Annotated in this window: 56 protein-coding genes (2 of these 56 running past the window's edge); 23 read left to right on the top strand and 33 right to left on the bottom strand. The window is 62.6% G+C overall.

Annotation, left to right across the window (positions count from 1 at the left end):
- Window positions 1-1,830: the 5' portion of an ABC transporter ATP-binding protein gene (locus AC5SSZ_RS03355; RefSeq protein WP_495436919.1), read on the bottom strand. It extends 27 nt beyond the left edge of the window; 1,830 of the gene's 1,857 nt are visible here — the first part of the coding sequence; the start codon lies at window positions 1,828-1,830; its stop codon lies beyond the left edge, outside the window.
- Window positions 1,831-2,076: 246 nt separating this feature from the next.
- Between AC5SSZ_RS03355 and AC5SSZ_RS03360 the strand changes: the two genes are divergently transcribed.
- On the top strand, window positions 2,077-3,300 hold the full coding sequence (locus AC5SSZ_RS03360) for a pyridoxal-phosphate-dependent aminotransferase family protein (protein WP_495436921.1): 1,224 nt from the start codon (window positions 2,077-2,079) through the stop codon (window positions 3,298-3,300).
- A 66-nt stretch (window positions 3,301-3,366) separates the two neighbouring features.
- Here the strand turns inward: AC5SSZ_RS03360 and AC5SSZ_RS03365 are convergent, their stop codons facing one another.
- Together AC5SSZ_RS03365 and AC5SSZ_RS03370 are read right to left on the bottom strand one after the other, a co-directional pair.
- The gene (locus AC5SSZ_RS03365; protein ID WP_495436923.1) at window positions 3,367-3,570 is read right to left on the bottom strand and encodes a histidinol phosphate aminotransferase; all 204 of its coding nucleotides are present in this window, start codon (window positions 3,568-3,570) and stop codon (window positions 3,367-3,369) included.
- A gap of 105 nt (window positions 3,571-3,675) precedes the next feature.
- Window positions 3,676-4,785, bottom strand: coding sequence for a pyridoxal phosphate-dependent aminotransferase (locus AC5SSZ_RS03370; protein WP_495436925.1), 1,110 nt, complete (start codon window positions 4,783-4,785; stop codon window positions 3,676-3,678).
- A 137-nt stretch (window positions 4,786-4,922) separates the two neighbouring features.
- On the opposite strand from AC5SSZ_RS03370, the gene AC5SSZ_RS03375 reads away from it, so the two are divergent.
- On the top strand, window positions 4,923-6,005 hold the full coding sequence (locus AC5SSZ_RS03375; protein ID WP_495436927.1) for an SMP-30/gluconolactonase/LRE family protein: 1,083 nt from the start codon (window positions 4,923-4,925) through the stop codon (window positions 6,003-6,005).
- A gap of 97 nt (window positions 6,006-6,102) precedes the next feature.
- Window positions 6,103-6,888, top strand: a complete 786-nt coding sequence (locus AC5SSZ_RS03380) for a crotonase/enoyl-CoA hydratase family protein (protein ID WP_495436929.1) — start codon at window positions 6,103-6,105, stop codon at window positions 6,886-6,888.
- Here AC5SSZ_RS03380 and AC5SSZ_RS03385 read toward each other — a convergent pair.
- Both AC5SSZ_RS03385 and AC5SSZ_RS03390 read right to left on the bottom strand, forming a co-directional pair.
- Window positions 6,878-7,858 carry an ornithine cyclodeaminase family protein gene (locus AC5SSZ_RS03385; RefSeq protein WP_495436931.1) on the bottom strand — a complete coding sequence of 327 codons (981 nt, stop codon included), beginning with the start codon at window positions 7,856-7,858 and terminating at the stop codon, window positions 6,878-6,880. The genes AC5SSZ_RS03380 and AC5SSZ_RS03385 overlap by 11 nt on opposite strands.
- Entirely contained in the window at window positions 7,855-8,730 is an 876-nt protein-coding gene (locus AC5SSZ_RS03390; RefSeq protein ID WP_495436933.1) for a PhzF family phenazine biosynthesis protein, read from the bottom strand. Before AC5SSZ_RS03390 ends, AC5SSZ_RS03385 begins: the two co-directional genes overlap by 4 nt.
- Window positions 8,731-8,761: 31 nt before the next feature.
- Between AC5SSZ_RS03390 and AC5SSZ_RS03395 the strand changes: the two genes are divergently transcribed.
- Together AC5SSZ_RS03395 and AC5SSZ_RS03400 are read left to right on the top strand one after the other, a co-directional pair.
- On the top strand, window positions 8,762-9,103 hold the full coding sequence (locus AC5SSZ_RS03395; RefSeq protein ID WP_368997658.1) for an ArsR/SmtB family transcription factor: 342 nt from the start codon (window positions 8,762-8,764) through the stop codon (window positions 9,101-9,103).
- Between the two features lie 86 nt (window positions 9,104-9,189).
- Window positions 9,190-10,488 carry a ferredoxin reductase family protein gene (locus AC5SSZ_RS03400; RefSeq protein WP_370570848.1) on the top strand — a complete coding sequence of 433 codons (1,299 nt, stop codon included), beginning with the start codon at window positions 9,190-9,192 and terminating at the stop codon, window positions 10,486-10,488.
- Between the two features lie 115 nt (window positions 10,489-10,603).
- Here the strand turns inward: AC5SSZ_RS03400 and AC5SSZ_RS03405 are convergent, their stop codons facing one another.
- The 5 genes from AC5SSZ_RS03405 to secG form a co-directional block, all read right to left on the bottom strand.
- Window positions 10,604-10,912: a DUF4389 domain-containing protein gene (locus AC5SSZ_RS03405; protein WP_495436937.1), complete on the bottom strand. Its 309-nt coding sequence runs from the start codon at window positions 10,910-10,912 to the stop codon at window positions 10,604-10,606.
- Window positions 10,913-11,067: 155 nt separating this feature from the next.
- Window positions 11,068-11,970 (bottom strand): fructose bisphosphate aldolase, encoded by a 903-nt coding sequence (locus tag AC5SSZ_RS03410; protein ID WP_274838306.1) that lies wholly within the window; start codon window positions 11,968-11,970, stop codon window positions 11,068-11,070.
- A 113-nt stretch (window positions 11,971-12,083) separates the two neighbouring features.
- Window positions 12,084-12,416, bottom strand: coding sequence for a DnaJ family domain-containing protein (locus tag AC5SSZ_RS03415; RefSeq protein WP_274828281.1), 333 nt, complete (start codon window positions 12,414-12,416; stop codon window positions 12,084-12,086).
- 131 nt (window positions 12,417-12,547) lie between these two features.
- On the bottom strand, window positions 12,548-14,191 hold the full coding sequence (gene pyrG, locus AC5SSZ_RS03420) for a CTP synthase (RefSeq protein WP_065270874.1): 1,644 nt from the start codon (window positions 14,189-14,191) through the stop codon (window positions 12,548-12,550).
- A gap of 161 nt (window positions 14,192-14,352) precedes the next feature.
- Window positions 14,353-14,721 carry a preprotein translocase subunit SecG gene (secG, locus tag AC5SSZ_RS03425; protein WP_065270873.1) on the bottom strand — a complete coding sequence of 123 codons (369 nt, stop codon included), beginning with the start codon at window positions 14,719-14,721 and terminating at the stop codon, window positions 14,353-14,355.
- A 215-nt stretch (window positions 14,722-14,936) separates the two neighbouring features.
- Between secG and nthA the strand changes: the two genes are divergently transcribed.
- The 5 genes from nthA to AC5SSZ_RS03450 all read left to right on the top strand — a co-directional run bounded on the left by nthA (window position 14,937) and on the right by AC5SSZ_RS03450 (window position 18,248).
- Entirely contained in the window at window positions 14,937-15,557 is a 621-nt protein-coding gene (gene nthA, locus AC5SSZ_RS03430) for a nitrile hydratase subunit alpha (protein ID WP_495436942.1), read from the top strand.
- On the top strand, window positions 15,557-16,234 hold the full coding sequence (gene nthB / locus AC5SSZ_RS03435; RefSeq protein ID WP_495436944.1) for a nitrile hydratase subunit beta: 678 nt from the start codon (window positions 15,557-15,559) through the stop codon (window positions 16,232-16,234). Before nthA ends, nthB begins: the two co-directional genes overlap by 1 nt.
- Before the next feature lie 2 nt (window positions 16,235-16,236).
- Window positions 16,237-16,572: a nitrile hydratase accessory protein gene (locus tag AC5SSZ_RS03440; protein WP_370570853.1), complete on the top strand. Its 336-nt coding sequence runs from the start codon at window positions 16,237-16,239 to the stop codon at window positions 16,570-16,572.
- A 123-nt stretch (window positions 16,573-16,695) separates the two neighbouring features.
- Window positions 16,696-18,009 (top strand): adenylosuccinate synthase, encoded by a 1,314-nt coding sequence (locus AC5SSZ_RS03445; protein WP_065270870.1) that lies wholly within the window; start codon window positions 16,696-16,698, stop codon window positions 18,007-18,009.
- Window positions 18,009-18,248: a DUF2842 domain-containing protein gene (locus AC5SSZ_RS03450; protein WP_065270869.1), complete on the top strand. Its 240-nt coding sequence runs from the start codon at window positions 18,009-18,011 to the stop codon at window positions 18,246-18,248. The genes AC5SSZ_RS03445 and AC5SSZ_RS03450 overlap by 1 nt, the downstream gene beginning before the upstream one ends.
- 99 nt (window positions 18,249-18,347) lie before the next feature.
- On the opposite strand, the gene AC5SSZ_RS03455 is transcribed toward AC5SSZ_RS03450, so the two are convergent.
- Window positions 18,348-20,525: a chemotaxis protein CheA gene (locus tag AC5SSZ_RS03455; RefSeq protein WP_495436948.1), complete on the bottom strand. Its 2,178-nt coding sequence runs from the start codon at window positions 20,523-20,525 to the stop codon at window positions 18,348-18,350.
- 139 nt (window positions 20,526-20,664) lie between these two features.
- On the opposite strand from AC5SSZ_RS03455, the gene AC5SSZ_RS03460 reads away from it, so the two are divergent.
- Window positions 20,665-21,336 carry a thiamine diphosphokinase gene (locus AC5SSZ_RS03460; RefSeq protein ID WP_495436950.1) on the top strand — a complete coding sequence of 224 codons (672 nt, stop codon included), beginning with the start codon at window positions 20,665-20,667 and terminating at the stop codon, window positions 21,334-21,336.
- Here the strand turns inward: AC5SSZ_RS03460 and AC5SSZ_RS03465 are convergent.
- Genes AC5SSZ_RS03465 through AC5SSZ_RS03475 form a run of 3 tightly spaced genes read right to left on the bottom strand, consistent with a single transcriptional unit; the run spans window position 21,302 to window position 24,374 of the window.
- Window positions 21,302-22,237, bottom strand: a complete 936-nt coding sequence (locus tag AC5SSZ_RS03465; protein WP_274832440.1) for a DMT family transporter — start codon at window positions 22,235-22,237, stop codon at window positions 21,302-21,304. The two genes, AC5SSZ_RS03460 and AC5SSZ_RS03465, sit on opposite strands and share 35 nt — an antisense overlap.
- Before the next feature lie 55 nt (window positions 22,238-22,292).
- Entirely contained in the window at window positions 22,293-23,666 is a 1,374-nt protein-coding gene (locus tag AC5SSZ_RS03470; protein ID WP_495436953.1) for an L-serine ammonia-lyase, read from the bottom strand.
- Window positions 23,667-24,374: a glutathione S-transferase family protein gene (locus AC5SSZ_RS03475; RefSeq protein ID WP_495436955.1), complete on the bottom strand. Its 708-nt coding sequence runs from the start codon at window positions 24,372-24,374 to the stop codon at window positions 23,667-23,669. It abuts the gene before it with no gap.
- Between the two features lie 180 nt (window positions 24,375-24,554).
- Here AC5SSZ_RS03475 and rpiA point away from each other — a divergent pair, with 180 nt between their 5' ends.
- The 5 genes from rpiA to AC5SSZ_RS03500 all read left to right on the top strand — a co-directional run bounded on the left by rpiA (window position 24,555) and on the right by AC5SSZ_RS03500 (window position 30,802).
- On the top strand, window positions 24,555-25,343 hold the full coding sequence (gene rpiA / locus AC5SSZ_RS03480) for a ribose-5-phosphate isomerase RpiA (protein ID WP_274828289.1): 789 nt from the start codon (window positions 24,555-24,557) through the stop codon (window positions 25,341-25,343).
- A 15-nt stretch (window positions 25,344-25,358) separates the two neighbouring features.
- The gene (gene gor, locus AC5SSZ_RS03485; protein WP_274828290.1) at window positions 25,359-26,714 is read left to right on the top strand and encodes a glutathione-disulfide reductase; all 1,356 of its coding nucleotides are present in this window, start codon (window positions 25,359-25,361) and stop codon (window positions 26,712-26,714) included.
- Between the two features lie 79 nt (window positions 26,715-26,793).
- Window positions 26,794-27,945, top strand: a complete 1,152-nt coding sequence (gene hflK, locus AC5SSZ_RS03490; protein ID WP_065270861.1) for an FtsH protease activity modulator HflK — start codon at window positions 26,794-26,796, stop codon at window positions 27,943-27,945.
- A complete protein-coding gene (gene hflC / locus AC5SSZ_RS03495; RefSeq protein ID WP_065270860.1) occupies window positions 27,945-28,826 on the top strand; it encodes a protease modulator HflC in 882 nt (293 codons plus the stop codon). The genes hflK and hflC overlap by 1 nt, the downstream gene beginning before the upstream one ends.
- 545 nt (window positions 28,827-29,371) lie before the next feature.
- Entirely contained in the window at window positions 29,372-30,802 is a 1,431-nt protein-coding gene (locus tag AC5SSZ_RS03500; protein ID WP_237028448.1) for a Do family serine endopeptidase, read from the top strand.
- A 298-nt stretch (window positions 30,803-31,100) separates the two neighbouring features.
- Here the strand turns inward: AC5SSZ_RS03500 and AC5SSZ_RS03505 are convergent, their stop codons facing one another.
- From AC5SSZ_RS03505 to AC5SSZ_RS03515, 3 genes are all read right to left on the bottom strand, one after another.
- Window positions 31,101-31,769, bottom strand: coding sequence for a Crp/Fnr family transcriptional regulator (locus AC5SSZ_RS03505; RefSeq protein WP_065270858.1), 669 nt, complete (start codon window positions 31,767-31,769; stop codon window positions 31,101-31,103).
- Window positions 31,770-31,877: 108 nt separating this feature from the next.
- The gene (locus AC5SSZ_RS03510) at window positions 31,878-32,402 is read right to left on the bottom strand and encodes a peptidoglycan-binding domain-containing protein (protein WP_495436960.1); all 525 of its coding nucleotides are present in this window, start codon (window positions 32,400-32,402) and stop codon (window positions 31,878-31,880) included.
- A gap of 135 nt (window positions 32,403-32,537) precedes the next feature.
- Window positions 32,538-32,951, bottom strand: coding sequence for an OB-fold nucleic acid binding domain-containing protein (locus tag AC5SSZ_RS03515; protein ID WP_495436962.1), 414 nt, complete (start codon window positions 32,949-32,951; stop codon window positions 32,538-32,540).
- Window positions 32,952-33,104: 153 nt separating this feature from the next.
- Between AC5SSZ_RS03515 and AC5SSZ_RS03520 the strand changes: the two genes are divergently transcribed.
- Window positions 33,105-33,428: a 2Fe-2S iron-sulfur cluster-binding protein gene (locus AC5SSZ_RS03520; protein ID WP_065270855.1), complete on the top strand. Its 324-nt coding sequence runs from the start codon at window positions 33,105-33,107 to the stop codon at window positions 33,426-33,428.
- 83 nt (window positions 33,429-33,511) lie between these two features.
- A complete protein-coding gene (locus tag AC5SSZ_RS03525) occupies window positions 33,512-34,261 on the top strand; it encodes a VCBS repeat-containing protein (RefSeq protein WP_495436965.1) in 750 nt (249 codons plus the stop codon).
- 105 nt (window positions 34,262-34,366) lie between these two features.
- Here AC5SSZ_RS03525 and AC5SSZ_RS03530 read toward each other — a convergent pair whose 3' ends face one another.
- The 4 genes from AC5SSZ_RS03530 to purD all read right to left on the bottom strand — a co-directional run bounded on the left by AC5SSZ_RS03530 (window position 34,367) and on the right by purD (window position 37,806).
- Window positions 34,367-34,849: a GNAT family N-acetyltransferase gene (locus tag AC5SSZ_RS03530; protein WP_495436967.1), complete on the bottom strand. Its 483-nt coding sequence runs from the start codon at window positions 34,847-34,849 to the stop codon at window positions 34,367-34,369.
- Window positions 34,846-35,463, bottom strand: a complete 618-nt coding sequence (locus tag AC5SSZ_RS03535) for a LuxR C-terminal-related transcriptional regulator (RefSeq protein WP_495436970.1) — start codon at window positions 35,461-35,463, stop codon at window positions 34,846-34,848. Before AC5SSZ_RS03535 ends, AC5SSZ_RS03530 begins: the two co-directional genes overlap by 4 nt.
- Before the next feature lie 112 nt (window positions 35,464-35,575).
- Window positions 35,576-36,457 carry a bestrophin family protein gene (locus tag AC5SSZ_RS03540; RefSeq protein ID WP_495436972.1) on the bottom strand — a complete coding sequence of 294 codons (882 nt, stop codon included), beginning with the start codon at window positions 36,455-36,457 and terminating at the stop codon, window positions 35,576-35,578.
- An 83-nt stretch (window positions 36,458-36,540) separates the two neighbouring features.
- Window positions 36,541-37,806, bottom strand: coding sequence for a phosphoribosylamine--glycine ligase (purD, locus tag AC5SSZ_RS03545; protein WP_065270852.1), 1,266 nt, complete (start codon window positions 37,804-37,806; stop codon window positions 36,541-36,543).
- 210 nt (window positions 37,807-38,016) lie between these two features.
- Between purD and xseA the strand changes: the two genes are divergently transcribed.
- Window positions 38,017-39,561 (top strand): exodeoxyribonuclease VII large subunit, encoded by a 1,545-nt coding sequence (gene xseA, locus AC5SSZ_RS03550; RefSeq protein ID WP_495436974.1) that lies wholly within the window; start codon window positions 38,017-38,019, stop codon window positions 39,559-39,561.
- Between the two features lie 56 nt (window positions 39,562-39,617).
- Here xseA and AC5SSZ_RS03555 read toward each other — a convergent pair whose 3' ends face one another.
- Together AC5SSZ_RS03555 and AC5SSZ_RS03560 are read right to left on the bottom strand one after the other, a co-directional pair.
- Entirely contained in the window at window positions 39,618-40,007 is a 390-nt protein-coding gene (locus AC5SSZ_RS03555; RefSeq protein ID WP_237028416.1) for a hypothetical protein, read from the bottom strand.
- Between the two features lie 43 nt (window positions 40,008-40,050).
- The gene (locus AC5SSZ_RS03560; RefSeq protein ID WP_495436976.1) at window positions 40,051-41,073 is read right to left on the bottom strand and encodes an alkane 1-monooxygenase; all 1,023 of its coding nucleotides are present in this window, start codon (window positions 41,071-41,073) and stop codon (window positions 40,051-40,053) included.
- 146 nt (window positions 41,074-41,219) lie between these two features.
- On the opposite strand from AC5SSZ_RS03560, the gene AC5SSZ_RS03565 reads away from it, so the two are divergent.
- The 4 genes from AC5SSZ_RS03565 (at window position 41,220) to AC5SSZ_RS03580 (ending at window position 44,743) form a co-directional block, all read left to right on the top strand.
- The gene (locus AC5SSZ_RS03565) at window positions 41,220-41,864 is read left to right on the top strand and encodes a lysoplasmalogenase (RefSeq protein ID WP_495436978.1); all 645 of its coding nucleotides are present in this window, start codon (window positions 41,220-41,222) and stop codon (window positions 41,862-41,864) included.
- 76 nt (window positions 41,865-41,940) lie between these two features.
- The gene (ftsY, locus tag AC5SSZ_RS03570; RefSeq protein WP_495436980.1) at window positions 41,941-43,116 is read left to right on the top strand and encodes a signal recognition particle-docking protein FtsY; all 1,176 of its coding nucleotides are present in this window, start codon (window positions 41,941-41,943) and stop codon (window positions 43,114-43,116) included.
- Between the two features lie 67 nt (window positions 43,117-43,183).
- Entirely contained in the window at window positions 43,184-44,086 is a 903-nt protein-coding gene (locus AC5SSZ_RS03575) for an EamA family transporter (RefSeq protein ID WP_274828302.1), read from the top strand.
- Between the two features lie 36 nt (window positions 44,087-44,122).
- A complete protein-coding gene (locus tag AC5SSZ_RS03580; RefSeq protein WP_495436983.1) occupies window positions 44,123-44,743 on the top strand; it encodes an inner membrane-spanning protein YciB in 621 nt (206 codons plus the stop codon).
- A 113-nt stretch (window positions 44,744-44,856) separates the two neighbouring features.
- Here the strand turns inward: AC5SSZ_RS03580 and AC5SSZ_RS03585 are convergent, their stop codons facing one another.
- The 10 genes from AC5SSZ_RS03585 to AC5SSZ_RS03630 form a co-directional block, all read right to left on the bottom strand.
- The gene (locus tag AC5SSZ_RS03585) at window positions 44,857-45,546 is read right to left on the bottom strand and encodes a glutathione S-transferase N-terminal domain-containing protein (protein WP_495436985.1); all 690 of its coding nucleotides are present in this window, start codon (window positions 45,544-45,546) and stop codon (window positions 44,857-44,859) included.
- A 231-nt stretch (window positions 45,547-45,777) separates the two neighbouring features.
- Window positions 45,778-46,617 (bottom strand): 3-oxoadipate:acetyl-CoA acetyltransferase, encoded by an 840-nt coding sequence (locus AC5SSZ_RS03590; RefSeq protein WP_495436987.1) that lies wholly within the window; start codon window positions 46,615-46,617, stop codon window positions 45,778-45,780.
- Window positions 46,614-47,495, bottom strand: a complete 882-nt coding sequence (locus AC5SSZ_RS03595; RefSeq protein WP_274828306.1) for an intradiol ring-cleavage dioxygenase — start codon at window positions 47,493-47,495, stop codon at window positions 46,614-46,616. The genes AC5SSZ_RS03590 and AC5SSZ_RS03595 overlap by 4 nt, the downstream gene beginning before the upstream one ends.
- A gap of 9 nt (window positions 47,496-47,504) precedes the next feature.
- Window positions 47,505-49,259 carry an FAD-dependent oxidoreductase gene (locus tag AC5SSZ_RS03600; protein WP_495436990.1) on the bottom strand — a complete coding sequence of 585 codons (1,755 nt, stop codon included), beginning with the start codon at window positions 49,257-49,259 and terminating at the stop codon, window positions 47,505-47,507.
- 2 nt (window positions 49,260-49,261) lie between these two features.
- Window positions 49,262-50,317 carry a branched-chain amino acid ABC transporter permease gene (locus AC5SSZ_RS03605; protein ID WP_065270841.1) on the bottom strand — a complete coding sequence of 352 codons (1,056 nt, stop codon included), beginning with the start codon at window positions 50,315-50,317 and terminating at the stop codon, window positions 49,262-49,264.
- An 11-nt stretch (window positions 50,318-50,328) separates the two neighbouring features.
- Entirely contained in the window at window positions 50,329-51,192 is an 864-nt protein-coding gene (locus tag AC5SSZ_RS03610) for a branched-chain amino acid ABC transporter permease (RefSeq protein ID WP_065270840.1), read from the bottom strand.
- Window positions 51,189-51,896: an ABC transporter ATP-binding protein gene (locus AC5SSZ_RS03615; RefSeq protein WP_274867273.1), complete on the bottom strand. Its 708-nt coding sequence runs from the start codon at window positions 51,894-51,896 to the stop codon at window positions 51,189-51,191. Before AC5SSZ_RS03615 ends, AC5SSZ_RS03610 begins: the two co-directional genes overlap by 4 nt.
- Entirely contained in the window at window positions 51,896-52,615 is a 720-nt protein-coding gene (locus tag AC5SSZ_RS03620; protein ID WP_495436993.1) for an ABC transporter ATP-binding protein, read from the bottom strand. The genes AC5SSZ_RS03615 and AC5SSZ_RS03620 overlap by 1 nt, the downstream gene beginning before the upstream one ends.
- Window positions 52,616-52,710: 95 nt before the next feature.
- The gene (locus AC5SSZ_RS03625) at window positions 52,711-53,985 is read right to left on the bottom strand and encodes an ABC transporter substrate-binding protein (RefSeq protein WP_495436995.1); all 1,275 of its coding nucleotides are present in this window, start codon (window positions 53,983-53,985) and stop codon (window positions 52,711-52,713) included.
- A 44-nt stretch (window positions 53,986-54,029) separates the two neighbouring features.
- Window positions 54,030-54,942: the 3' portion of a maleylacetate reductase gene (locus AC5SSZ_RS03630; protein ID WP_495436997.1), read on the bottom strand. Its footprint extends 152 nt past the window's final position; the window shows 913 of its 1,065 coding nt (coding positions 153-1,065); the start codon falls outside the window, past its right edge; its stop codon occupies window positions 54,030-54,032.

The raw sequence follows: 54,942 nt of genomic DNA on the forward strand, positions 1-54,942 counted from the left end.
CCGGAACAGACCGGATTGATCCGCAGACTGCTGCGCCGCCAGAGGCTGCGCCATATTGAGGTCTTCGCGTTCTACCAGCGTCTTGCCGTCCTGGAATTGCAGGCGATAGAGATCGGCGTAGATCCCACCGCGCTCCAGCAGCTCGGCATGGGTGCCCTGATCCATCACCTCGCCGCGCTCCATCACCACGATCTTGTCCGCGTTGCGGATGGTGGACAGGCGGTGGGCGATGACCAGCGTGGTGCGCCCGCCCGACAGCCGGTCCAGCGCCTGCTGCACGACCTTTTCCGATTGCGCGTCCAGCGCCGAGGTCGCCTCGTCCAGCAGCAGCACCGGTGTGTCGCGTAGCAGGGCGCGCGCGATCACCACCCTCTGCCGCTGCCCGCCCGACAAGGCAGAGCCGCGCGGCCCCACGAGGGTATCAAGACCATTGGCCAGCTTGGGCAGGAAGTCAGAGACATGGGCGGCGTCCAGAACCTCTTTCAGGCGCTCCTCGCTGACATCCGTGCGTCCCAGAAGGATGTTTTCCCGCAGGGTTTCATCAAACAGCAGCGCCTCTTGCGAGACCACCGAGAACAGGCCGCGCAGGTCCTCGAAGGCGAGATCGCCCACCGGGGTGCCGCCAACCGTGACCAGTCCGGATTGCGGATCGACCAGTCGTGTCAGCAGGTTGAAAATGGTGGATTTACCGGCGCCCGAGGCCCCGACAAGCGCCGTGGTCTTGCCCGGCTCGGCGATCAGCGACAGATCCTTCAGGATCGTGGTGTCACCATAGTTCAGCGTGACGTGATCCAGGCGCACCTCGGGCAGGCCCTTTGGCGCGGCCACGGGCTTCACCGGCGGCAGCAGCTTGATCGGCGCGTCCAGAAGTTCCTTGATACGCTCCATCGCGGCTGCGGCGCTTTGCCAGGTGCCGCTGATCGAGGCAAGGCGGCGCATCGGGTCAAAGGCAAGGCCGATGGCGGTGAAGAAGCTCATGAACTGGCCGACAGTCTTTTCGCCGGTGATGATTTCCTGGCCGCCATAAAGAACCACGCCCATGACACCGAGACCGGCCATGATATCGATCATGCCGGTGATCGAGGCAGTGCCGAAAGAGGCACGCACTTCGGAGCGCACGAACTGGTCCATATGGGTGCTGAACCGGCGCGCCTGATACTGTTCCAGGCTGTTCAGCTTGATCGGCACGATGCCGTGGAAAATCTCGTCCAGCCGCGTCGCCAGCGAGGCACCAAGATCGCGCGCGGTGGCGGCTTTCTTGCGGACATAGCGTTGCAGCGCCGAGATCGGCAGCAACAGCAGGGGCAGGCCGATCAGCATGATCGCCGTCCAGCGCCAGTCGACGCTGATGGCAACGCCAAGGACGGCCACCATCTGTGCCATGTCGCGCCCCGCACCGGTGATCAGCGCTTGCCAGACCTGATTGATCGCCATGACGTCGCTTTGAACGCGCTGGATCAGGAAGCCCGGCGGGTGCACCTGGTGAAAGGCTGGATCCTGACGGATCAGCCGGTCCAGCATGTCCTTGCGCATGTGCGCAGCCGAGGTCTGCGAGATCTTCGACAAAATGACCTTCTGGCAGACGCTGGCGACACCGCGCAGCGAGAAGATGATCAGAAAGGCCAGGCTGACCCAGAACAGGGCGTCGGAATTTCCGGCGACAAAGACCAGATCGAACATCGGCTGCATCATGTAGCTGAGCGCACCAACAGTGCCGCCTTCGATCAGCATAAAGACCACCGCAAGGCCCAGCAGGCCCATGTAATGGCGCAGATAACCGCGCCACAGCCAGATGATCAGCTCTTTCGAGGAGGTGTGTTTGCGGGTCATGCAGGACGGTTCCGGCTGGTGTATTTGCAGGATGTGCGGGTCATGCGGCGCTTTCTGTTTTTGACCCGGGCCATTTAAGCAGCTGAGGCTTTAGGCGCAAGCTTTGCGCCATGCCCGGTTGATGGGCAGTCCCGTTGCACTGCACCCATTGTGGAATTGACCTTCCTCTGCCGCATTGTACTGTACCGGAAACTTTGAGCGCGAACCGGCCCCAGGCCCAGGGTTCCATTGCAGGGAAGATCAAAGATGAGCGGGACTTTAAACCTATCGGCAGGGCGATCCTATCTGGCGATCCCGGGACCTTCGGTGATTCCGGATCAGGTGCTGCAGGCGATGCACCGTCCGTCACCCAATATCTACGCGGGTGAGCTGGTGGATATGACCGCGACACTGATCCCGGATCTACGCCGGGTGGCGCGCACGAAGCATCACGCGGCGATCTACATTTGCAACGGTCATGGCGCCTGGGAGGCTGCCCTTTCGAATGTGCTGCAGCCGGGGGACAAGGTGCTGGTCCCGTCCTCGGGGCGGTTTGCTATCGGTTGGTCGGAAATGGCTGAGGGGCTGGGCATTGACGTGGAGGTCATCGATTTCGGCAACCATGCGCCCTGGGATCTGGCCCGTGTGGCCGAGCGGCTGAAGGCGGATACCAGCCATCAGATCAAGGCGGTGCTGGGGGTGCATGTCGATACCTCCAGTTCGATCCGTAACGACGTACCCGGCCTGCGCGCGGTTCTGGATGCGGAGCAGCACCCGGCGCTGTTGATGGCCGATTGCATCGCCTCGCTGGGCTGTGACCGGTTCGAGATGGACGACTGGGGCGTCGATGTCATGGTCACCGGCAGCCAGAAGGGACTGATGGTCCCGGCGGGGCTGGCCTTCGTGTTCTTCAACGACAAGGCCGCCACGGTGCGCGCCGCGATGCCGCGGGTCAGCCGCTACTGGGACTGGACCCCGCGCGCCAACCCGGAAGAGTTCTACCAGTATTTTGGCGGTACCGCGCCAACCCATCATCTTTATGGGTTGCGGGCCTCGCTCGACATGATCCACGCCGAAGGGATCGAAAACGTCTGGGCACGGCATGCGCAGCTGGCCCGTGCGATCTGGGCGGCGTGTGAGGCCTGGGGGCAAGACGGACCCATGGCAATGAACGTGACCGATCCTGCGCTGCGTTCCCATGCGGTGACGGCACTGCGTCTGGGCGGATCGCGCGCGACGCAGCTGCGCGAGTGGCTGGAGCAGACCCTGGGGCTGACATTGGGGATCGGCCTTGGCATGGCGCCGCCGCGCAGCCCGGAATGGCACGGGTTCTTCCGGCTGGGCCATATGGGGCACCTGAACGGTCACATGGTCATGGGGCTTCTGGGCGGTATCGAGGCGGGCCTGCGCGCCCTTGATATTCCTCACGGCGCCGGGGCGCTGGATGCAGCCGCGGCGGTTCTGGCCGAAGCCGGGCAAAAGGCGTCCTAAGGAGGGCGTGAGCGAAAACGGATGATCAGGCAGGGCCTTGTTCCTGCCTGAGGTCAGGCTCGCGTTTCAGGTTCTCATCTCGAGGCGGGTGATCATGTGGTTGATCAGCGCGGCCAGCAGCAATACCGGCACCATGCCGTAGAGCAGCCACAGGGTGAAAAAGATCCACGGCATGTTGATGACGGCAAAACGCAGGGTGTTTTCCAGCAGATCCGGTGCCTGCGCTGCCGCCTGATGCGGGCGTTTCCGTGCGGTCTTGTCCTGTTGCATGGTGCAGCTCCTTAGGCGCGGTTCGGAGCGAAGACTGGCACAATTCAGTGAATGCGGGGTTAAGCGCCCTGCGGCCAGTCGGTCGCAGGGTTTGATCCCCGTCGATCAAGCCTGCCGTGCGCGCTCCAGCGCGATGGGCAGCGCCTTGGCAAAGGCATCCAGATCCTGGGGCCGACCACAGCTTACGCGGATGCAGCGGTTTTGCGGCGCGGCGAAGGGCATGCGCACGAAAACGCCCTGATCCACCAGCCCGTCCAGTACCGCCTTGGCAAAGGCTCCGTCCTGTCCGCAATCAATAGCAACGAAATTGGTGGCCGAGGGCAGGGCAGTCAGCCCGTTTGCACTGGCGATCTCTGCAATGCGTGTCCGGGCCACTGCGATCTCATTCGTCACATGCGCAAGCCAGTCCTGATCTAGCAGCGCCGCCAATGCGCCCGCCTGCGCCATGCGGTTCATGCCGAAATGGTTGCGCACCTTGTTGAAGGCCGAAATCAGATCCGCCTGCGCCATGGCATAGCCAACGCGGGCGCCCGCCATGCCATAGGCCTTGGAAAAGGTGCGCATGCGGATGACGCGGGTATCGTTGATGTCGATCGGCGCTGCGGTGCCTTCGGGCGCGCATTCCACATAGGCTTCGTCCAGCAACAGCAGGCAGCCATCGGGCAAGTGATCCAGTGCGGCAACGATATCGGCGCCGCTGTGCCAGCTGCCCATCGGGTTGTCGGGGTTGGCAAGGTAGACCAGCTTGGCATCGACCTCCGCCGCCTTGGCAAACAGGGCCTCGGGATCTTCGTGGTCGTCGCGATAGGGGACCGTGTGCAGTGTGCCGCCAAAGCCCGCGACGTGGTAATTAAATGTCGGATAGGCGCCCAGCGATGTCACCACGTGATCGCCGCTGGTCACCAGCATGCGTACCAGATAGCCAAGCAGCCCGTCGATGCCCTCGCCGACCAGAATATTCTCGGGTGCGACGCCGTGGAACCTCGCGAGTTCCATGCGCAGATCATAGCTTTGCGCGTCGCCGTATTTCCAAATCTCGCCCGCTTCGGCCTGCATTGCGGCAATCGCCTTGGGCGAGGGGCCAAAGATATTCTCATTGGCGCCAAGGCGGGCGGCAAAGGGCGCGCCGCGCTCACGCTCCTGCGTTTCGGGGCCAACAAAGGGCACGGTTGCAGGCAGGGACTGGGTAAGCGGGGTATAACGAGGTATGGTCATGCGGGCAGATAACGTGAACCGGCCCGCCGCATCAAGTGGGCATGGCGGCAGCGAATGTCGCAGGTTCTGCGGGTGGCAAGCCTTGCAGAGGGCGCCCGGGCAGCGCAGACTGGCGCCAGTTGTGGGAGAATTTAACGATGCGCATTTTTCTGGGCGTGCTGGCGCTGGGGCTGGCCTATCTTCTGTTCTGGCCGGTGCCGGTCGAACCTGTGTCCTATGATCCGCCCAAGGGGCCGGGATTTACCGGAGAGTTTGAGGAAAACACCGCCCTTGAGGGCGCGCAAAAGGTGGTCCTGCCCAATGGCGCCATCGGTCCCGAAGATCTGGCGGTGATGCCGGATGGGACGGTCTACACAACCGATCTGGACGGGAACCTTTATCGCATTGATGGCGACCAACCCGAACTGGTGGAGGCGCTGGGCGGGCGGCCGCTGGGGCTGAAGGCCGGGCCGGATGGCGCGCTTTATATCGCCGACAGTTTCCGTGGCATCATGCGCTGGAGTGGCCCCGGCACGCTGGAAACCCTGGTGAGCGAGATTGACGGTGCCCCGGTGATCTATGCCAACCAGCTGGATGTGGCGCGCGATGGCACGATCTATTTCTCCAATTCCTCGGACCGGTTTGACCCGGAGACCATGGGCGGCACCAAACCCACCTCCGTGCTGACCGTCTGGGAACAGTCCGACACGGGCTACGTGGCCCGCCGCACCCCCGATGGAACGGTTGAGAAGATCGCCACCGGGTTTGTCTATACCAACGGTGTTGCCCTGTCGCCGGATGAGGATTTCCTGCTGATCAACGAAACGGGCCGCGCCCGGGTGCATCGGTTGTGGTTGACCGGTCCCAACGCCGGGCAGCAGGAACTGTTTCTCGGCAACTTGCCGGGCTATCCGGATAACCTTGAGGCGCAGGGTGATGGCACCTTCTGGCTGGCCTTTGCAAGCCCGCGCGTGCCGTCCGAAGTGCTGATGCCCTATCCCTTCCTGCGCAAGGTGCTGTGGCGGCTGGGACCGAAGGTGCGCCCAGCGCCGATCCATCGCGGCATGATCATGCAGTTCGATGCGGATGGTAACATTCTACGCACCCTGCAGGATCCTGCGGGCGGGCTGGGGATCACCACTGGCGGGCGCATTGTCGGCGACCAGCTTTACGTGATGACGCTGGACAGTGACAGCTTCGCGCGGCTGCCGGTGGCGGATCTGCCGCCGATCCAGCGCTAGGCCGGTTCGTCCCGATCCAATCTGCCCCGGCGTTAGTCTGGATCGCGGCGGCGTTGCGGTGCAGTCTGGCGCAAACCGAAAGCAGGAGGAGCCGCAGATGGCACGGGTATCCGTCGAGTACAAAGACCACATCGCCCATGTGACGCTGACGCGCGGGGACAAGATGAACGCGCTGGACGACGAGATGATCAAGGGGATCATCGCCGCCGGGCATGAGGTCGCCGCCTCCAAGGCGCGTGCCGTGGTGCTGGCGGGGGAGGGTAAGGCGTTTTGCGCCGGGCTTGACCTGATGAGCTTTGCCAAGATGGGGCAGATGGATCCCGAAGAATGGCTGATGGCCCGCAGCTTTGACGATGCAAACGAGGTGCAGGAGGTCGCGATGGCCTGGCGCCGGGTACCGGTGCCGGTGATCGCGGCCGTACAGGGCGTCTGCTTTGGCGGCGGTTTGCAACTGGCGCTCGGCGCGGATATCCGCATTGCTGCGTCGGATGCGCGGTTTTCGGTGATGGAGATGAAATGGGGCATCGTCCCCGACATGGGCGGCATGGCGCTGTTGCCCCGGCTGCTGCGCTCGGACGTGCTGCGACGCCTGACCTATACCGCCGAAGTGTTCGAGGCCCCGCAGGCGCTGGACTGGGGGCTGGTGACCGAAGTGTCCGACGATCCCCTTGCCTCTGCGCAGGCGCTGGCGGCCGAGATCGCGGGTAAGAACCCCGAAGGCATCCGCGCCGCCAAGCGGCTGATCGGTGTGGCCGAAACCGCTGATCAGGCCACGGTGCTGATGGAGGAAAGCCGCGAGCAGGTGGCTCTCATCGGCAAGCCCAACCAGATGGAAGCCATTGCGGCGCAGATGCAGAAACGCCCGCCGCAGTTCAAGGACTGATGGCGGCGCCCTGAGGCGGCAGCGGCGCCTTGTGCAACAGCTTGGGCCAGATGGCATTGACCGCGGTGAGATCCTGAACCCCAAGCCCGGACAGGCAGGCGATGCTTGTCCGCTCAGGGTTTTCGGAGATGCCCGCCTCCAGCGCCGCGCCGACCTCGGTCAGATCCGTCGCGGCCATCAGTCCGGATCGGATCGCGCGGTGCGGCGCGCCAAAAGCCAGACCTGACGCGTGCGCATCGACAAAGACCTGCGCCTGCGACAGGGCCACGGGATCAATTTCGCATTTGGTTTCATCGTCTGATCCGACCGACGTGATATGTTGGCCGGGTCTGAGCCAATCGGCATGGATCAGCGGCTGTTTTGCTCCGGTGGCGGTCAGGATCACATCGGAGGACCGGACGGCTTGTTCCAGGTCATCGGTGATCTCAAATCGCATCCCGGCAAATTGGGTCTGTAAATCACCCACCAGCGCCTGCGCCCTTGCCCGGTCCCGCCCCCAGACCTGAACCGAGGTTATGGGGCGGACCAAAAGCAGCGCCTCAACCTGCAGCCGCGCCTGCGTGCCGGTGCCGATGACGACGGCGTGTTGCGCCCGGTCGGCGACCAGAAGATCGGCCACGACCGCGCCAGCGGCGGCGGTCCGGCAATCCGAGATCAGATGATCATCTTGCAGGATAGCAACTGGCCTGCAGGTCTGGCTGTCGAACACCGCGATCATTCCGCTCGACGGCGGTGCACCGATGTTAGCGAGATCCTGCGACCATCCCGCCATTTTCACCGTGAAAATGGGGCAGCCTGCAAGCGTCGCGGATTTCACATGAATGTCTGAGCCCGGTGATGGGTAGAGCACCTGCACAGGCGCTGTTGCCGTCCCGTCGGACAGCGCGCGAAAGGCCTGTTTCGCGGAGGGGATCAGATCCGCGACAGACATATGGGGATGAATATCCTCTGCGGTGTAGATCGGGATCATGGCGCGCTGATCTCTCCGGTTCCGACAAAGGCAACCTCGCCCGCAACGGTGACATGGCTGATGGCATCAGGGGTGCCATAGGGGGTCACGAGCAGGGCGCTGGGCCGTCCGATGTAGTGGCCCTGCGTCAGGGTAAAGGTGTGGTCCGCCTGCGCCAGTCCGTGTTTCAATGCATAGGCGCCGATGACACCAGCGGCACTGCCGGTGGCGACGTCCTCAAGCAGACCGTCGTTGTTCCAGTGGCGGCCTTCGAAGGTTTCCGTGTTGAAAAGGTAAGCGAATTCGGCGCCAACGGTCCGCAGCCTGTCCTCAAGATCAGGAGCCATGATCCGGGCCTCACGTAGTCCGCCGGTCACGGGGACCACCAGGTACTTCAACCCGGTCGATATGATTTCAAGCGGCAGGGGCGACAGGTCACCGGTGGACAGGTTGAAGGCTTCGGCGAAGGCGGTGCGGCTGTCGTCCGGCGCGGTGCCCAGGAAGTCGGGCTGTCCCTGATTCAGCGTTCCGAAATAGCGTCCGGCGCGGGCCATGGTGGTCACGCGCACTGTTCGGCCGCCCTGCAGGGTGAAGGTCCAGGATTTTTGCCCGGGCGCCCCGCATTGCATATGAAGGCTACAGGCCGCTCCGATGATCGGATGGCCAGCAAAAGGCAGTTCCTCGCTCAGGTCAAAGACCCGCGCTTCGATCTGGCCTTCGGTTTCCGTCAGGAAGATGGATTCGAAATGACGAAGCTCCTGCGTCATGGTCAGCATCTGCGCGGCGCTGAGGCCCGCGCTATCGGGAAAAACCGCAAGACTGTTGCCGGAGTAGGGGCGGGATGCGAAGACATCACAATGGACAAAGTTGTAAGAGCGGTTGCGCTGTGACATGACTGACCTGCATAGCGGAGAATCTATATAGATGATTGACTATACTTATGCCGATTTGCTGTCAACGGCCACCGCATTGAAGGCGCTGGCCAATGAGAACCGGCTGCAAATTCTGCACTGGCTCAGCGATCCGGAGCGGCATTTTCCGCCACAGGAGGATGGTGATCTGGTCAGGGACGGGGTCTGTGTAGGGTTCATCACCGAGAAGATCGGGCTGCGACAGCCGACGGTGACGAACCATATGCGCGTCCTGCAAGAGACCGGGCTGGTGACCAGCAAGAAAATCAAGAACTGGGTGTTTTACAAACTGGTCCGCAGCCGGGCCGATGCCATCTTGGCCGACGCCGCCCACCTGTGGGAAGAACCGGAATAGGCCACAAGCCACAAGGGCAGTGATCGCACTGCGGGATATTGAGACGGATCAAGGACGCCGACAGGGAAACCGATCAGACAAGGCCTATGAAATCGCTATTTCTCATACTGCTTTACGTTGCTGTGGTCATATCGCCGCTTGTGGTCTCTGCGATCTTCGGGGGACCGCCGCGCTCTTTCGGGGCTGAACTGGGCACCGGGCTGGGGATGCTCGCCTATGCCATGATCCTGGCCGAATTCGTCTTGTCTGGCCGGTTCAGGCGGGTGTCGTCCGAGATCGGTATGGATGTGACCATGCGGTTTCATCAGGTCATGGCGCGGGTGGCGCTGGTGCTTGCGCTGCTGCACCCTTTTTTCTACGGCGGCAGCCTTGTCGGCGGGCAACGGCCCTGGGATCAGACGCGGGTTTTGACCGTGACGACCGATTTTTCCGCCCTGTCGACCGGGATTGTCGCCTTCCTGCTGCTGCCCGCACTGGTGGCGTTGGCTGCCTTTCGCACGCAGCTGGATTACAAGTACGAGACCTGGCGCCTGATGCACGGGGTTGGCGCGGTGCTGATCGCCGGTGCCTTGCTGCACCATGCTCTGGCAGCGGGGCGTTACAGTGCTGACCCTGCCATGGTCTGGCTCTGGGGTGGGATGACCGCCGTGGCGGTGGGATCGCTGGTCTGGGTCTATGTGGTTGAGCCGCTGCGGGCGCGGCCCTGGCGGGTGGCCAAGATCAAACGCCTGACGCCCCGGCAATGGGGCCTGACCCTGAGGCCGGAAGGGCACGATGGGCTGCGCTACAAGGCCGGGCAGTTTGCCTGGCTGAACATTGGTCACTCGGCCTTCTCGCTTGATGAAAACCCGTTCTCGATCAGCTCCGCCCCGGCTGCGGGGGCAGAGGTCTCTTTCGTGATCAAGGAACTTGGCGATTTCACCGGTTCTCTGGACCAGGTGAAGCCGGGTATGCGCGCCTATCTGGATGGTCCCTATGGCAGCATGTCGGTTGAGGGGCGGTCAGAGCCGGGGATTGCATTGATCGCGGGCGGCGTTGGTATCGCACCGATGCTGAGCATTCTGAACCAGATGCGCCTGACCGGGGATTCGCGCCGGGTCCGATTGATCTACGGCAACCGCCTTGAAGAGCAGATCGTGTTCAGGGAGGACCTGCCGCGCGAGGATACGATTCTGGTACTGTCAGAGCCACCTGTGGGCTGGCAGGGGGAGACCGGGATGATCGGCCCAAACCTGTTGGATGGGAGTTTCACGGATGATGAGTTTGCAGAGTGGCTGTTCGTTCTCTGCGGGCCGCCGATCATGATGGATACGGTCGAGGATCACCTGATCGCACGTGGCGTCTCATCCGGCCGAATCCTGTCAGAAAGGTTCGACTATGGCTGAGTTCCTGCGAAACCGACCAATGCGGCGCCGGGTGGCTCTGGCGATCCGGGCGGTGGTCATTGTGGTCCTGTTGGCGCTGCTGGTCTTTGTCCTGCGATAGGGTGGAGCGCCCTTGTCAGTCCAGATCCGTCCAGGGCCAGGGTTTGACCTTGCTGGCGGCGGTCTGATAGCGCGCCGCCTTTGCTACCCAGATGCCAAGGTCCGTGCCGAACTCTGCCAGCCGTTCGTTTGGCTGCTTGTTGTTGAGCAACATCACCACGAACTGAATGACAGTCACCACGCCCAGCACCGTCTGCGCCAGTGAGATCAGGACGGCGATGATCAGCATGTAGATCAGCCGTGTCAGCAGGCTATCCTCGCCCTCGGGCTCAAATTGTTCGCCGTGCAGACGGCCGTCAATCTTGTCGTCGTCACTCTGTGCCATCGTAAATCCCGCTGGGTGGTTCCTGCTGCAAATCATCATGCCCGTGGCTGTTGCCCGGAGCTGCAATACTAGAAACAGGATTTCACATCCGGGACAAAAGGAAAAGGCCGCGCCTGATATCAGACGCGGCCCGGATCTTTTGCCGTTAGCGCGCCTTACAGCGACGCGTCATAGATCTTGGAGATATTCGCGCCAAGGGCGGCATTATACTCCGCATCGCTCATCGACACGTTCAAACCTTCGGTCAGCGCGCGGCTGAAGGAGGCGATCATCTTGGGGTTCTGGGACAGTTTCGCGCAGGCATCGTCGGTGCTGTAGCCGCCGGACAGGGCAACAACGCGCACCACCTCGGGGTGGTCGGCCAGATCATCATAAAGACCGGCTTCATTCGGGATGGTCAGCTTCAGCGCAACCTTGGTGCCGCTCGGAAGGGCGTCGAGCGCGGCTTTCAGCTCGGTCTTCAGGATGGCTTCGGCTTCGGCTTTGGTCGCGGAGTGGATATCGACCTCGGGCTCGATGATCGGAACCAGTCCGGCGGCGGCGATCTGCTTGCCCACTTCGAACTGTTGGGCGACCACATTCTTGATTCCGGTTTCGTTGGCTTCCTTGATGACCGAGCGCATCTTGGTGCCGAAGATCCCCGCTGCCACGGCCCGCGCCAGAAGCGCATCCAGATCCGGCATCGGTTTCATCATCTGGGCGCCGTCCTGTTCGTCGGCCAGCCCCTTGTCCACCTTCAGAAAGGGCACCACGCCGCATTTTTCCCACAGGTAGGTGGGGACCTGAATGCCATCAATTGCATTGTCCATCGTCTTTTCGAACAGGATCGCGCCAAGGATCTTGTCGCTGTTGAAATCCGGTGCGGTAATGATCCGGGCACGCATTTTCTGGATCTCGCCAAACATCTCATCATCGTTCGAATAGGCGTCTTCCATCACACCATAAAGCGCCAGCGCCTTGGGGGTGGAGCCGCCCGACTGATCCAATGCGGCGATGAAGCCCTTGCCCTTTGCAATACGGTCAAACTGTTCCTGCTTGGTGGACGTCTCTTGCGCCATGGGTCGGGATCTCCGCGAATATCTGTTGGACTATTTCCAACCGTCTATACCGTGCCCGTGAACAGAAACAACTGGCCTGTCATACGGTTGCGCTAACAGTGTGAGCGATTGCGCTAACGGAAGAAGGATTTACGCGCATCCCGCGCCATGCCCCAGCGCAGTTCCAGATCCGCGATACGGGCCATGGCTGCGCGGCGCTCCTCTGCATCGGTCAGTGTGGCGTATTCCGCCCGGGCTGCGTCGAGTTCTTTCTTGAGCGTGAATTCTTCGGGAACCGCGCCTGCCTCGGCCATCACCCGCAATCCCGCCGCTAAACCGGGATCAACCAGCTCCTGTCCGGTGCGGTCGGGTAGGGGTTTGCCTTCGCCCTCAAGCCCAGAGAGCTGCCCCCGGGCATTGGCCGAGCGGATCTGATCTTCGATGAGTTTGCGAAAGGCCCGTATCATGAGTGGCAGAACGGGGTGGGCCGCAGCCAGTTGCAAGAACGGTATAGTGTCGCGGCGACAGTGCAGGGTGAAATGCAAAACGGCAGACGTTTAGGTCTGCCGTTTGCTGAATTTGGTTTGTCACTCTGGTTTTAAACCAGACGCGAGGTTTCCTTGGCCGCGCGCACGAAGTCCTTGAACAGGGGGTGCGGCGCAAAGGGTTTGGATTTCAGTTCCGGGTGGAACTGCACGCCGATGAACCAGGGATGGTCGGACCATTCCACGATTTCCGGCAGGCGGCCATCCGGCGACATGCCGGAGAATTTCAGCCCGCAGGCTTCCAGCTGGTCCTTGTATTTGATGTCCACCTCATAGCGGTGGCGATGACGTTCCTCGATGTGGGTGCTGCCATAGACTTCGGCCACTTTGGAGCCTTCGGCCAGCGTGGCATCATAGGCGCCCAGACGCATGGTGCCACCCTTGTCGTCATCGGCCTTGCGGCTGACCTTGTGGTTGCCCTGTACCCATTCCTTGAGGTGGTAGACGACGGGTTCAAACCGTTTCTTGCCTGCCTCGTGGTCGAATTCCTCAGAACCGGCCTCGGTTATCCCGGCCACATTGCGGGCGGCTTCGATTACCGCCATCTGCATGCCGAGGCAGATCCCCAGATAGGGAACATTATGCTCGCGTGCATATTGGGCCGCCTTGATCTTGCCTTCGGTGCCGCGTTCGCCAAATCCGCCGGGTACCAGAATCGCGTGGAACCCCTGCAGATGCGGCGTGGCGTCCTCACGGTCGAACAGTTCGGCGTCGACCCATTCGATCTTGACCTTGACGCGGTTGGCCATGCCGCCGTGGGTCAGGGCCTCGGCGATGGACTTATAAGCGTCTTCCAGCTGGGTGTATTTGCCCACGATGGCGACCTTCACTTCGCCTTCGGGGTTGTAGATGCGGTCGGCCACATCGTCCCAGCGCATCAGATTGGGTTTTGGAGCCGGGGCAATGCCGAAGGCATCCAGAACAGCCTGATCCATGCCCTCGCGGTGGTAGGCCAGCGGTGCCTCGTAGATGGATTTCAGATCCTGCGCGGCGATGACGCTGTCGGGGCGCACGTTGCAGAACAAGGCCAGCTTCTCGCGCTCTTTCTTCGGAATTGGGCCTTCGGAGCGGCAGACCAGAATGTCAGGCGCCAGACCGATGGAGCGCAGTTCCTTCACCGAGTGCTGGGTCGGTTTGGTTTTCAGCTCGCCCGATGCCTTGATATAGGGCAGCAGGGTCAGATGCATGAAGATACACTGACCGCGCGGTTTGTCCTGGCTGAACTGACGGATTGCTTCGAAGAAGGGCAGGCCTTCGATGTCACCCACGGTGCCGCCGATCTCACAAAGCATGAAATCGACCTCGTCCTCGCCGATCGAGATGAAGTCCTTGATCTCGTTGGTGACGTGCGGGATCACCTGAATAGTCTTGCCGAGGTAGTCGCCGCGGCGCTCCTTCTCCAGCACGTTGGTGTAGATGCGGCCCGATGAAATCGAGTCGGTCTTGCGCGCCGGTACGCCAGTGAACCGCTCGTAGTGACCAAGGTCGAGGTCGGTTTCTGCGCCATCGTCGGTGACGAAGACCTCGCCATGTTCAAAGGGGCTCATCGTGCCGGGATCGACGTTCAGATACGGATCCAGCTTGCGCAGGCGAACGGAGTAGCCGCGTGCCTGCAACAATGCGCCAAGGGCTGCAGATGCCAGCCCTTTGCCAAGCGATGAAACAACGCCACCAGTGATAAAGATAAATCGCGCCATGAGTGTTCGGCTGCCCCCGTGAGAAGTCAGATTTCAGCTGCCCGGCGGCCTGTAAAAACCGCAGCATCACGGGACTTTACGTATAAAGGATTCGCGCAATAAGCGCAAGGGAACCGCAAGATGCTGTTACGGTCCCCATTTTATTTTCTAGCTGTAGTAGGTTAGTCGGCGCTGGGTACCAGCGGTGCGTTGTCGCCTTCTGCCGGCGGCAGCAGGTCGCTGCCAAGGGGCGCCGCCGGTGCCGTCTCTGCGCCGTCATCGCCAGCGGGTGCAACGATGCGGTCAGCAACCGAAGAACCTGCGGATTTCTGGGCCGCCAGAACGGTCAGTGTGATCGAGGTAACGATAAAGGCCGCTGCGAGGATCCAGGTCACTTTGCTCAACGCCGTCGCTGCAGCGCGGCCGGTCATTGCGCCGCCACCGCCACCGCCGCCCATGCCAAGGCCGCCGCCTTCGGACCGTTGCAGCAGAACGACAGCAATCAGGCCCAGAGCCAGAAGAAGATGGATGATCAGTACAACGTTTTCCATGGGTCCCTGCGGCGGTTGGCTCAGTATCGGGCGGTAAATAGGGAAGAATGCAGACAGGGGCAAGGGCCGAGTTGGCCGGGCCGCATTCTGTCGCGCCCGAATGTGTCAAATGAAACAGAACCGGACGCGGGAAGCGCCCTGTTTTCGCGCCCTTCTGCGGAATTTCCGGTATTTGTGACTGGACAGAATTGGCGCCCGGGGGGCACTGTTTGACCATGCCACATGATCATTCTGACCACCCACATGCTTTGCTGCCGCCCGATCCCGCCCTGCGGGTCAAGGCGCTTGAAACGATTCTGACCCGCAAGGGGCTTATTGACCCGGCGGCACTCGATGAGATCATCGATACCTATCAGACCAAGGTGGGCCCGCAGAATGGCGCCCGCGTGGTCGCCCGCGCCTGGAGTGATCCCGCCTTCAAGGCAGCGCTTCTGGCGGATGCGGACCCGGTGTTGTCCGAACTCGGCTATTATGGCCGTCAGGGAGAACACATGGTGGTGGTCGAAAACACACCCGAGCAACATAATATGGTCGTCTGCACCCTGTGCAGTTGCTATCCGTGGCCGCTTTTGGGAATCCCGCCGGGCTGGTACAAATCGGATGCCTACCGCGCCCGCGCCGTGCGTGCGCCGCGTGCGGTGCTCTCTGAATTTGGCGTGACTCTGCCTGAAGGCACCCGGGTGCGGGTCTGGGATTCCACCGCCGAGGTCCGTTATCTGGTCCTTCCAATGCGTCCCGAGGGCAGTGAAGGACTGGACGAAGATGCGCTTGCTGCGCTTGTGACCCGCGACAGCATGGTGGGCACCGGCCTGCCGAAAACGCCTGGGGCACCCTGATGACCCGACTGCATGATATGGGCGGACGCTTTGGTGACGGGCCGGTACGGCCGGATGGGCCGAATGCGCCGGTATTTGCGGCAGAATGGCATGCCCGCGCGCTGGCGGTGACGCTGGCCTGTGGCGCCCTTGGGCAGTGGAACATCGATACCTCCCGCCATGCCCGCGAAAAACTGGCGCCGCTCGATTACACCCGGTTTTCCTACTATGAAATCTGGCTTGCCGCGCTCGCGGATCTTCTGGTCCAGAAGGGGGTCCTTAGCGAGGATGATCTGGCCGGGCAGGGAGGGGATGGCCCACACCCGCTGGCCGATCGGAAACTCTCTGCCGACGCCGTGGCCGCGATGCTGGCCAAGGGCGGTCCGGCTACCCGCACCGGCGGGCCGGAGCCGGTTTTCAGCGAAGGCCAGAGCGTGCGCACGCGCCATCCCGGTGGCAGCAGGTTGGTCGATGGCGGCCACACACGGCTGCCTGCCTATGCCACCGGCGCGACGGGCCGCATTCTACGCCTGCAAGGAACCCACGTGCTGCCTGACAGCGCTGCGCACGGTCTGGGTGAGGCGCCGGAGCCACTTTATGCGGTCGTTTTCCCGGCGGGGGAATTGTGGAGCCATCCGGAAGATCCGGCGGATGAGGTGGTTCTGGACCTGTGGCAAAGCTATCTGGAGGCGGTTTGAACATGAACACATGTCGTCCTGGCGATGTCCCCGAACCGGCCTTTGAACAGCCCTGGCACGCGCAGGCCTTTGCGCTGACAGTGCATCTCAATGAAAACGGCCGCTTTACCTGGCCCGAATGGGTTTCGCGCTTCTCGGCGACACTGGCCCGGCACGGGGTGTCGCGCGACCTTAATGGCGGCGATGATTACTTCGCAGCTTGGCTGGAAACCCTCGAGGCGATTCTGGCCGAGGACGGGGCAGCCCCGGCAAGCGAGGTGGAAAGCACCCGCGAAGGCTGGGAAAAGGCCTATCTGGAAACCCCGCATGGGCATCCGGTGGTCCTGCGCGACGCCTGAGCCGGTCTAACCGGCAAGAAACACGCTGCAGGGGGGCGCCTGCGGCGAATTTGCGGTTTTACTGGGCCTGCGGCACCGCTATACCGGCCCGGGTTTGAACCAGACAGCTATAAAGGACCGGATATGGCCAATGTCGTCGTAGTCGGCGCCCAGTGGGGCGACGAGGGAAAAGGCAAGATCGTGGACTGGCTGAGCGAGCGCGCCGATGTGATCGCGCGCTTTCAGGGCGGCCATAACGCCGGCCATACGCTGGTTATCGACAGCAAGGTCTATAAGCTGCACGCGCTGCCCTCTGGCGTTGTGCGCGGTGGCAAGCTGTCGGTGATTGGTAATGGCGTGGTTCTTGATCCCTGGCATTTGATCAAGGAGATCGAAACCGTACGGGAACAGGGCGTCGATATCACGCCCGAGACGCTGATGATCGCCGAAAACACGCCGCTGATCCTGCCGCTGCATGGTGAGTTGGATCGCGCCCGCGAAGAAGCCGCCAGCAAGGGCACCAAGATCGGTACCACCGGTCGTGGCATTGGCCCGGCATACGAAGACAAGGTTGGCCGCCGTGCCATCCGCGTTGCCGACCTGGCAGACGAAGCCACGCTGGAGGCCCGTGTGGACCGCGCGCTGCAGCATCACGATCCGCTGCGTAAGGGGCTTGGCGTCGACCCGATCGACCGCGATGCGTTGATCGCGCAGCTGAAAGAGATCGCTCCCAAGATCCTGCCCTATGCGGCGCCGGTCTGGAAGGTTCTCAACGAAAAGCGCAAGGCCGGAAAGCGGATCCTCTTTGAGGGAGCCCAAGGCGCGCTGCTGGATATCGATTTCGGCACTTATCCCTTTGTGACCTCCTCCAATGTGATTGCAGGTCAGGCGGCCACGGGTGTCGGAATCGGGCCTGGGTCCATCGACTATGTTCTGGGCATCGTCAAAGCCTATACCACCCGCGTGGGGGAAGGCCCGTTCCCGACCGAACTGCTGGGCGCCGATGGCAAACCCGATGCGGATGGTGAACGCCTTGGCACCCGCGGGCATGAATTCGGCACCACTACCGGCCGTCAACGCCGCTGTGGCTGGTTCGATGCCTGTCTGGTGCGCCAGACCTGTGCCACCTCTGGCATCAACGGTATTTCGCTGACCAAGCTGGACGTTCTGGATGGGTTCGAGACGCTGAAGATCTGCACCGGCTACGATCTGGACGGAGAACGTCTGGATTACCTGCCGACCGCGGCAGACCAGCAGGCTCGCTGCACGCCGATCTACGAGGAAATGCCCGGCTGGTCCGAATCCACCGAAGGCGCGCGCAGCTGGAACGACCTGCCCGCCAATGCCATCAAGTACGTGAAACGCGTAGAGGAGCTGATCGAATGCCCGGTTGCGCTTCTCTCCACCAGCCCGGAGCGGGACGACACCATTCTGGTGACGGACCCGTTTGCTGACTGATGGCGGATAAACCCCGCCTCAGCTACAAGGCCCGTCGTCGCTGGGCGCTGGTGCTCCTGCTGATTGGCATGCCGCTTTATATCGTCATCGCGGTGACCATCCTCAATCTGCTGAACCGACCGCCGGTGGTGGTTGAACTGCTGGTCTACGCGGTGCTGGGCATCGCCTGGGCGCTGCCGTTCAAGTTCGTGTTCCGGGGTATCGGCCAGGCCGACCCGGATCAGCCACCGGAAGAATAGACCCGGTCCGGTAAGAGCATATCCAAATGCAAAAAAGGCGGGCTGTTCGGCCCGCCTTTTCGTTTGGATGGTTTGGGTGCAAACCCCTACCGCGTCGGGTTAGCCAACGGCCCGTTTGGCCGGGCGGAAGCCGGTTTCCTCGGTTGCGGCAAAGCGGCCGTTTTCGGAGCGCTCGATCTTGCCTTCCCGCAGCAACTGCCCAAAGGAGCGCAGCCCGTCTTCGCGATTGAATTCGGCAGCGCCTGCATCGCGCACCTTGTTCATCAACTGCGGGCGGGAGAAGTGATCGCGGCCTTCGACAAAGCTCATATAAGCGGCTGCTGCCTCCAGCAAATCCTGCAGCTCGACCGCGCCGCGCTCCGCCGCATAGGCCGCGAAATCTGCGGCAGTGGCATCCGAGGCAGAGCCTTCATCCTTCAGCACCGAAATCCGACGCGGGCGCACGGGGCGCGTGGCTTGCGGCGTGCCGCTGGCGCTGTCCTCGGCTGCGGGGGAGGGATCGATACGCTGCTCCGCAACCAGTTTCAATGGTGCGGGACGGGACGCATTGCTCCGTTCGCGCGCGCTGCGGCCACCGGTCGGCACCGGCCGACGCGGTTTAACCACGCTGGCCAGATCCTGACGGTAGGCGTCTTCACTGTTTTCGCTACCTGCGCTGCCACCGGCAGAGCGATCTGCCTCGGCTGCTGCCACTGCGGCGCGCAGATGGCCGTAGGTTTCGCGCGAAGAGGCGGTTTCCGGCGCGTCGAGTTTGGCATCTGCCGCATCCATCAGCCGCGATACATCGCTGTCGGGGAAATCTGCGGAAGGGGCTGCCGGGCGTTTCTTGGCGGCATCCTCGGCGGCAGCTGGCGCTTCGGCCTCTTCGGTGCTTTCTTCTGCCGTCTCGGTTTCCGCTTTCTGCTCTTCCTGCAGGTCTTCTTCGGTCTCTTGCGAGGCGGCGAGGAGTTCGGCCTCGACTTCTGCCAGCTCCCGCATCAAATCGGCTTCATCCTCGTCCGACAGGCTGCTGTCGACGCCAGGGGTTGCGGAGGCAGTGGCGGGCTCGTCCTCGGCGCTGTCGGAAAGGTTTGTCAGGGCCCCTGTGGCGACAACCTGTTCAAGATCGGCCCGTTTGACTTTGATAACACGGGCGCGCATCGGACGGCGCGGCTCCTCAGCCGTTTCCGGCTCGGCCTGTTCGGGTTCGGTGGCTGGTTCAGCCTGTTCCGGTTCAGCCTGTGCCTCTGGCTGCGCGGGTTCCTGTTCCGGGGCTGTCTCGGGCGCAGGTTCCGGTTCAGCTTCAACCGCTGCCTCTACAACGGGCTGATCCGCTACGCTGTCCTCGGCTTCGGCGTTGTCTTTGCCCAGTTGGGCCAGAACACGGGAGATCTCGTCATCATTCGAAGCGTCTTCGTCGGCTTTGGCTTCCTCTGCGGCCGCGTCCTCGGCGAGGGCTTCGGAGATGTCGCTGGCGGCCTCTGACAGGATGCTTTCGGCGTGTTCATCTTCGGAGAAATCCTCTTGTGGGGTCTGGGACACCACGGCACGGATCCGGCGCAGTTTGGCGGCGATGCTTTCGGCGGCGGCGGCGTCACGCTTCGGCGCTTTCGGCTCTGCGATTTCCGCTTCGGCGCTTTCGTCTTCAGCTGCTTTCGCGGGTTTCGAATCTTCGTCTTCTGCAGCCTCGGCTTCACTGTCATGGGCTGCGGCAGCGGCCGAGATGGCGGCGATCTTATCCGCGTCAGGAGCTGGGGGCTGTGCCTGCCCTTCCTCGGTTAGGGGGGCGGCATCGCCGTCCGCCTCATCTGTATCCGTTGCGTCCGCGGGTTCTTCTGCGGCCTCACCGACGGAGGCTTCGGGCGCCGGGGGTTCTTCGATGCTCGGCTCGGCTGCGCTGCGTTCTGTCGGCTCTGACTGTTCGCTGGTCGGAGCGACAGTGTCTTCAACATCTGTTTTCTGTGTATCTCTAACCTGCGCTTCTTCAGTCGGTGCGTCTGAAACCGTAGCCTCTGCAGCGGGCGCGGGCGCGGGCTGTGGCGCTGTGGCGGCGCGCAGATGGATGCCTTCGGTGCTGGTGCGGGCCTCGACCTGACGTGCGATCTCCCGCTGCGCAATACGGGCGAGCATGTCTGCGTCGGGCTGTGGCGGTTCGGCACCGAAATATCGGTCGTCAGAAGCCAGGTCACGAAAATACTCTGCAATCGCCTTCATGGTTCCAAAGGAGTCCTCGAACCCTTCCAGCGTGCAGGAGAATGTCCCGTAAGAAACGGTCAAAACTTTGTTATTTTGTACCATAGGGCTGCGCGTCCTCACCAAAGTCGTTGACGTTTACAGTATGGATCAGGTCGTCAAATTCTGCGCGAATCCGTGCAATTGATCGTATCATTTTGTGTTTAGATTGTGGCCTGTTTCCAGATCTGCGAGAAATCCCGGCATGAATAAGCTGATTGTTGATGAGATGAAGCCAGTAACCCTGGTTGGTGGCGGTCATCTGGGTCTGGATGACCTGAATGAGGCGTTGCGCCATGCGCCGGTGCTCGTGGCTGCGGACGGCGGTGCGGGGGCTGCGCTGGAGCAGGGACACGTACCTGAGGCGGTTATCGGGGACTTTGATTCGCTGCCGGAGACGGTTCAAAACCGGCTGCCTGCGGAAAACCTGTTCCATCTTCCTGAGCAGGACACCACGGATTTTGACAAGGCGCTGCGGTCGATCCGGGCGCCGGTGGTGCTGGGGGCGGGGTTCCTTGGCGCGCGCGTCGATCACCAGTTGGCGGCCTTTCACACGCTGATCCAGCCCGGGCGCAGCCCCTGCATTCTGATCGGTGCGACTGAACTGGTATTTCACGTCACCCAGCGTATTGCCCTGCCGATGGCGGCGGGCGATGTGGTGTCGCTGTTCCCGATGCAGCCGGTAACCGGACGCTCCGGCGGGCTGGTCTGGCCGATCGAGGGGCTTCAGATGTGCCCGACCAGCCGGATCGGAACATCCAACCGCGCCGTGGGGCCGGTCTGGATCGAAGCGGATGGGCCGGGGTTGCTGGGCATCGTGCCGCGCCGATACCTGGAGCCGCTTATGCGGGTGATTGCGTCACCGGGGCCTTGCTAGATTGCGCCGCTTGCCGTGCCACGGCCTGTTCGCGCAGGATGACGTAAAGACCCGCCGCAACGGTGATGGTGATCCCAAGGGCGGCCAGGCCATCCGGCAGTTCGATGAAGATCAGCCAGCCGAACAGGGTGGCCACCGGGATTTCCAGATATTGCATCGGCGCAAGGGTCGCGGCCGGGGCATAGCGCAGGCTCCAGGTCATCAGCAGATGCGCGCCGGTGCCCAGAACCCCGATGCCAAGCATCAGAAAGCTGGTCCACAGATCCGGAACCACGATCTGCAAACCCTCGATCCCCAGCGGATCGCCGATCAGCAGCAGCGGCGCCAGCATAACACAGGCCATCGTGCCGGATACGGCCTGTAGGCTGATCGGATCTGTCTCCTTGGCGATCTGCCGGGTGACCATCATGAACAGGGCAAAGATCACCGCCACCGCCAGCGGCCAGAGGGCGTGCAGGCCAACTTCGGCAAAGCTGGGCTGGATCACCAAGAGGGTGCCCGCAAAGCCGACAACGCAGGCCAGGATGCGGCGCAGGCCGACCTCTTCGAGCAGGATGAACTTGCCGATCAGCAACATGATAAAGGGCATGACAAAGGCAATCGCCACCGCATCCGCAAGCGGCAGGTATTTGAGGGCGGTAAACATCGCGCCGATCCCGCCGATATGCAGCAGGGTACGCAAAAAGGTCAGCCGTAGCACACGCCCGCGCATGCGCCACATGCGGGCGCCCCCCCAGACCAGCGGCACCAGCAGAATCACCTGCGCGGCAAAGCGGACAAAAATCAGCTCTCCCAGTGGGATATGCTGGCCAAGCAGTTTGGCTACCGCATCGCCGAGCGGCGCGAGGATGCAAAAGCCAAGCATCAGAAGGATGCCGAGAAGGGGACGATCTTGGGTCATGAAACGCACGCTAGGCGGGCGTCCCGGGAAGGGCAAGACAGGTAATCCCGCCTGATCAACAATTTGGCACGTTTACGGCCAGCCCCCCAAGCGATGTTTCCTTGTATTTTTCATTCATGTCGGCGCCGGTCTGCCGCATGGTTTCGATCACCGCATCAAGCGGCACAAAGTGATGCCCGTCGCCGCGCAGGGCCAGCGACGCGGCAGAAACCGCCTTGATCGCGCCCAAACCGTTGCGTTCGATACAAGGCACCTGCACCAGACCTTTGACCGGATCGCAGGTCATGCCCAGATGGTGTTCCAGGGCGATCTCGGCGGCGTTTTCCACCTGTTCGGGGTTGCCACCCATCACGGCGCAAAGACCGGCAGCCGCCATCGCGGCAGCGGAGCCCACTTCGGCTTGGCAGCCCGCTTCGGCGCCCGAGATGGAGGCGTTGAATTTCACCAGCCCGCCGATTGCGGCGGCGGTCAGCAGGAAATCCTCGATATTGCGCTCGGATGCGCCAGGGACGTGATCGAGGTAATAGCGCATGACGGCCGGCAGTACCCCGGCTGCGCCATTGGTGGGGGCGGTTACCACCTGTCCGCCGGCGGCGTTCTCTTCGTTGACGGCAATCGCGTAGACGCTGATCCAGTCGTTGATCGTATGCGGCGCAGTTAGGTTCATGCCGCGCTCTGCTATCAGCGCCTCGTGGATCCCCTTGGCGCGGCGGCGGATGCTGAGACCACCGGGCAGAATGCCGTCGCGCTCCAGTCCGCGGTTGATGCAGTCGTTCATCACCTGCCACAGCCGCGCGGTGCCCTCTTTCAGGCTGATTTCACTGCAGCGGGAGACCTCGTTTGCGCGTTTCATGGCGGCGATGCTTTTGCCGCTGCGCTTCGCCATTTCCAGCATCTCGGCGGCGGATTTGAACGGATAGGGCACTGGCGCGCCTTCGTCCGTCGCCTTGCCTGCCGCCAGTTCTTCCTCGGTCAGGACAAAGCCACCGCCGACAGAGTAGAACACCTGCTGCAGGATCACGTCGCCCTGCGCATCGGTGCCCATCAGGATCATTCCGTTGGCGTGGCCTTCAAGCGTGTGATCGTAGTCGAAGATCAGGTCGGTCTTCGGATCGTAGGCCAGCGTGCCCAGCCCTTCGGGGCTGACCTGACCGGTCTCGCGGATCTGGGCCAGCGCGGTTTCGGCCTTTTCGTCGTCGTAGGTGTCGGGGCGGAACCCGGCGAGGCCCAGGGTGGTGGCACGGTCACTGGCGTGGCCGACGCCGGTAAAAGCCAGCGATCCATGCAGCGAGGCGCGCAGCCCGTGAAAATCAAAGGGCGAGGCGCGCATCTGGTCAAGGAACCGCGCCGCTGCCACCATCGGGCCCATGGTGTGCGAGGACGAGGGGCCGATGCCCACTTTGAACATATCAAAAACGGAGAGGAACATTCAGGTAGCCGATCCTTCTGGGGGATTTGCGTAAACAGGGGCGGTGAAGGGCGCAGAACCCAGACCTTCGGCGGTCTGGGCGGCAGCCGTAGCGGGGCGCTGCTCAAGGCGGTGCAGCATGGCAGAGAGGCGCGGATAGTCGGCCAGATCGAACCAGCTGCGATCCCGGCTCATGGGGTACAGCGCCATCCAGCGCATCAGGCAGGCGAGATAGAGGTCCAGTATCGACGGATCCTCTGCCGCCAACCAGATGCCGCCGTCGCTTGCTGCGCGCTCCAGCGTGCTCAGATGCGTGGTGAGGCGGGCGGTCAGATGACGGTGCAACGTATCCTGCTGCGCCAGATCATCGCCGATGTATTTCTGCGGGTAGAATAACATGCGCAGGTCAGCATGCAGGGTGTTGGACAGAAAGAACAACCACTTCAGCGTCCATCCCCGGTCCGGACTATCCGCCATCGGCAGCAGCGCAGCATGGCGGTCGGCCAGCCACAAAAGGATCGCGCCGGTCTCAAATAGGGTGCCAGCAGGCGTTTCCAGCACCGGGATCAGGCCCTGCGGGTTGAGGTTGCGATAGGCCGGGCTGTCCAGTGCGCCGCCCCGGCGGTCGATCAAAACCGTCTCATAGGGTTGCTGCATCTCTTCCAGCGCCAGGCGGATCACCAGCGAGGCGTTGTCGGGGGCATAGTGAAGGCGGTAGCTGGGCGTCATGGGGCAACCTTAGAAATACTCGTCACAGGGGTAACGTCCGTTTCCGGCGTTTCCAATAGGAAACACGCCAAAGGCTCCGCAGCCGCCAAGGATACATGGCAAAAGCCGTGGAATTGTTTCTCGCCCTTCCGGGGGACATTCTTTATAAGGCCATCAAACCCTTATCACGGAGCCGTTACTATGGCCGGAGAACTGTCACCCATCGACAAGGCAAAATTCGTTGCCGCGAAACGGGCTGCCGATCTGGTCGAGGATGGCATGCGCGTGGGGCTGGGAACCGGATCCACCGCCGCCTGGCTAGTGCGCTGCCTTGGTGAGATGGTTCGCGAACAGGGGCTGAATTTCACGGCGGTGCCGACCTCGACCCGCACGGCAGAACTGGCACGTGAAATGGGCATCCGGGTGATTTCGCTGGATGAGGCCAAGTGGCTCGACTTGACCATCGACGGCGCTGATGAATTTGACGCCGACCTCAACCTGATCAAGGGCGGCGGCGGTGCGCTGTTGCAGGAGAAGATCGTCGCGACCGCATCCGATCAAATGGTTGTTATCGCCGATGCCGGAAAAGAGGTGGAAACACTGGGGGCTTTCCCGCTTCCGGCAGAGGTGATTCCCTTCGGTTGGCAGACCACTCAGGCGTTGATCGAGGAAACCCTTGTTTCTATGGATGTTCTGGGGCGTACAGCGACGCTGCGGATGAATGGTGATGCGCCGTTTGTGACGGATGAAGGCAACTATATTCTGGACCTGCATCTGAAGCGGATCGGCAATTGCCGACAGCTTGCCATGGTGCTGAACCAGATCCCTGGTGTGGTTGAAAACGGGCTCTTTATCGATATTTGTGACACCGTCATCATCGGCTATGGCGATGGTGAGGTTGAAACACGCGATATCAATGAAGGAACCGTGGAGAAGGACAGGCTCGACTTTGTCGAGACCGACAACCTGTTCACGGATCTGGCGGACTGAAAAGGCTGAAATTCCATGAGTTTTGATTATGATCTCTTTGTCATTGGCGGTGGCTCCGGCGGCGTACGCGCGGCGCGGGTGGCGGCTGGCGGTGGTGCCAAGGTCGCCCTGGCCGAGGAAGACCGCTATGGCGGGACCTGCGTGATCCGTGGCTGTGTGCCCAAGAAACTGATGGTTTTTGCCAGCGAATACTCTGGTATGGTTGAGGATGCACAGGCCTATGGCTGGGACATTCAGCCCGGCGCCTTCAACTGGGATGCCTTCAAGGGCAAGCTGGAAGCGGAGCTGGACCGGCTCGAAGGGATCTACCGCAATCTTCTGAAAAACAGCGGTGTCGAAAGCTTTGATGCGCGCGCAAAACTGGTCGACGCCCATACGGTGGAGCTGTCCGACGGGACCCGCAAAAGCGCCAAGCACATCCTGATCGCCACCGGTGGCCGCCCCATCGTGCCGGAATTCCCGGGCAGCGATCTGGCGATCACCTCAAATGATATTTTCCACCTTGATAAACTGCCTGAGAGCATCCTGATTGTCGGCGGCGGCTATATCGCCTGCGAATTTGCCGGCATCATGAACGGGCTGGGCGTGAAAACCACGCAATACTATCGCGGTGCGCAGATCCTGCGCGGCTTCGACGATGAGGCGCGCGGTCTGGTCTCCGACGAAATGTGCCAGGCTGGGATCAACCTGCATCTGGGCACCAATGTGATCGAGATGGCCCGCGAGGGCGACAAGATCCGCGTCAAGGCCACCAATGGCGATGAGGCGCTGTTCGATCAGGTGATGTATGCCACCGGTCGTGCGCCCAATGCCGATGATCTGGGGCTCGAAGGTCTTGGCATCGAACGCGGCCGCAAGGGCGAGATTCTGGTCGATGAATACAGCCAAACCGGGGTGCCGTCTGTCTATGCGATCGGCGATGTGACCGATCGGGTGAACCTGACGCCGGTGGCGATCCGCGAAGGCATGGCCTTTGTCGAAACCGTGTTCAATGGCAACCCGACCAGCCCGGATCATGAGCTGATCCCGACGGCGATCTTCACCCAGCCTGAAATGGGCACCGTGGGTCTGAGCGAGGAAGACGCAGCCAAGCAGGAGCCGATCGAGGTCTATGCGACATCGTTCAAGCCGATGCAGCAGGCCTTTGCCGGGCGCGCCCAGCGGGTGCTGATGAAACTGGTCGTCAGCCAGGCCACTCGCAAGGTGCTGGGATGCCATATCGTCGCACCCGGCGCAGGCGAGATGATCCAGCTGGCAGGCATTGCGGTCAAGATGGGCGCGACAAAAGAAGACTTTGACCGGACCGTGGCGGTACACCCGACCATGTCCGAAGAGCTTGTGACGATGAAGACTCCGGTCCGGACCGCTTGAATTATCGGTTTCGGACCACAGGTTAGGTCGCAGGAAAACATGTGCCGCAAGCATGCGGCAGCAAAGGGATAGGAGACACATGGCGGGAAATAGCGGTGGTCCCTGGGGGGGCGGAGGCTCTTCCGGTGGCGGTGGAGGCAACCGGGGCGATAACAACGGCGGTGGCGGCGGCGGTGGCCGTCGCCCCGAGGATCCTCAGATTCCCGAAATCGACGAGCTGCTCAAGAAGGGCCAGGAGCAATTCCGGGTCCTGATGGGCGGCCGGGGCGGTGATGGCTCCGGTGGTGGTGGTCGCGGTGGTTCCGGCGGCGGTGCGCCGCTGTTCACCAAAGGCACCGTAGCCATTGGCGCGATTGCCGCTGCGGTTCTGTGGGGCATGGCCAGCTTCTATTCGGTCAAGACCGAAGAACGCTCTGTCGAACTGTTCCTTGGTGAATACTGGGATACCGGCCAGCCCGGTCTGAACTTTGCCCCCTGGCCGCTGGTCACCTACGAGGTGATCCCGGTTCTGGTCGAGCAGACCGAGAACATCGGCGCAGGTTCGCGCGGGGTTGATGCCGGGCTGATGCTGACGGGCGATGAGAATATCATCGACGTCGATTTCCAGGTCGTCTGGAACATCAACGAGCCGGACAAGTACCTGTTCAACCTGCGCGATCCGCGGGCCACGATTCAGGCTGTCGCCGAATCCGCTATGCGGGAAATCATTGCCCAGTCCGAACTGGCACCGATCCTCAACCGGGACCGGGGTGTGATTACCTCGCGGCTTGAGGAGCTGATCCAGTCGACGCTGGACAGCTACGACAGTGGCGTGAACATCGTCAGGGTCAACTTTGATGGTGCCGATCCGCCAGAGCCTGTGAAGGATGCCTTCCGCGAAGTGCAGTCCGCCGGTCAGGAACGTGACCGTCTGGAAAAACAAGCGGATGCCTATGCCAACCGGAAACTGGCCTCCGCACGGGGTCAATCCGCACAGACGCTGGAAGAGGCCGAAGCCTATCGTGCTCAGGTGGTCAACCAGGCCAGCGGTGAAGCCAGCCGTTTCTCGGCGGTTCTTGCCGAATATGAAAAGGCGCCTGAGGTGACCCGCAAGCGTCTGTATCTGGAGACCATGGAAGAGGTGCTGGGCAACGTGGACAAGGTCATCATCGACTCGTCCGTCGGCGAAGGCGGCCAGGGCGTGGTGCCTTATCTGCCGCTTAACGAGTTGCGCCGGACGGAGGGCAAGTGATGAAAAAGACTACGTTTATCCTCCCCATTCTGGTGATCGCCGTTGTCGCGGCCCTGTCCGCTGTCTTCATCGTGGACGAACGCGAAAAGGCGCTGGTGCTGCGCTTTGGCCGTGTGGTCGCGGTACAGGAACAGCCCGGTCTGGCCTTCAAGGTGCCGCTGATCGACGAGGTTGTCACCTATGATGACCGGATCCTCAGCCTTGAGGTTGGCCCGCTGGAAGTCACACCCGAGGATGACCGCCGTCTGGTGGTCGATGCCTTTGCCCGCTACCGGATCACCGATCTGCGTCAATTCCGTGAAGCGGTGGGTGCCTCCGGCATTCCGGGCGCAGAAAACCGTCTGGACAAGATCATGCGCGCACAGACGCGTGAGGTACTGGGCTCCGTCAGCTCGAATGACATCCTGTCTTCGGACCGGGCTGCCCTGATGCTGCGCATCCGCAACGGTGCAATCAGCGAGGCCAGCGGTTTCGGGATCGAGGTGATCGACGTGCGTCTGAAGCGTACCGACCTGCCGCAGGCGAACCTCGATGCTACCTTTGCGCGGATGCGCGCCGAGCGTGAGCGAGAGGCCGCCGACGAGATCGCCCGCGGTGAGGAAGCCGCCCAGCGGGTGCGTGCGCAAGCGGACCGGACCGAGGTCGAATTGGTGTCCGAAGCTGAACGCGAAGCCGAAGTCATTCGCGGTGAAGCGGATGCGGAGCGCAACGCGATCTTCGCCGAAGCCTATGGCCGCGATCCGGAGTTCTTCGAGTTCTACCGTAGCCTCACCGCCTATGCGCGGTCGATGCAGGACGGCAATTCCTCGATGGTTCTGTCGCCGGACAGCGAGTTCTTCAACTACCTGAAATCCTCGACCGGTGGAGTTTCGACGCGATAACGCGCTGGTTTCACAGGGTTTCGAAGAGTTTCAAAAATAAAAGGGGGCCGACATTGCGTCGGCCCCCTTTTCATTTGCTCTGCGTGGCTTGCGTCGCGTTGGAGGGGCAGCCGGGCTGACGTCCGCTGCTGGTGTCTCCCCAGCCCTGGTCTGGCGGGAAAAGGCGGGAAAAGGCAGGGGCTGCAAGGAACACCCTGAGCTGCACCAAACCTGCAATTTTGTTCAAAACCTTGTGATGATCGCCGCGCCGGGCATCCTGGTGGATTCTTGGTGCCCTTTAAGTGACGGATTAAATGGGGGAAAATGGCGTGCTCCGGTTCTCTACCGCTTTCACTTTGCCTCGAAGACGTGCAACATTCATTGCAGCGAGGGAGAGAGTCCCTACATTAATCCCATCCTGTACTTCTGCCGATCACGCGTGGAACCGCAGGCAGAGGTCAGGAGGAAAAACCGGAATGGCGATGACAAGGAGTAGTGCCGTGCAAGCACAGGCAATTTCTTATTCGGTTGCGCAGGACAGGACAGGGGCGCCATGGCGGCTTCTGATGCTCGCCCTGATCAGCAGCATCATGGTACTGGCCCAGGTCCTGATGGCCCAGGCCCGCCCCGAAAGCCTGGCACCGCTGGCGGAAAAAGTCAGCCCTGCTGTAGTCAACATCACCACCACGACCGTGATCGAAGGCCGGTCTGGTCCACAGGGGATCGTCCCCGAAGGCTCTCCCTTCGAAGATTTCTTTCGCGAGTTCCAGGACCGCAATGGAAGCAATGGCGGCAATGACCGTCCGCGCCGCTCTTCGGCACTTGGCTCCGGCTTCGTGATCTCCGAAGACGGTTATATCGTCACCAACAACCACGTGATCGAATCCGCTGACGAGATCGAGATCGAATTCTTCCCCGGCGACGGCCAGCCTGCACAGCCGCTCCCGGCGAAGGTGGTGGGCACCGACCCCAATACCGATATCGCCCTGTTGAAAGTCGATGCGCCGATGCCGCTGAAATTCGTGACCTTTGGTGACAGTGACACCGCCCGTGTGGGTGACTGGGTGATTGCGATGGGTAACCCGCTGGGGCAGGGGTTCTCTCTGTCGGCGGGCATCGTCTCCGCCCGTAACCGGGAACTTTCGGGTTCCTATGACGACTACATTCAGACGGACGCAGCCATCAACCGGGGTAACTCGGGCGGGCCGCTGTTTAATATGGATGGCTCGGTTGTCGGCGTGAACACGGCGATCCTGTCGCCTAATGGCGGCTCCATCGGGATTGGCTTTTCGATGGCGTCGAACGTGGTCAGCAAGGTGGTTAAACAGCTGAAGGAATTCGGCGAAACCCGCCGTGGTTGGCTGGGTGTGCGGATCCAGGATGTGACCAGTGACGTGGCCGAGGCGATGGGCATGGACAAAGCCAAGGGCGCTCTGGTCACAGACGTTCCCGAAGGTCCGGCACAAGAGGCTGGCATGCTGGCGGGCGATGTGATCCTCAGCTTTGACGGCAACGATGTCGAAGACACCCGCAGCCTGGTGCGCACCGTGGGCAACACCGAGGTCGGCAAGACCGTGCGCGTGATCGTCTACCGTGAAGGCAAGACTGAGACGCTCAAGGTCACGCTGGGTCGTCGTGAAGATGCCGAGCGCAAGGCCGGTCCTGCCGGTGGGGACGATACCCCGCAGGAGCAGACCGAGAAGCAGCTTCTGGGTCTGTCGGTTGGCGTTCTGAACGACCAGCTACGTGGTGAGCTGAATGTCCCCGAAGGCACCAATGGTCTGGTGATCCTGTCGGTCGACGAAACCTCGGAAGCCTGGGAGAAGGGGCTGCGCGCAGGTGATGTGATCACCGAAGCCGGGCAGCAGAAACTCTCTGGCATCAGCGATCTGGAGGCCCGTATCGACGAGGCCAAGGAAGCAGGCCGCAAGTCGCTCCTGCTGCTGGTCCGCCGCAACGGTGAGCCGCGTTTCGTGGCGCTCAATCTGGCGGAATAATCCACGGACCTGCCGCCGGGCGCGGCGCAGGACTTCGTGCAAAAGGCCGGGCATTGTCCCGGCCTTTTCTATTTGGTGCCGGAGGCGGGTGGCGCCACGCTGGGCTCTGGGCTCTGGGCTCTGGGCGCGAATAGAAAAGAGCCATGTGCTGGCGGGCACATGGCTCTTGTAGGTACAGGCGGGCATTGGGATGGAACGGTAAATGCCTGCCCTTGAAATGACCTTCGCAGATCAGCGGTCCCGGCTCTGTGACCCAGTTCACACCAATGTCAGAAAATGTGTTTTTGGATTGTTTGGCTCAGATTAGTTCCGGTTCCGCAAGCAGGCCCAGGGCCGTGCGATCGAGGATCTGCAGGGCGCCGCGGTTGATTTCGATGATGCCGCTGCGTTTCCAGTTCGACAGTGTTTTCGACACCGCCTCGCGGGTGGCGCCGACGAATTCGGCAAGCTCACTTTGCGACAGTCCCAGTCGCCCGTCGCCGCTGTCCGGGGTAAGGTACAGCAATTTACGGGCCAGCCGGACCGGCATCGGCAGAAACACCTGTTCGTTCAGCTGTGCATTCATCCAGCGCATGCGCTGCCCCGCCAGTCGCAACAGGTCCCCGGCCAGTTCGGGATGTTGCTGGATCTGAGCCAGCACATCCCGGTTGCGCAGTCGCCGGATACGGCTGGGCTCGCTGGCGGTGACTGTCGCGGTGCGAGCGCCCGGATCAAACAGGGCAATCTCTCCAAACACCGCTCCGGGGCGCATCAGATCAAGCGTCAGCTTGCGCCCGGCGATGGACAGGATCGAGAACTCCAGGGCGCCTTCGATGATGGCATAAAGCGCATCGCCGGTATCGCCTTGTTCGAACAGAACTTCGCCTTGGGACAGCCGGATGTCACTGGCCTGGCTTTCCAGCATCTGCCGCAGCGGCGCCGAGGCCCCGGAAAGGAACCCTGTGTCCGGCAGGCGGTCATGTCGCATCGTGTCATCTCCGCAGAGGTTTGCCCGGGATGCCGTTGGTCGGCGCCGGTACGGTCTTTTGCGCCAGACACTATCAGAGGCGGGGCGGGCGGGGAACTGCTGTTGCGCTTACGATTTCGGGATCGCGATCAGGCCCAGACGGCGGGCGCTGTCCAGCGACAGAATGTGGCTCTCAAGGCCGTGTCGCTGCTGATAGCGCAGGATCGCCTGCCGCGTGGGCCGGTCCAGCTTGCCGGTAACGCTGCCCTTGTAGTGCCCCCGCACGGCCAAGGCGCGCTGTAGCGAGGCGATGAAGTCCGGCGTCATGTCGACGGGGCAGGTGATCTGCAGCCAGCTTTCGGTGCGCGGGCGCACGATGTCCTGCCGGGTTTCGGTGCGGAAGACAGCGGGCTGAACAATCCGGCCATCGGCGTCGCGCTGTTCCGGCTCGGCCAGAACCTGGACAGTTACCGTTTCGATGATGGCGGGGCTGACGTGGCGGTCCCAGCAACTGTCCGGCGCCGCGCCGGGCGGGGCAGCAGGTCGGGAGTGCGCATTAGCCCCGGTGCCGGGAGCACTGGCCGGTGTACAGGCGCTGAGCGCTGCGAATGTCAGAAGGATGACCGAGGACTGGAGCGGGGGCCGCCGCAGCAACACTGCCAGATGTCTTATCTGGGGCGGCATCGACGGGCGTTTCAGCTGTCGTATCTGGAGCCTCGGCAAGGGGGCGCTGATCATATGCTCGGACCTCTGAGGGTCTGCAGGCAGACCGGCGGGTTTTGCCGCAGGTTAGTCCATTTTCTGCACTGGCGCAAAGGCCGGATCCTCGCTGCGTCCCTGACGGCTCAGCAGGATGTCCAGCATGCCCGAGATATCCTCGATCCCTTCGGCAATCACATGGGTGACACCGTCGCCGCGTTGCAGGCGGCCGTTGATCCGCAGAAGCCGCCCGGAAATGACGGCGCGGCGGTAGGCCTCGTATACCTTGCGCCAGACGATGACATTCACCACCCCGGTTTCATCCTCCAGCGTGATGAAGATTACCCCTTTGGCGGTGCCGGGGCGCTGGCGCAGGATCACCAGCCCGGCCACCGTGACGCGGGCCTGTTGCGGTACCCGCGCCAACCGGTCGGCCTGCAGGCAGGCGGGCGGGCGAGGCCATCCGAGGGTGGTGCGGCTGTGTTGTGGTGGGGCGGGTGTCATCGTGACGCTTTGGTGGTTTGGAAATTTAGGAACAAAAATAGAACATGTATCGTCAAAGTCCACCCCTGGGCCGGGTCAGGGCAGATTGCACTGGTGCAGCGGCGGGGCCTTGGATAAACAGGCGGGAAGGACCGAGAAGGGGAAGAAACGACCATGGCAAAGATTACCTATGTCGAGCACAACGGCACCGAGCATGTTGTGGAAGTGGCCAACGGGTTGACCGTGATGGAAGGCGCGCGGGATAACAATATTCCGGGGATTGAAGCCGACTGCGGCGGCGCCTGTGCCTGCTCCACCTGCCACGTCTATGTCGATCCTGCCTGGGTCGAGAAGCTGCCCGCCAAGGACGACATGGAAGAGGACATGCTGGATTTCGCCTTTGAGCCCGATCCCGAGCGCTCCCGTCTGACCTGTCAGCTGAAGGTGACGGATGCTCTGGACGGTCTCGTTGTAAAGATGCCCGAAAAGCAGATCTGATGAAGTTGCCGGGGATGGGAGCGCGGCGTCTGCCGTTACGATCCTGGCCCTGGTCCATTCGCCGCGCCGGGCAGGTGTTATGCATGTGGCTCCTGTGGGGGACCTCCCTGTCGATCGGTTCTGCCTCTGCGCAAGTGGTCGGAGTTGATAACGGACAGGGCGCCCCGAACGGGACTGAAGAAATCCTGTCCGCCGAGTATACCGGCCCGACCACACGCTATGCCCATGGCGTTCTGGGGGACGCGGTGGAGTGGTTCGGCCTCTCCCTGACACTCGCAGGGCCGAATGGCACCGCTATGCGTGTCGAGATCGAATTACCCAAGGATCACGTGTTCGAGGATCTGAAACCGCGCCTCGTGGATCTGTCACTGGATGGCCGTGCCGATGCCGTCATGGTCGTGGAAACGGATATGGCGCAGGGGGCGGCGCTGGCGCTTTATGGCGCTGGTGGGAAGATCGCGGAGACGCCACACATCGGGCAAAGCAACCGCTGGCTGGCCCCTATCAGCGCTGCAGATCTGGATGACGATGGCCATGTGGAGCTTGCCTATATCGACCGACCGCATCTGGCCAAGACACTGCGCATCTGGCGCTATGACGGCAGGACGCTGACCGAGGTTGCAAGCCTGCCTGGGCTGACCAATCACCGGATCGGGCAGGATTTCATCACCTCCGGCATTCGCAACTGTGAAAACGGCCCCGAGATTGTGACCGCCAATGCCAGCTGGTCCCGCATCATGGCCTCCCGCCTGACCGTCGCGGGGATCAAGACCCGCGACATTGGCCCCTTTTCCGGGACGCAGTCGGTTGAGGATGCCCTGACCTGCGAATAAGGCAACATGCCTGCCGAGGTGCGGCGCCGACGCAAGGGCTGGAAGCATTCAGTGAATGCGCCTCAGCGGGCGGGAGGGCGACGATGCACCCTCGAAGCAGACCTCTCAGACAGGGCGACGAAAGGTCAGCGAGGTTGGCTGGTCATAGCCGGGATGCGCCGTGGCGCCGACCTGTACAAATCCCAGCCTTGAAAAGGCCTGGTGGTTTTCCACCAGCTCCACGCGGGTTTGTAGCTCCACGGCGGGCAGGCCCAGTTCCCTTGCCCGCTGGACGGCGTGATCCACCAGAATGCGCGCCAGTCCGGCGCCGCGGCTGCTTTCCTCCACCGCCAGTTTTCCAAGATACAGACAGTCCGGTTTCGGGGTCAGGAACACGCAGGCCAAGGGCGGCGTGCCCAGGATCCAGATCTCGCCGCGTCGGCATTGTTCCTGCAGCGCCTCTACCGTCAGACGCCGCATCGAGGAGGGCGGGTCAATGCGCCCCTCCATGAAGGCAAAGCTGCGCCGGATCAGGTCGAGAACCGCCGACAGACGTGGATCCGATGCGGCTAGGCGCTCCGGTGTCAGCCGTGAGGAAACGCCAGTCACGGGCTGTTGCCGCTCACCACGTGATCGCCGCCGATATCCCCGAGCGAGGAGAACAGGCTGGCGGTATTGTTGGCTCCAACCTTTTTCAGAAGCCGCGCCCGGTGCACCTCGACCGTGCGATAGCTGAGCGTCAGGATCCGGGCGATCTCCTTGCTGGTCTTGCCTTCACGCAGCAGGGAATAGACTTCGCGTTCGCGCCGGGTGAGGGGTTGATAGGGGCGCACGCCCGACAGGTCGGCAAAGCTCCAAACCGCGCGGCCCAGCGGCTCATCCGGGGTAAAGGTATGGCCCCGCACCCGCACCCAGAACAGATCCCCGGTCTTGCGTTTCATCACCCGCTCGTCCCAGTAGGGATTGCCCTGTCCAAGGCTCTTGTCACCGCGGTTGCGCAGGTTCTGGAACTCTTCGTCCGACGGATAGAGAAAGGAAAAAAGCTGGTCCAGCAGCTCTTCGCGGGCATAACCAAACATGTCGCAGAACCGTTGATTGCATTCCCGCAGCACGCGGTTTTCCGTCACCACGATGCCGACAGGGGAATATTCAAAGGCAAGTTGTGCCAGATCGCGGTCGGCATAGAGCCTGTCCAGCGTGGCGGGATCCGGGTGTTTGTCCATTGTGCATTGTGCCTCCCAGGCTTGACCCAAGTTAGTAACCTACCGCAAAGCCGCTGAAAACACTTATAGACAGCGCAAAAGCCGCAGGGCGGGCCGGGCAATGGGCGCGCTTTCAGGTCAGGATATAGTTCTGCGGTGTCATCGGCGCGGGTGGGGTTTGCTCCAGATGGTCGCAAAGAGAAATTTCGGCCGTCCGGCACACCGCATCCAGCGGCAGGCCGTTCACGGTTTCGCCGAACGGGTGCGACAATTCCTCGGTCACTTCGGCAAGGCCGAAGAACACATAGGCCACGATGGCGACAAAGACGGGGGTCATCCAGCCGGTGCTTTCCAGCAGCGCAAAGGGGATCAGCAGGCAGTAGAGATAGGTGGTCCGGAACACCAGCAGCGAGTAGACGTAAGGCAGAGGCGTCGCGGCGATCCGTTCGCATCCGGCCTGGGCCAGGGTGATCGAGGACAGGCGCTCTGACAGCGCCTTGCGGGCAAACCCGTCAGGCGCGGATTTTGCGGCCAATGTCGTCATCCGGTTCATCACGGCGCAGGGCGGATGCGGCGCTTGCGAGAAATCCTCACCGGCCCATGCGTTTGCCTGCGTGAAATCCGATGATTTGCGCAGGTTGATCCGGTGCAGGTGGATGAACCCCAGCGCCAGTCGCAACAGCTGCTGCCGATCTTCGCGCTGCGGCAGGAACAGCTCCGCATCGCGGCCAAGCGCCCGCAGATCGGCAAGCAGCTGCCCCCAGAGGCAGCGCCCCTCCCACCAGCGTTCATAGGCGGCGTTGTTGCGAAAACCGAGAAACAGCGACAGGGCCACGCCGAAGACCGCAAAGGGCGCGGCGTTGGTGTGGGGCAGCGCAAGAACATGCCCGTCCAGCCAGACCACCACAGCGGCCAGTGCGGAGACCGCAAGAATGCGCGGCAGTATGCGGGGCAGGACAGAGCCACGCACCGCAAACAGCAACGCCACAATGCCGGGCTTTTCGCGCAGGATCATCGGCAGGGTCCTTCAACAAAGGTGGGAGTGGTCAACTGAGGGCTGCCCCGGACCAGGTCGGCAGCCCCCGGAAACTGTACCTGCTACGACAGGGCGCGCCAGCCGATGTCACGGCGGAAGAACCCGTCTTTCCAGTCGATCTGGTCGACCATCGCATAGGCCCGGTCGCGGGCTTCAGCCAGGCTGTCGCCGCGGGCGGTGACGTTCAGCACCCGGCCGCCATTGGCCAGAACCTTGCCGCCGTCTGCCTTGGTGCCGGCATGGAAGACCATGTTGCTGCTGTCCTCGGGCAGGGCATCCAGACCGCCGATCTCGGTGCCTTTTTCGTAAGAGCCGGGATAGCCGTTTGCCGCCATGACAACGGTGATGGCGTGGTCATCGCCCCAGTTCACCTGCGCGTCACTCAGGCGGCCTTCGGCGGCGGCGTGCATCAGGTCCAGGGCCTGGGCGCCAAGACGCATCATCAGAACCTGACATTCCGGATCGCCAAAGCGGACGTTGTATTCCACCAGGCGGGGCTGACCGTCCTTGATCATCAGACCGGCATAAAGAACGCCCTGATAAGGCGCGCCGCGCCGGGCCATTTCGGCCATGGTGGGTTTGACGATCTCTTCCATGGCGCGGGCTTCGATCTCGGCCGACAGGACTGGCGCCGGGGAATAGGCGCCCATGCCGCCGGTGTTGAGACCGGTGTCGCCTTCGCCGACGCGTTTGTGATCCTGCGCGGTGCCGATGGACAGCACGTCCTCGCCATCCACCAGTACGAAAAGCGAGGCTTCCTCGCCCTCCATGAACTCCTCAATCACTACCTCGGCGCCGGCGCCGCCGAAGCTGCCACCGAACATGTCCTCGATGGCATCCAGCGCGGTCTGTTCATCCATCGCGACGATGACGCCCTTGCCAGCGGCCAGACCGTCGGCCTTGACCACGATGGGAGCGCCTTGTTGCTTCACATAGGCCTTGGCGGCCTCGGCATCGGTGAAATGGCCATAGGCTGCGGTCGGCGCCTTGGCCGCGTCGCAGATCTCCTTGGTAAAGCTTTTGGAGGCTTCCAGTTCCGCCGCTGCCTGCGAGGGGCCAAAGACCAGAATGCCCGCCTCACGCAGCCGGTCGGCAACGCCAGCGGCAAGCGGCGCCTCGGGGCCAACGATGACGAAATCGATGGCGTTTTCCTCGGCAAAGGTCACCACCGCGCCGCCTTGCTCGATATCAAGGCTGGCACAATCGGCGATCTGGGCAATGCCCGCATTGCCCGGCGCCACGATCAGCTTGTCGCATTTGGGGTTCTGCATCACCGCCCAGGCCAGAGCATGTTCGCGCCCGCCACTGCCAAGGATAAGGATATTCATCGCGTCTTCTCCGGTCTGTCCGCCCCGGAAACGGAGCGTATATCGCCATGCGGCAGCGGCCTGTCTGGAGCAGGAAATGACACCTGCGCCGGGGGCTTGCCATGCTTGTCGCGGGTTCTATGCTGCGCGGGCCTGTAAAACAAGAACTGCGTATGGTCGCAGGCCTGCCGCCACCTCAACTGCCCAGATAACAGTCCGAAAGATCCGCCGATGTCCGACCTGCTCGACGATCCCACCCCCGGTCAGAACGCGCCGGAATTCACCGTTTCCGAGATCTCGGGCGAGGTGAAACGCACCCTCGAAAGCACCTTTGGCCGGATCCGTGTACGCGGCGAGGTAGGGCGGGTGTTCAAGGCGCGTTCGGGGCATCTGTACTACGACATCAAGGACGACCGGAACGTGCTGGCCTGTACCACCTGGAAAGGTCAGGTCGCGGGTCTGTCGGTGGTGCCCGAAGAGGGGCTGGAGGTGATCGTCACCGGCCGCCTCACGGCCTTCGGGGCGCAGTCCAAGTACAACATGAACGTCGAAGAGGTCGCGGTCGCCGGGCAGGGCGCGCTGATGGCGCTGCTGGAAAAACGCAAGAAACAGCTGGAGGCCGAGGGTTTGTTCGCGCCTGAGCGCAAGAAACCACTGCCTTATCTGCCGGGAATCATCGGGGTCGTGACCTCGCCTTCGGGGGCGGTGATCCGCGATATCCTGCACCGGCTGCGAGACCGGTTCCCGCGCAAGGTTCTGGTCTGGCCAGTTGCCGTTCAGGGCAGCAATTGCGCCCCGGAGGTGACCCGCGCCATCGAAGGTTTCAACCGCATGACCCCGGGCGGCGCTCTGCCGCGCCCCGATCTGATCATCGTGGCGCGCGGTGGTGGCTCGATCGAGGATCTCTGGGGCTTCAACGAGGAAATCGTGGCCCGGGCAGCAGCGGCCTCGGATATTCCGCTGATCTCTGCCGTGGGGCACGAAACCGACACCACGCTGATTGATTTTGTATCGGACCGTAGGGCGCCGACGCCGACGGCGGCGGCCGAGCTGGCGGTGCCAGTACGGCTGGATCTTCTGGGCTGGAGCGAGAATCAGGGTGCCCGGCTGGCGCGTGCCGCGGGGCAGGCGGTGCAGCTGCGTCGCCAACGCCTGAATGACCTGTCGCGCGCCTTGCCCCGCCCGGAAACCTTGCTGGAAACGCCCCGGCAGCGGCTGGATCAGGCCAGCGATGGCTTGCCGCGTGCGCTGACCTCGGTGGTGCAGCGCCGCCGCGTACAGCTGAGCGAGGCGGCGGCAAGCCTGCGCCCCTCCACCCTGCGGCAGCTTGTGGCGGGGCGGACGGACCGTTTGCGCAACCTGTCATCGCGGCTGTCCTTGCGACCCATCCAGCAGGAAATCCAGCGGCGTCAGGATCGGATCACCCAGCTGGGCCAGCGGCTGGACACTGTGCAGCGGCAACGGCTTGACCGGCAGCGGCAACAGCTTTCGGCGGCGGGGCGGCAGCTTGAGATCCTCAGCTACAAGGCAACGCTGGAGCGTGGCTATGCTGTGGTGCGGTCCGGTCAGACCGTCATCACCACCCGCGCCGCGGCCGAAAAAGCGGGGCCATTGGAAATCGAGTTCAAAGACGGACGGCTTGATCTGGGCGGTGCACCTGCGCCAGCCACAAAGGCAGGCGGAGGGGGGGCGTCGGCAGCAAAGCCAAAGGCCAGCAAGCCCAAGGCCAAACCAAAGAGCTCCCCGGATGATGGGGAGCAGGGATCGCTGTTCTGATAGCAATTTGATCCTGCCGACCCGTACTTCACTATTCGGCGCGGAGTGAGCGCGCGTCAGACCCCGACGTCGGGGCCGAGGCAGATCATCTCTTCGCCGATATCCTCGGCCTCATAAAGCTCGGTGGCTTCGGGGTCATTCTGGAACCGCGCGCTGAGACCGTTGGGGGTAAGGGAGAACCGCCAGCACTGGGGATCATTGCGGTCCTCATAGAGGAAACAGATCTGATCGGCTTGCTGGTACCAGTGCCCTTCCTGACAGCGGCCATCGAGGAAGGACCAGATGACACGGCGGTTCGGCAGATAGCGTTCTACCCCGTAGGCGGTGCCATCAAAGCCATAGAACAGCGTCTTGCCCCGGGTGTAGCTGTCGAACTCCTCAGCGCCCATCGGCTCAGCGGCTTTGCCCATCCCGGGGACAGCCAGCAAAGCGCAGAGGGGAATCATCAACAAGGTCCGCATGGAGTGAAGTGTGCCAGACAGGTGGGGCTCAGTCCAAGCCTTCGGACCGCTTGCCGCTCAGTTTGGCCAGTTCCCGCCCCATCTTGCGCCGCCAGAGGGAGGGGATCAGCGCAATCGCGCCCATCACGGGCAGGGAATGCGGCAGTGTCGGCATATCGGGCGTCAACTGCAGTTCGGGGAACCGGCGGGCGGGCACGACGTGGTGGTCGGAATGGCGCGGCGCGTTCAGCATCATCGCCGAAGAATACCAATGCGGTGCGTTCCAGGAATGCTGCGGCCCGACGGGCACCGGGCGGCCCGAGTCACGGGTTTGGCGCAGCAGCCCGTAGTGCTGCACGTAATCGGCGAGAAAGATCTGCATCTGCGCATGGGCTGTGGCAAACAGGAAAAGAAAGAGGGCGATGACGCCGCCCGCCAGATAGGCGGCCGCGCAGCACAGCAAGGCGATAGCGATATAGGCCACATAAGGATGGCTGAGGGTCGAAGGGGGGACCTGCTTGCGCTGCCGCGCGGCGTTTTCAGCAGCCAGCCCTGTGCGAAAAGAGCCAATCCAGGCCCGCAGCAGGAACCGGTAAAAGCCTTCGCCGCGCCGGGCCGTATTGGGGTCCTGTGGGGTCGCTACATGCACATGATGCACTTTCAGATGCGCCGAGGCATGGTGCCCGATCAGCATGGTGGCATAGACCAGAACACCGAGGCGGCGCAAAGCCCGGGTTGGGCGGTGGATCAGCTCATGCGCGTTGGGATGTGAGGTCTGCCCCATGAACAACCCCTGCGCCAGAACTAGCGGTATCGCCCCGTTCCAGCCAATCCGGGGCAGGGCCGTGGCCACTGGCAGCAGCAAGGCAAAATGGGCAAGAGCCAACGCGACCTGAAGCGCCTCTGCGCCGCGCGCGCTGGTCTGGTTCTGCGCCCGTTGCCCGATCCGGTCCAGTAGCAGCACCAGTACGGACATGGATCCAAGGGCTGCCCAGCTCCAGACCCCGCCCCAGAGGCTGGCAAGCCCGATCAGAACGGGCGGCGTCAGGCTGGCAATGGAAAACCAGAACATGGGGCGGTCCTTGTGCAAGTGCAAAGGGATGAAGGCGTGCTTTTCCCTTGGTTACCTTTGACCGAAGCCATCGCCTCGGGCAAGCATGCGGGGCAATGACGCGCTGCATCCGCCGCAGCAAGATGAGGCAGGGGAGAGAGGCCAGAATGGAAACCGTATTGCTGAGTGCCGCGGCAGGCTGCGCGCTGGCCTATCTGTTTTTCACCGCGCGCCCCGCAGGCCTGTTGCGCAGTGTTCTGAAAACCGCCTCTGTCGCCTTGCTGGCTGTGCTGGCGCTGATTGCCGGGGCACCGGCGCTGCTGGCGCTGGGGCTGCTGCTCTGCGCGCTGGGCGACTATTGCCTGTCCCGCGATGGGGAGGGGGCCTTCATGGCCGGGGTCGGGGCCTTTGCCGCCGGGCATCTGGCATATGTTGTGCTGTTCCTCAGCACGCCTGGAAGCGATCCCGGGCGTCTCTTGCAGATGTCAGGCCTCCTCATCTTGACCGCGCTGGTCCTTCTGGGCGGCATCATGGTGCGGGTGCTGGCGCCGCGCGCAGGGGCGCTGAAGGGCGCGGTGCTGGCCTATATCCCGATCATCCTGTCGATGGGGGCGGCGGCCGCCACCCTACCCGGGCAGGGCGCGTTGGTCTGCGCGCTGCCTGCTGCCCTTGCCTTTGTCGCATCGGACGTGGTTCTGGCCTTTGAAACTTTCGTACTGCCCGAGGGGCACCGGTTTCGCCGGATTGCCCCCTATGCGGTCTGGCCGCTCTATTGGGGCGCCCAGCTTGGCTTTTGGTATGCATTTTCCTGACCTCAGGGCTGTCATCCGCTTTGCAACCGCGAGCAAACCGCATTAGGTGAGTTACAGACTTACTGCGGAGACTCCGATGGCGTTTTTCACAAAGCTCAAGGACCGGTTGTTCAAATCCTCTTCGAAACTGGAGGATGGGCTGGATGCAATTGTTGCGGAAGGGGCCGACGAGAAGGCCGAGGATAAGGCTCCCGTCGAAAACACCGCCGCACCTGAAACCGAGTCTGAGGCCGCACCGCAAGTTTCGGAGCCTGTTGCGGAGGAGGTGCCTACGCCGCAGCCTGTCGCGACTGAACCGAAGCCCGCCGCCCCCAAACCTGTTGCTGAACCAATCCCCGAACCAGAGCCTGAAAAGCCGCAGAAATCGCCGGGGCTGCTGGGGCGGCTCATGGGGCGCGCCGGGGGCACTGCGCCGCGCCGGGTGCTGGACGACGATATGCTGGAGCAGTTGGAAGAGCTGCTGATCGCTTCGGACATGGGGGTGGATACGGCCCTCCGGGTGACCGCGAATATGGCCGAAGGCCGGTTCGGAAAACGCCTGTCCACGCAGGAAATCAAGGAACTGCTCTCGGCCGAGATCGCCCGCGTGATGGAGCCGGTGGCCAAGCCGCTGCCGATCTACGCCAAGCGGCCGCAGGTGGTGCTGGTTGTCGGCGTCAACGGATCCGGCAAGACCACCACCATCGGTAAGCTGGCCAGCCAGTTCAAGGCAGCGGGTAAGAACGTGGTGATCGCGGCCGGCGATACCTTCCGCGCCGCGGCGGTGGAACAGCTGCAGGTCTGGGGCGACCGCGCCGGGGTGCCGGTGCTGACCGCGCCCGAAGGATCGGATCCGGCGAGCCTCGCCTTTGACGCTATGACCCGCGCCGAAGCGGACGGGGCGGATCTGTTGCTGATCGACACGGCAGGGCGGCTGCAGAACCGCGCCGATCTGATGGAGGAGCTGGCCAAGATCGTGCGGGTGATCCGCAAAAAGGACGAGACCGCGCCGCACAATACGCTTTTGGTGCTGGATGCGACCACTGGCCAGAACGCGCTGAACCAGGTCGACACCTTCCAGAAACTGGCCGATGTTTCGGGGCTGGTGATGACCAAGCTGGACGGCACCGCCAAGGGCGGCGTGCTGGTGGCGCTGGCGGACAAGTTCGGCCTGCCGATCCATGCCATCGGTGTGGGTGAGCAGATCGATGACCTTGCGCCCTTTGATCCGGAAGAATTTGCCGCGGCCCTGACCGGGCTGGACCGATCTTGAGCCGCCGGTTCGTCGGCCGGATGAGGTCCACTGTCCCGGCGCCGTCGCGCCCTGAGGGCCACCGCGGATGAGCGACTGGCTGATCTCGCTGGAGGGCACCGAGGCGGGCCACCAGGCTGCATTAATGCTGGCCTTGATGGCGGCTTTCCTGCACGCGGTCTTTGGTGCACTTCAAAAAGGGCGTCACGATCCCTGGCTGTCACGCGGGGCGATTGACGCCTCCTACGGGCTGATGGCAGCCCCGTTCGCGCTTTTCGTCGTGCCCTGGCCCGAGCCGCATATGTGGCCGATCTTTGCCGTGGTCTGGGTCATTCACGTCGCCTACAAGGTTCTGCAGGCGCTGGCCTATACCAAGGGCAGCTATACGGTGGTTTATCCGGTGGTCCGAGGCACTGGCCCGCTATTCACCGTCATCGGCGCCTATTACCTATTCTCCGAGACCTTCACGGTGATGCAATGGATGGGCGTTGCGGTGCTGCTCATGGGGATTTTTGGTTTGGCGGCCTATAACTACCGCTATCTGGAAACCAACCGCGACACGCTGATGGTGGCGCTGGGCCTTGCGGTTCTGACGGGGCTGTTTGTGGCACTTTACACCACCTACGACGCCTATGGCATCCGCGCCACCGCGAACCCGTTCACCTTTCTGGCCTGGTTCTTCATGATCGACGCAATAGCCATGCCTCCGGTCGCCTACCTGCGCTGGCGCAAGATGGCAGAGCGCCCGGATCCGGGGCCGCTTTTGGTCCGGGGCGTCTTTGGCGGGCTGGTGGCCTTTGCCTCCTTCGGGGCGGTGATGCTGGCGACCCGGCTCGACAAGGTGGGCGAAGCGGCGGTGCTGCGGGAGACCTCGACCGTCTTTGCCGCGCTGATCGGCTGGCTGGTGCTGAAAGAAACCGTGGGGCCGCGGCGTATTGCGCTGATGTCCCTGATCGCGCTGGGCGCGGTGATTGTGGAAGTGGGCGGCTGACGCGGGCCGCCGGAAGACAACCGAACAGGAGCGCCAATGGCTGGCAAGAAAATCAATCCGATCCTGAAGATGGTGCTGGAGTTCGGCCCCATTGTTCTGTTTTTCATCGGCTATCTGAAGCTGAAGGATGAGATCTTTCTGATCGGGGGCGAGGAATACAAGGGTTTCATCCTGGTGACGGCTGCCTTTGTGCCGCTGATGATGATGTCGACTGCTGCCCTGTGGAAACTGACCGGGCACCTGTCGAAGATGCAGCTGGCGACGCTGGTTCTGGTCGTACTGTTCGGCGGGCTGTCGGTTTGGTTCAACGACGAGCGGTTCTTCAAGATGAAGCCGACGATGATCTACCTGTTGTTCGGCGGGCTGCTAGCCGTCGGGCTGATGCGCGGCGAAAGCTGGCTGAAGGTGGTGATGGAAGAAGTCATGCCGATGGAAGAAGCGGGCTGGATGATCCTCACCCGGCGGATCTGCGGCTTTTTCCTGGGGCTGGCCGTGGCGAACGAGGTGATCTGGCGGTTCTTCACCACCGACACTTGGGTCTATTTCAAGACCTTCGGTCTGCCGGTGGCGATGTTCCTCTTCTTCATGACCCAGGGACCGCTGTTGCAGAAATACGGTCTTGAGGAAGAGGAAGAGGTCGAAGACCCCAAGGCGTGAATTTCCGGGGCGCAGGGCTCCCGCGCCTGTGTGGCGCATCAAGGATGCGCCACAAACAGCCTTGGGCCGGGCAGCGCGCAGGGCGCGCTGCGGTTGGCATCATGAAGGCGCTGTCAGCCCTTGCCGCCAAATAGGATTTCCTGCGCCTTGCTGTCCGAGCGGTCGGCGCGCAGATCGGCGTGGAGGGCACGCCCTGCTACCAGGCCGGGGCGTTGCCACAGAAGGTCCAGCCAGCGGGCCAGATGCGGTTTGTCCTCCAGCGTCTGTTCCTGCCCTTCCCAGAGCGACGCCCAGGGCCAGATCGCCATATCGGCGATGGTGAATTCATCCCCCGCCACATATTCGTTTTCGGCCAGTTGCCGGTCCAGCACGCCATAGAGCCGGGCGACCTCGGACCTGTAGCGGTCCTTGGCATAGGGCAGGTCCTCGGGCGCGTATTTCAGGAAGTGATGCGCCTGACCAGCCATCGGGCCAACCCCACCCATCTGCCACATCAGCCATTGATCCACCATTAGGCGCGCCCGTTCATCGCTGCCGTAGAAGCGCCCGGTCTTGCGGGCAAGATACTGCAGGATGGCGCCGCTTTCGAACAGGGAGAGGGGGGCATCGCCTGGGCCAGCGGGATCGACAATCGCGGGCATGCGGTTGTTGGGGGCGATCTTGAGGAACTCCGGCGCGAATTGATCGCCTTTGCCGATATTGATCAGATGCACCCGATAGGGGAGGTCCATTTCCTCAAGCGCGATAGAGACTTTCCAGCCGTTCGGCGTTGGCCAGTAGTAAAGATCGATCGGTTCCTGCAATGCCCTGTTCCCTTATCCGGTGTCGCCAGTGATTGGCTGCGCCATGTGATCATAGATCGCCCTGGGGCAGCAAGACGACCAGCGGCGCGCGCACAACTCTGTGATCGCAGGCGGCAGCTGTTGGGAGCAGAGGGAGGGGAGGAACGAAAGGCGCGGCACCTAAGAGGACGCCGCAATCAGGGCTTCCCCGGTCGGCTTGGGACGGCCGGGGAAGCTGCGCGCGATGCTGCGCTACTGCGCGCCTTGGCGCAGGCCTAGGATCCGGCGCGCGGTGGCGGCATCGGCAACGCTACGGCCATTCTGTTCACAGAGGGCCACCACCCGCTGCACCAGCGCCGCGTTCGAGGGCGCGAGGCGATCCTTGTCGAGCCGGATATTGTCCTCGAGCCCGGTGCGGGCATGCCCGCCTGCCGCCACGGACCATTCGTTGAGAACGGATTGGTTTGCCCCGATCCCGGCCGCGCACCAGGGCGCGTCCGCACCGAACAGGCGCTTTACCGTTTCGACGTAGAAATCGAACACCGCCTTGTCTGCAGGCATGGCGTTTTTCACCCCCATGACAAACTGCACATAGGGCGTGTCCGTGATCTGCCCGGTCGCATGCATCTGGGCGGCCTTCAGGATATGCGACAGATCAAAGGCCTCGATCTCGGGCTTGATCTGATAGCTGCGCATTTCAGCGGCGAGCCAGTCGACCAGATCCGGCGGGTTTTCATAGACCCGGTTGGGAAAGTTGTTCGATCCCACCGACAAGGACGCCATGTCCGGTGCAAGTGGCAGCATGCCGCCGCGCGTCTTGCCCGCGCCGGACCGCCCGCCGGTGGAGAACTGGATGATCATCCCCGGGCAGTGCTTTTCGATACCTTCCTTCAGCGCCGCGAACTTGTCCGGATCGCTGGAGGGGATTTCATCGTCGTTGCGCACATGGGCGTGCACGATGGCAGCGCCCGCTTCAAAAGCCTCATGGGTGCTTTCGATCTGTTCGCTGACGGTGATCGGCACGGCGGGATTGTTTTCCTTGCGTGGCAAGCTGCCGGTGATTGCCACGCAGATGATGCAGGGCGCCGTCATGATTTCGGCGCCAGCACGAAGTCGTGCACGACCTCGTAATAGGGGCGGTCGAAACCGGCTGCGCTGATCCGGGCGGGATCTTCGATCAGATCGAACTTGGCCAGCAGGCTTTCCTTCACGCCAAAGACCGCATCGGAGTGGATATAGGGATCATCCGGGTCAAAGATATGGGTGATCAGCGTATCAAATCCGTCTGCCTCGAGGATGTAGTGCAGATGCGCGGGCCGGTAGGGGTGGCGCCCCAGTTGCGTCAGCATCTGCCCCACCGGGCCATCATCGGGGATCGGGTAGTATTTCGGTTTCACGCCTTTGAAATGATAGGTGCCATCGGCCCCGGTGCGGAAGACGCCGCGCAGGTTGAAATCGGGCTGAAGGCCCTTTTGCTGCACGTCGTAGAAACCTTCGTCATTGGCCTGCCAGACGTCGATCTTGGCATTGGCGATGGGTTGGCCATCGGTGCCGGTGATGCGGCCCTTGACCAGCATCGGCTCACCCTTCTGATCCAGGCAGATATCCGCGCCCATGGGCAGCTCCGGCGCGTCCTCGACGTGGAAGGGGCCGAGGACGGTGGATTCCGAGGCGCCGGAGGGTTTGCGGTTGTTGATCGCATCGACCAGCATGGAGACGCCCAGACTGTCGGACAGCAGGATGAACTCCTGCCGCCAGTCGTTGCAGGCGTGGCCCACCTTGGTCAGAAACTGGATTGCCTCGAACCATTCCTCCTGCGTTGGCTCGATCTCCTTCACGGCGGCATGCAGATGCTTTGTCACCACCGCCATGACCTCGGCGAGGCGTTCATTCTTGGCGTTGGCATTGCGGCTGATGACAACCTCTGCCGAGTTTTCTTCGGTGAAATACCCTTGTTCCTGATCGCTCATTGTCGCCTCCTATCGGGCCAGAATGGTTTTGAAGACGCGGGTCAGCTCGGCTTCGGCATTGTCGGGCGCGCCATCGTGACGCCAGCAGACATGCTGGTCGGGGCGGGTGATGATGCAGCCGCTATCGCCGACCTCGCGGGCGCGGGCCCAGTCGCCGGTGTAATCCATGTATTCCTGACGTGGGCCGATGACATGGGCGTTGAGCGTGATGCCGAACTCCTTGGCGATCTTGCTGGCCGCATCGACCCAGGCTTCGCCGCCAAGACCGGTAAAGATGGTGAAGGCACCGCCGCCCGCCAGATCAAGGGTGGAGTGTTTCTGTCCCGCCGCGTCGAACAACCAGGCATGGGGAATGCGTGCCCCGGGCCATGTGGTCGGCTGGTAGTGCAGGTCGGCATCCAGTTTGAAATCCGGCTCGATCTGACCATCGGTCACGGTCGCATCTGACCGGTAACGTTGGTTCATCTCGACGCCATGGGCATCGAACTCGTACTTCTTGAAGGCGATGGCCTTGTTCAGCGCCTCGCGCTGGGCCTCGGCTTCGGGGGTGGAGTCACAGCGGGCGTCCATATTGGCTTTGATCTTGGTAATGTCGGTACCGCCGGTCATGCCGAGGGCTTCGAAGATGGGACCGAATTCGCCGATGGACTGGTTGGCGCGGGTGACGATCTGCTTGGCCACCGGGGCGCGTTCTTCGGAATAGGTTTCCAGCAGCCGTTCCCCGGCCTGACCTTTGACCACGGCGGCAAGTTTCCACGCTAGGTTGAAGGCATCCTGAATCGAGGTATTGGAGCCCAGACCGTTCGACGGCGGGTGGCGGTGGGCGGCGTCGCCCATGATGAAGACACGTCCGCGCGACATCTGGGTGGCGTAGGTGTCGTTCACCGTCCAGGTGTTGGCGCTGAGCAATTCGATCTCAAGCTCGGGATCGCCCACCAGCTGCCGGGCCACATCCGTCGCCATGGCCTCATCCACGTTGGGGGCGGGCTCGTTGATGTCATAGCCCCAGACGATCAGCCATTCGTTCCACGGGCGTACGCAGCGCACCAGCCCCATGCCGATGCCGCCAACATCCGCGCCGGGCTGCATCACCCAGTAAAGGACCGAAGGACGATGGGCGACGTATTTCGACAGGTCCGCCCGGAACACGATGTTCATCGAGCCGCCGACGCCCATCTGGCCTTCGAAGGGCAGGTTTTCATTTTCGGCCACCAGCGAATTGCCACCATCGGCGCCGATCAGGTATTTCGAGCGGATCGTCAGCTCTTGCCCGGTCATCCGGTCATAGCAGGTGGTGGTGACACCTTCAGCGTCCTGCACGTGGCTTTTGTACTCGGTGCTCATCCGCGCCCGGGTGCCGCGTTTGCAGGCGGTTTTGAACAGGATCGGCTCCATGAAGGTCTGCGGCAGATCGTTCATGAAGGTGGGCGAGGAGAGCATGTGCTCGGCCTTGGACAGGGGATGGGTGCCCCAGGATTTCATCCGGCCGATTTCCTCACCAGCAAGGCTTTCGCAAAAGACGTTCTCGCCCATGATGCTCTGGTCCATCGCGTTGAGATAGACCTCGTCTTCGACCTCTTTGCCCAGATCGCGCAGGACCTCCATCGTGCGCTGGTTGGTGATATGGGCGCGCGGGGTATTGGCTAGCCAGTGATAGCGGTTGATCGCGACATTCTCGATGCCATAGCTCGACAACAGTGCCGCCGCGACCGACCCTGCAGGCCCGGTGCCGATGATCAGAACCTCTGTGGTGATGTCAGCCATGTTTATTCCTCCGATGGTGATAGTTTGCCGCCCCGCAGGGTTCGGCGAATTGGGAAAAGGTGCAGCCCTGTACGCTCGGAGATCAGTCCCCAGAGCCCACGCGGGGCGATCAGCATGATGGCAATGGCCAGAAGGCCCAGCGTCAGCAGGTACCAGCTGCCGAAATCGGCCAGCAGGGATTGCAGCGCAAAGAAAATGAGAACGCCTAGGATCGGACCTTCGATGGTGCCGATGCCGCCGATCACCACGATGAACAGGACATAGGCGGTCCAGTCGGTGACGCTGAAGGCGGCGTCGGGCGAAATCCGGGCTTTTTGCAGGTAGATCAGCGCCCCGGTGAGGCCGGTGCCAAAGGCCGAGGTCAGGAACACCACCAGCTTCATGCGTCCGGCGTCGACGCCAACGGATTTGGCCGCTTCGGTGTTGTCACGCACCGCAGCGAGGGCCAGTCCGTTCTTGCTGCGCAGCAGCCAGTAGATGCCGCCGATCGTCGCCAGCGCCAGCACCAGCGCCAGCCAATAGGCGAGGATATCGCGCGCCGCAGCAGAGCGCACGTCCAGCACCTCTTCGATCATCTCGACCAGCCACATGTCGCGGGTGGCGCTGCGCGGCAGTGAGGTGCCGGTGCCGCCGCCAAGCGTCTTCCACTGGGCGACGCTGAGGCGGACAACCTCGGCGATGACCCATGTCCCAATGGCAAAGTAGGCGCCGTTCAGGCGGAAGGCGAAAAATGCGGTGGGCACGGCAATCACCAGCGCCGCGATGCCGCCCAGAAGGATGGCGGAAACCGGATCAAGCCCCCAAAGGATCACGCCGCCAAACAGCGCATAGGCGCCCATGCCGACGAATGCCTGCTGACCGATGCTGACGAGACCGCCATAGCCCGCCAGAAGGTTCCAGAACTGCGCCAGCACCAGCATTGTCAGGATAAAGAACATGTCCTGAATGGTGCCGCGCCCGGCAAAGAAGGGCAGGGCCGCCAAGATCAGCGTGCCGCCAAGGCCAAGAATTGCCGCGATGCGCGAGACTGGGGTTCGGGTGGATACAGTATATGTCATGTCTGCCCCCTTTAGTCGTGTGCCCGGGGGAACAGCCCCCGCGGTTTGATCAGCAGCACCAGAAGGAAGGCGACATGCCCGGCCAGGATTTGCCATTCCGGAGTGATCGCGGCCCCGAGGGTCTGCGCCACCCCGATGATGATGCCGCCCGCCAGCGTGCCCCAGAGAGAGCCAAGCCCGCCGATGATCACCGCCTCGAAGGCATAGATCAGCCGGGCCGGTCCGATGTTGGGGTCGAAGTTGGCGCGCAGGCCCAGGTAAAGGGCGGCGATGGTCACGATGATCAATGCGATCCCGGTCGCGGTCGCAAAGATGTTTGCGGGCTTGATCCCCATCAGGCTGGCCGTGGTCGGATCATCCGAGGTGGCGCGGAAGGCGCGCCCCAGTTCGGTGCGGTAGAACAACTGGTTCAGCCCGACGATGACCAGAACGGCAGAGGCAAAGGTCAGCAGCGGCATCACGCCAAGCGAGATCGGCCCCATCTGCACCGACGCCGTGGTCAGCGCGTTGGGCGGCAGGCGCTGGCTGTCGGCGGAGAAGACTTCCAAGAGCGCGTTTTGCAGCGCAATCGATAGACCAAAGGTGATCAGCAGCGGCGGCAGGATGTCATCGCCCAGCGTCCGGTTCAGCAGGAACTTCTGCAAGGCCCAGCCAAGGAGGAACATCACCGGCATGGCAATGAGCAGCGCCAGAAAGGGAGAGATCCCGAGCAGCGTCACCAGCAACAGGATCAGGTAGGCACCCATCACGATCAGATCGCCATGCGCGAGGTTCACCAGCCGCATGATGCCGAACACCAGGCTCAGCCCGGCGGCAAAAAGGGCATAAAGGCCACCCAGAAGGATGCCTTGGATTATCGTGTCGATCCAGATCATGCGGCTGCTCCGAAATAGGCGTCGTGGATGGCCTCGCGGCTGAGGCTCTCGGGGGTGCCGGACAGGGTGATGCGGCCTTCCATCATGCAGTAGACGCGGTCGGCGACGGCCATGGCCTGGGCGATGTCCTGTTCCACCACCACCAGCGAGGCGCCCGCCGCCTTGATCGCCGGGACGGCGGCGTAGATGTCCTTGATCACCACCGGGGCAAGGCCAAGGCTGATCTCATCACACAAGAGAACCCGCGGGTTGCTCATCAGGGCGCGGCCGATGGCGACCATCTGCTGTTGCCCGCCCGACAGGGCCGTGCCGGGGCTGTTGCGGCGCTCCCGCAGGATGGGGAACAGATCGTAGACGGTGTTTAGCGTCCAGTGGCCGCCTTTTTTGCGCCCGTAGGTGCCGATCAGGAGGTTCTCCTCGACCGAGAGAGAGGGGAACAGCTTGCGCCCTTCGGGCACCATGGCGACGCCCTGCGCCATGATTTCATCAGCGGGCTGCGCGCCAACGGGGCGGCCATCGTAGGTGACCGCCTCGGCTGCATTGCGCAGCACCCCGGCAATCGAGCGCATCAGCGTGGTCTTACCTGCGCCATTGGCGCCGATGATGGCCACGGTTTCCGCCTCTTCAAGGGTGATATCCACCCCGAACAGGGCCTGAAAATCACCGTAGTGGGCGGTCAGGTTATGGGTTTCCAGCAATGACATCAGACTTCGATCCCCAGATAGATTTGCTGCACTTCGCGGCTGGCCATGATGGTGTCGGGGTCACCCAGACCGATGACCTTGCCGAAATCGAGCACCAGCAGGCGCTCCACCACCGAGGTGAGCGCGTGCAGGACATGCTCGATCCAGATGATCGTCACGCCCTGCGCGTGGATGTCCCGGATGGTACCGATCAGCGACTGGCACTCGGCCTCGGTCAGGCCGCCTGCGATTTCGTCCAGCAGCAACAGTTTGGGCTGGGTCGCCATGGCGCGGGCCAGTTCCAGACGCTTGCGCTCCAGTAGCGACAACTGTCCGGCCGGGGTGTTGGCACGCCGGATCATCTCCGTGCGTTCCAGGATATCGGCGCAATCGTCCCGCACGGCGGCCTCACCCAGGCGGCGGCCATGGGTGGCGGCGACCAGAAGGTTTTCGTAGACGGTCAGTTTTTCGAACGGCTGCGGGATCTGGAAGGAACGCCCGATTCCCGCCATGCAGCGGTCCATTGCCGAGGTGCGGGTGACGTCGCGCCTTTCGAAATTGATGGTGCCAGAATTGGCGGTCAGGTTGCCGGTGATCAGGTTGAACAGCGTCGATTTCCCGGCGCCATTGGGGCCGATGATACCCAGCGCCTGGCCCTGTGGCACCTCGAAGGTGACATCGTCGGTCACGGTCAGGGCGCCAAAGCTTTTTGAAACCGATTGGAGAGAGAGGATCGACATGAAAGGTCCTTTGCCAGTCCGCAGGACGGGGTGTGAAAAGGCCGGGGGAGGGCGCGGGTCCTACGTGCAGCAGGACCCGCAAGGGCAGGATGGGATCAGGAAATCTCTTCCATCTTGCCGCCGGTCGGGATCTCCGGGTGATCGGAGTTGTCCACCACCACGAGATCATAGCTGCCATCGTCCTGAAGCCGCCACTGACCGCCCACAAGCGGGGTCTTGGCGACATTCGCGGCGGCGAATGGCGGCAGGCCCTTGCCGTCGAATGCGATGCGTCCGACCATCGAATCCAGCTGCGTTGCGGCGATCGCGGCGGCGACCTCATCCGGGTCGCGGCTGTCTTCGACGCGGCCCATGACACTAGCCGCCATTTCGAACAGCGCGTGCACGAAACCGATGGGCTGGGTCCACTGCTTGCCCGTCGCCTGGCTATAGCCTGCGGCCAGATCGGCAGCGGATTGCCCGGTCAGGGAGGAAGAGAACGGATGGTTCGGTGACCACCAGACCTCGGAGGACAGGTTGTGCCCCTGATCGCCTAGAGCCTCGACCGCCTGCGGGAATAGGATGGCCTTGCCGATGCTTGCGGCCTTGGGGGTGAAGCCCTGCTGTTTGGCCTGTGTCCAGAAGGTGGTGAAATCCGGCGGGATCGGGACGCCGGTGACGATTTCGGCATTCGCCGCCTTGAAGGCATTGATCTGGGCGCTGAAATCATCAGTGAGGTTCTGGTAGCGACCGGTGTCGGTCAGAGTATACCCTTGCGCGTCCAGCACTGGCGGGAAGCCTACGTTCGGATCGCCCCAGGCATTGCCGTCGCCATCGTTGGGGAAGATCGCACCAACCGATTTATTGGTGTCGAGCTGGTTCCACATTGCCGTGAAGGTGGAAATCACGTCTTCCAGCCCCCAGAAGAAGTGAAAGCTGAAATCAAACGGCCGCCAGCTGCCGGGATCGCCCGGGTTGCCCTGCTGGCCGATGAAATAGGGCTGCCACGGGGCCACGGTGGAGATCACCGGGATTTCCTCGGCCTCGCAGGTGGTGGCGACCGGATTGGTCGTCTCGGGGGTAGAGGCGACGAGCATCATGTCGATCTCGTCGTCGATGATCAGTTCCTTGGCGACCTCTGCGGCGCGGTTGGGGTTGGACTGGCTGTCCTTGACGATCACTTCGAAGTTGCTGCCTGCATCCGAGGCTAGAAAACCCTCGATGATGAACCGGTCGGCGTCCGAAAATGCGGCCAGCGGGCCGGATTGCGGGCTGACATAGCCCAGCCGGATCTTGGCATCCCGGGCCAGAGCTGGTGCCGCCAGCCCCCCGGCAGCAAGCGTGAGGCCGGTGGCGGCGGTGGATTTGAGCAGTTTACGGCGTGTAATCATGATGTCCTCCCTGACGTCATCAAAAGTGTTCGCGAAGCCCCGGTTCAGTGGGCAGGTGGCGTTCCCGCCCAGGCCGCCTGCAACAGCGCGCGGATATCGTCGCGCGTGACAGGCTGCGGATTGGGGTAGGGTTTGGTGGTGGCCAGTTCGGCGGCGCGGTCCAGGTCTTCCTCCTTCAGACCCAGATCGCGCAGCGCCAGCGGCGCCCCGAGTTTTTGTGCAAAGTCATACAAGGCGCGCCCGGCATTCTCGCCGCCCAGAAGATCGCAAATCGGCAGCAGTTCGGTCGCTGCCGCGCGGGCGTTATAGGCAATGGCATGGGGCAGAACGATTGCGTGGGTTTCGGCGTGGGGTAGGTCGAATGAGCCGCCCAGCGTGTGGCACAGCTTGTGATGCAGGGCCATGCCGACCTGGCCCAGCACCGTGCCACAGGCCCAGGCGCCGCGCTGCGTCTCGGCGCGGGCTGCGAGATCCGTAGGCGCGGCCAGAACGCGGGGCAGGCCGTCGACGAAGGCCTTCAGCCCTTCGATGGCCAAATGCACCGTCTTTTCGGTGCGGTCGCGCGCATAAAGTGCCTCGGCTGCATGCGCCATGGCGTTGAGCGCCGAGGTCACGGTCATGGCAACCGGCAGCGTCGCGACGCGCTCGGGGTCATAGAGGATGACTTCGGGCAGCACCTCGGGGTGGCTCAGCGTCGTCTTGATGCCGTTCTCGGTCTGACCGAGGATCGGCGTTGCCTCACTGCCGGCGTAGGTGGTCGGGATCACGATCTGCGGCAGGCCTGTGCGATAGGCGATTGCCTTGCCCAGCCCGATGGTCGAGCCGCCGCCGATTGAGATGATGCAGTCCGCTGCGACCTCTTTGGCGTGGGCCATGGCCGCATTGGTGACGGTGACGGGGGTGTGCATCGCCGCCTGACAGAAGACGCCAGCGGCCAGTTCGCCCAGTGTTTCGGCC

The sequence above is a fragment of the Phaeobacter sp. CC-HEC084 genome (assembly GCF_059429255.1).

Coding starts and splice junctions, on each gene's coding strand:
- secG (WP_065270873.1), bottom strand. CDS start 14,721: ATGGAAAACGTTGTACTGATCATCCATCTTCTTCTGGCTCTGGGCCTG.
- AC5SSZ_RS03365 (WP_495436923.1), bottom strand. CDS start 3,570: ATGCAACAGGACAAGACCGCACGGAAACGCCCGCATCAGGCGGCAGCG.
- AC5SSZ_RS03505 (WP_065270858.1), bottom strand. CDS start 31,769: ATGCGACATGACCGCCTGCCGGACACAGGGTTCCTTTCCGGGGCCTCG.
- AC5SSZ_RS03575 (WP_274828302.1), top strand. CDS start 43,184: ATGAGCGACTGGCTGATCTCGCTGGAGGGCACCGAGGCGGGCCACCAG.
- purD (WP_065270852.1), bottom strand. CDS start 37,806: ATGAATATCCTTATCCTTGGCAGTGGCGGGCGCGAACATGCTCTGGCC.
- hflK (WP_065270861.1), top strand. CDS start 26,794: ATGGCGGGAAATAGCGGTGGTCCCTGGGGGGGCGGAGGCTCTTCCGGT.
- AC5SSZ_RS03460 (WP_495436950.1), top strand. CDS start 20,665: ATGAATAAGCTGATTGTTGATGAGATGAAGCCAGTAACCCTGGTTGGT.
- AC5SSZ_RS03415 (WP_274828281.1), bottom strand. CDS start 12,416: ATGATACGGGCCTTTCGCAAACTCATCGAAGATCAGATCCGCTCGGCC.
- AC5SSZ_RS03520 (WP_065270855.1), top strand. CDS start 33,105: ATGGCAAAGATTACCTATGTCGAGCACAACGGCACCGAGCATGTTGTG.
- nthA (WP_495436942.1), top strand. CDS start 14,937: ATGCCACATGATCATTCTGACCACCCACATGCTTTGCTGCCGCCCGAT.
- AC5SSZ_RS03595 (WP_274828306.1), bottom strand. CDS start 47,495: ATGAGCGATCAGGAACAAGGGTATTTCACCGAAGAAAACTCGGCAGAG.
- AC5SSZ_RS03515 (WP_495436962.1), bottom strand. CDS start 32,951: ATGACACCCGCCCCACCACAACACAGCCGCACCACCCTCGGATGGCCT.
- AC5SSZ_RS03395 (WP_368997658.1), top strand. CDS start 8,762: ATGATTGACTATACTTATGCCGATTTGCTGTCAACGGCCACCGCATTG.
- AC5SSZ_RS03615 (WP_274867273.1), bottom strand. CDS start 51,896: ATGTCATTGCTGGAAACCCATAACCTGACCGCCCACTACGGTGATTTT.
- AC5SSZ_RS03390 (WP_495436933.1), bottom strand. CDS start 8,730: ATGTCACAGCGCAACCGCTCTTACAACTTTGTCCATTGTGATGTCTTC.
- AC5SSZ_RS03375 (WP_495436927.1), top strand. CDS start 4,923: ATGCGCATTTTTCTGGGCGTGCTGGCGCTGGGGCTGGCCTATCTTCTG.
- AC5SSZ_RS03605 (WP_065270841.1), bottom strand. CDS start 50,317: ATGACATATACTGTATCCACCCGAACCCCAGTCTCGCGCATCGCGGCA.
- AC5SSZ_RS03565 (WP_495436978.1), top strand. CDS start 41,220: ATGGAAACCGTATTGCTGAGTGCCGCGGCAGGCTGCGCGCTGGCCTAT.
- nthB (WP_495436944.1), top strand. CDS start 15,557: ATGACCCGACTGCATGATATGGGCGGACGCTTTGGTGACGGGCCGGTA.
- hflC (WP_065270860.1), top strand. CDS start 27,945: ATGAAAAAGACTACGTTTATCCTCCCCATTCTGGTGATCGCCGTTGTC.
- AC5SSZ_RS03400 (WP_370570848.1), top strand. CDS start 9,190: ATGAAATCGCTATTTCTCATACTGCTTTACGTTGCTGTGGTCATATCG.
- AC5SSZ_RS03540 (WP_495436972.1), bottom strand. CDS start 36,457: ATGATCCTGCGCGAAAAGCCCGGCATTGTGGCGTTGCTGTTTGCGGTG.
- AC5SSZ_RS03535 (WP_495436970.1), bottom strand. CDS start 35,463: ATGGACAAACACCCGGATCCCGCCACGCTGGACAGGCTCTATGCCGAC.
- AC5SSZ_RS03455 (WP_495436948.1), bottom strand. CDS start 20,525: ATGGTACAAAATAACAAAGTTTTGACCGTTTCTTACGGGACATTCTCC.
- AC5SSZ_RS03580 (WP_495436983.1), top strand. CDS start 44,123: ATGGCTGGCAAGAAAATCAATCCGATCCTGAAGATGGTGCTGGAGTTC.
- gor (WP_274828290.1), top strand. CDS start 25,359: ATGAGTTTTGATTATGATCTCTTTGTCATTGGCGGTGGCTCCGGCGGC.
- AC5SSZ_RS03590 (WP_495436987.1), bottom strand. CDS start 46,617: ATGACGGCGCCCTGCATCATCTGCGTGGCAATCACCGGCAGCTTGCCA.
- AC5SSZ_RS03405 (WP_495436937.1), bottom strand. CDS start 10,912: ATGGCACAGAGTGACGACGACAAGATTGACGGCCGTCTGCACGGCGAA.
- pyrG (WP_065270874.1), bottom strand. CDS start 14,191: ATGGCGCGATTTATCTTTATCACTGGTGGCGTTGTTTCATCGCTTGGC.
- AC5SSZ_RS03500 (WP_237028448.1), top strand. CDS start 29,372: ATGCTCGCCCTGATCAGCAGCATCATGGTACTGGCCCAGGTCCTGATG.
- AC5SSZ_RS03440 (WP_370570853.1), top strand. CDS start 16,237: ATGAACACATGTCGTCCTGGCGATGTCCCCGAACCGGCCTTTGAACAG.
- AC5SSZ_RS03625 (WP_495436995.1), bottom strand. CDS start 53,985: ATGATTACACGCCGTAAACTGCTCAAATCCACCGCCGCCACCGGCCTC.
- AC5SSZ_RS03380 (WP_495436929.1), top strand. CDS start 6,103: ATGGCACGGGTATCCGTCGAGTACAAAGACCACATCGCCCATGTGACG.
- xseA (WP_495436974.1), top strand. CDS start 38,017: ATGTCCGACCTGCTCGACGATCCCACCCCCGGTCAGAACGCGCCGGAA.
- AC5SSZ_RS03465 (WP_274832440.1), bottom strand. CDS start 22,237: ATGACCCAAGATCGTCCCCTTCTCGGCATCCTTCTGATGCTTGGCTTT.
- AC5SSZ_RS03555 (WP_237028416.1), bottom strand. CDS start 40,007: ATGATTCCCCTCTGCGCTTTGCTGGCTGTCCCCGGGATGGGCAAAGCC.
- AC5SSZ_RS03610 (WP_065270840.1), bottom strand. CDS start 51,192: ATGATCTGGATCGACACGATAATCCAAGGCATCCTTCTGGGTGGCCTT.
- AC5SSZ_RS03360 (WP_495436921.1), top strand. CDS start 2,077: ATGAGCGGGACTTTAAACCTATCGGCAGGGCGATCCTATCTGGCGATC.
- rpiA (WP_274828289.1), top strand. CDS start 24,555: ATGGCCGGAGAACTGTCACCCATCGACAAGGCAAAATTCGTTGCCGCG.
- AC5SSZ_RS03560 (WP_495436976.1), bottom strand. CDS start 41,073: ATGTTCTGGTTTTCCATTGCCAGCCTGACGCCGCCCGTTCTGATCGGG.
- ftsY (WP_495436980.1), top strand. CDS start 41,941: ATGGCGTTTTTCACAAAGCTCAAGGACCGGTTGTTCAAATCCTCTTCG.
- AC5SSZ_RS03475 (WP_495436955.1), bottom strand. CDS start 24,374: ATGACGCCCAGCTACCGCCTTCACTATGCCCCCGACAACGCCTCGCTG.
- AC5SSZ_RS03525 (WP_495436965.1), top strand. CDS start 33,512: ATGTGGCTCCTGTGGGGGACCTCCCTGTCGATCGGTTCTGCCTCTGCG.
- AC5SSZ_RS03385 (WP_495436931.1), bottom strand. CDS start 7,858: ATGATCCCGATCTACACCGCAGAGGATATTCATCCCCATATGTCTGTC.
- AC5SSZ_RS03600 (WP_495436990.1), bottom strand. CDS start 49,259: ATGGCTGACATCACCACAGAGGTTCTGATCATCGGCACCGGGCCTGCA.
- AC5SSZ_RS03445 (WP_065270870.1), top strand. CDS start 16,696: ATGGCCAATGTCGTCGTAGTCGGCGCCCAGTGGGGCGACGAGGGAAAA.
- AC5SSZ_RS03450 (WP_065270869.1), top strand. CDS start 18,009: ATGGCGGATAAACCCCGCCTCAGCTACAAGGCCCGTCGTCGCTGGGCG.
- AC5SSZ_RS03370 (WP_495436925.1), bottom strand. CDS start 4,785: ATGACCATACCTCGTTATACCCCGCTTACCCAGTCCCTGCCTGCAACC.
- AC5SSZ_RS03620 (WP_495436993.1), bottom strand. CDS start 52,615: ATGTCGATCCTCTCTCTCCAATCGGTTTCAAAAAGCTTTGGCGCCCTG.
- AC5SSZ_RS03410 (WP_274838306.1), bottom strand. CDS start 11,970: ATGGCGCAAGAGACGTCCACCAAGCAGGAACAGTTTGACCGTATTGCA.
- AC5SSZ_RS03470 (WP_495436953.1), bottom strand. CDS start 23,666: ATGTTCCTCTCCGTTTTTGATATGTTCAAAGTGGGCATCGGCCCCTCG.